This is a genomic window from Vibrio sp. 2132-1 (assembly GCF_033344315.1).
This window is the reverse complement of the sequence record NZ_JAWPON010000005.1, coordinates 185,034-241,316: the sequence shown is the minus strand read 5'-3', so window position 1 is coordinate 241,316 and position 56,283 is coordinate 185,034. Positions and strand designations below refer to the sequence as shown.

63 protein-coding genes (1 of these 63 cut by a window edge) are annotated in these 56,283 nt (G+C 45.0%); 34 read left to right on the top strand and 29 right to left on the bottom strand.

The window, feature by feature from the left end; all coding sequences use genetic code 11:
• The 6 genes from R8N47_RS07490 to R8N47_RS07465 form a co-directional block, all read right to left on the bottom strand.
• Positions 1 to 253 carry the beginning of a PepSY-associated TM helix domain-containing protein gene (locus tag R8N47_RS07490; RefSeq protein ID WP_064354935.1) on the bottom strand. 1,187 nt of this gene lie to the left of the window's left edge, so the window shows 253 of its 1,440 coding nt (coding positions 1–253); its start codon is at positions 251 to 253; its stop codon lies beyond the left edge, outside the window.
• A gap of 154 nt (positions 254 to 407) precedes the next feature.
• Positions 408 to 767 (bottom strand): hypothetical protein, encoded by a 360-nt coding sequence (locus R8N47_RS07485; RefSeq protein WP_080276971.1) that lies wholly within the window; start codon positions 765 to 767, stop codon positions 408 to 410.
• A 218-nt stretch (positions 768 to 985) separates the two neighbouring features.
• Entirely contained in the window at positions 986 to 1,375 is a 390-nt protein-coding gene (locus tag R8N47_RS07480) for a cytochrome b562 (RefSeq protein WP_021035869.1), read from the bottom strand.
• Positions 1,376 to 1,531: 156 nt separating this feature from the next.
• Positions 1,532 to 2,284 carry a phosphatase gene (locus R8N47_RS07475; protein WP_005375066.1) on the bottom strand — a complete coding sequence of 251 codons (753 nt, stop codon included), beginning with the start codon at positions 2,282 to 2,284 and terminating at the stop codon, positions 1,532 to 1,534.
• Between the two features lie 83 nt (positions 2,285 to 2,367).
• Positions 2,368 to 2,814, bottom strand: coding sequence for an SRPBCC family protein (locus R8N47_RS07470; protein WP_025768591.1), 447 nt, complete (start codon positions 2,812 to 2,814; stop codon positions 2,368 to 2,370).
• Positions 2,815 to 2,913: 99 nt separating this feature from the next.
• The gene (locus tag R8N47_RS07465; protein WP_025768592.1) at positions 2,914 to 3,837 is read right to left on the bottom strand and encodes a DMT family transporter; all 924 of its coding nucleotides are present in this window, start codon (positions 3,835 to 3,837) and stop codon (positions 2,914 to 2,916) included.
• A 128-nt stretch (positions 3,838 to 3,965) separates the two neighbouring features.
• Here R8N47_RS07465 and R8N47_RS07460 point away from each other — a divergent pair, with 128 nt between their 5' ends.
• Together R8N47_RS07460 and R8N47_RS07455 are read left to right on the top strand one after the other, a co-directional pair.
• Positions 3,966 to 4,859, top strand: a complete 894-nt coding sequence (locus R8N47_RS07460) for a LysR substrate-binding domain-containing protein (RefSeq protein ID WP_005384012.1) — start codon at positions 3,966 to 3,968, stop codon at positions 4,857 to 4,859.
• Positions 4,860 to 4,932: 73 nt separating this feature from the next.
• Complete coding sequence (locus R8N47_RS07455) at positions 4,933 to 5,991, top strand: S1 family peptidase (protein WP_025768593.1); 1,059 nt, start codon at positions 4,933 to 4,935, stop codon at positions 5,989 to 5,991.
• A gap of 16 nt (positions 5,992 to 6,007) precedes the next feature.
• On the opposite strand, the gene fliJ is transcribed toward R8N47_RS07455, so the two are convergent.
• The 8 genes from fliJ to R8N47_RS07415 are packed head-to-tail and all read right to left on the bottom strand — an operon-like array spanning position 6,008 to position 14,031.
• Positions 6,008 to 6,448, bottom strand: coding sequence for a flagellar export protein FliJ (gene fliJ / locus R8N47_RS07450; RefSeq protein WP_017820533.1), 441 nt, complete (start codon positions 6,446 to 6,448; stop codon positions 6,008 to 6,010).
• Positions 6,449 to 6,472: 24 nt separating this feature from the next.
• Complete coding sequence (gene fliI, locus R8N47_RS07445; protein ID WP_053350026.1) at positions 6,473 to 7,819, bottom strand: flagellar protein export ATPase FliI; 1,347 nt, start codon at positions 7,817 to 7,819, stop codon at positions 6,473 to 6,475.
• Positions 7,812 to 8,567: a flagellar assembly protein FliH gene (fliH, locus tag R8N47_RS07440; RefSeq protein ID WP_064354936.1), complete on the bottom strand. Its 756-nt coding sequence runs from the start codon at positions 8,565 to 8,567 to the stop codon at positions 7,812 to 7,814. Before fliH ends, fliI begins: the two co-directional genes overlap by 8 nt.
• Positions 8,568 to 8,571: 4 nt before the next feature.
• The gene (locus R8N47_RS07435; RefSeq protein WP_005375048.1) at positions 8,572 to 9,585 is read right to left on the bottom strand and encodes a flagellar motor switch protein FliG; all 1,014 of its coding nucleotides are present in this window, start codon (positions 9,583 to 9,585) and stop codon (positions 8,572 to 8,574) included.
• Entirely contained in the window at positions 9,554 to 11,305 is a 1,752-nt protein-coding gene (gene fliF, locus R8N47_RS07430; protein WP_005384024.1) for a flagellar basal-body MS-ring/collar protein FliF, read from the bottom strand. Before fliF ends, R8N47_RS07435 begins: the two co-directional genes overlap by 32 nt.
• Before the next feature lie 3 nt (positions 11,306 to 11,308).
• Positions 11,309 to 11,665: a flagellar hook-basal body complex protein FliE gene (gene fliE / locus R8N47_RS07425; protein WP_005375045.1), complete on the bottom strand. Its 357-nt coding sequence runs from the start codon at positions 11,663 to 11,665 to the stop codon at positions 11,309 to 11,311.
• Between the two features lie 15 nt (positions 11,666 to 11,680).
• On the bottom strand, positions 11,681 to 13,012 hold the full coding sequence (locus R8N47_RS07420; protein ID WP_017820535.1) for a sigma-54 interaction domain-containing protein: 1,332 nt from the start codon (positions 13,010 to 13,012) through the stop codon (positions 11,681 to 11,683).
• Positions 13,012 to 14,031, bottom strand: a complete 1,020-nt coding sequence (locus R8N47_RS07415; RefSeq protein ID WP_213896639.1) for an OmpA family protein — start codon at positions 14,029 to 14,031, stop codon at positions 13,012 to 13,014. Before R8N47_RS07415 ends, R8N47_RS07420 begins: the two co-directional genes overlap by 1 nt.
• A gap of 379 nt (positions 14,032 to 14,410) precedes the next feature.
• Between R8N47_RS07415 and R8N47_RS07410 the strand changes: the two genes are divergently transcribed.
• From R8N47_RS07410 to lafA, 9 genes are all read left to right on the top strand, one after another.
• A complete protein-coding gene (locus R8N47_RS07410; protein WP_005375039.1) occupies positions 14,411 to 15,229 on the top strand; it encodes a FliM/FliN family flagellar motor switch protein in 819 nt (272 codons plus the stop codon).
• A complete protein-coding gene (gene fliN / locus R8N47_RS07405; protein ID WP_005375038.1) occupies positions 15,226 to 15,597 on the top strand; it encodes a flagellar motor switch protein FliN in 372 nt (123 codons plus the stop codon). Before R8N47_RS07410 ends, fliN begins: the two co-directional genes overlap by 4 nt.
• A gap of 18 nt (positions 15,598 to 15,615) precedes the next feature.
• Entirely contained in the window at positions 15,616 to 16,374 is a 759-nt protein-coding gene (gene fliP / locus R8N47_RS07400; RefSeq protein WP_005375037.1) for a flagellar type III secretion system pore protein FliP, read from the top strand.
• 12 nt (positions 16,375 to 16,386) lie between these two features.
• The gene (gene fliQ, locus R8N47_RS07395) at positions 16,387 to 16,656 is read left to right on the top strand and encodes a flagellar biosynthesis protein FliQ (RefSeq protein ID WP_005375036.1); all 270 of its coding nucleotides are present in this window, start codon (positions 16,387 to 16,389) and stop codon (positions 16,654 to 16,656) included.
• Complete coding sequence (gene fliR / locus R8N47_RS07390; protein ID WP_005375027.1) at positions 16,656 to 17,432, top strand: flagellar biosynthetic protein FliR; 777 nt, start codon at positions 16,656 to 16,658, stop codon at positions 17,430 to 17,432. The genes fliQ and fliR overlap by 1 nt, the downstream gene beginning before the upstream one ends.
• Positions 17,429 to 18,556 carry a flagellar biosynthesis protein FlhB gene (gene flhB, locus R8N47_RS07385; protein ID WP_005375025.1) on the top strand — a complete coding sequence of 376 codons (1,128 nt, stop codon included), beginning with the start codon at positions 17,429 to 17,431 and terminating at the stop codon, positions 18,554 to 18,556. The genes fliR and flhB overlap by 4 nt, the downstream gene beginning before the upstream one ends.
• Positions 18,557 to 18,587: 31 nt before the next feature.
• Entirely contained in the window at positions 18,588 to 20,678 is a 2,091-nt protein-coding gene (gene flhA / locus R8N47_RS07380) for a flagellar biosynthesis protein FlhA (RefSeq protein WP_017633492.1), read from the top strand.
• 19 nt (positions 20,679 to 20,697) lie between these two features.
• On the top strand, positions 20,698 to 21,468 hold the full coding sequence (locus R8N47_RS07375) for an EAL domain-containing protein (protein WP_017633491.1): 771 nt from the start codon (positions 20,698 to 20,700) through the stop codon (positions 21,466 to 21,468).
• Between the two features lie 300 nt (positions 21,469 to 21,768).
• Positions 21,769 to 22,620 (top strand): lateral flagellin LafA, encoded by an 852-nt coding sequence (lafA, locus tag R8N47_RS07370; protein ID WP_005375019.1) that lies wholly within the window; start codon positions 21,769 to 21,771, stop codon positions 22,618 to 22,620.
• A 70-nt stretch (positions 22,621 to 22,690) separates the two neighbouring features.
• Here the strand turns inward: lafA and R8N47_RS07365 are convergent, their stop codons facing one another.
• Entirely contained in the window at positions 22,691 to 22,978 is a 288-nt protein-coding gene (locus tag R8N47_RS07365) for a hypothetical protein (RefSeq protein WP_064354937.1), read from the bottom strand.
• 416 nt (positions 22,979 to 23,394) lie between these two features.
• Here R8N47_RS07365 and fliD point away from each other — a divergent pair, with 416 nt between their 5' ends.
• From fliD to R8N47_RS07320, 9 genes are all read left to right on the top strand, one after another.
• The gene (fliD, locus tag R8N47_RS07360; protein WP_042521679.1) at positions 23,395 to 24,741 is read left to right on the top strand and encodes a flagellar filament capping protein FliD; all 1,347 of its coding nucleotides are present in this window, start codon (positions 23,395 to 23,397) and stop codon (positions 24,739 to 24,741) included.
• Between the two features lie 32 nt (positions 24,742 to 24,773).
• Positions 24,774 to 25,160, top strand: coding sequence for a flagellar export chaperone FliS (fliS, locus tag R8N47_RS07355; RefSeq protein ID WP_005375014.1), 387 nt, complete (start codon positions 24,774 to 24,776; stop codon positions 25,158 to 25,160).
• Positions 25,144 to 25,464 (top strand): hypothetical protein, encoded by a 321-nt coding sequence (locus tag R8N47_RS07350; RefSeq protein ID WP_005375013.1) that lies wholly within the window; start codon positions 25,144 to 25,146, stop codon positions 25,462 to 25,464. The genes fliS and R8N47_RS07350 overlap by 17 nt, the downstream gene beginning before the upstream one ends.
• On the top strand, positions 25,461 to 26,534 hold the full coding sequence (locus tag R8N47_RS07345) for a flagellar hook-length control protein FliK (protein WP_005375012.1): 1,074 nt from the start codon (positions 25,461 to 25,463) through the stop codon (positions 26,532 to 26,534). The genes R8N47_RS07350 and R8N47_RS07345 overlap by 4 nt, the downstream gene beginning before the upstream one ends.
• 22 nt (positions 26,535 to 26,556) lie before the next feature.
• On the top strand, positions 26,557 to 27,057 hold the full coding sequence (gene fliL / locus R8N47_RS07340) for a flagellar basal body-associated protein FliL (RefSeq protein ID WP_005375011.1): 501 nt from the start codon (positions 26,557 to 26,559) through the stop codon (positions 27,055 to 27,057).
• A 12-nt stretch (positions 27,058 to 27,069) separates the two neighbouring features.
• Positions 27,070 to 27,798 (top strand): FliA/WhiG family RNA polymerase sigma factor, encoded by a 729-nt coding sequence (locus R8N47_RS07335; protein ID WP_005375008.1) that lies wholly within the window; start codon positions 27,070 to 27,072, stop codon positions 27,796 to 27,798.
• Between the two features lie 10 nt (positions 27,799 to 27,808).
• Positions 27,809 to 28,666, top strand: coding sequence for a flagellar motor stator protein MotA (gene motA / locus R8N47_RS07330; RefSeq protein ID WP_005375006.1), 858 nt, complete (start codon positions 27,809 to 27,811; stop codon positions 28,664 to 28,666).
• Complete coding sequence (locus tag R8N47_RS07325) at positions 28,666 to 29,661, top strand: flagellar motor protein MotB (protein WP_005375003.1); 996 nt, start codon at positions 28,666 to 28,668, stop codon at positions 29,659 to 29,661. Before motA ends, R8N47_RS07325 begins: the two co-directional genes overlap by 1 nt.
• Before the next feature lie 77 nt (positions 29,662 to 29,738).
• Positions 29,739 to 30,026, top strand: a complete 288-nt coding sequence (locus R8N47_RS07320; RefSeq protein WP_005375002.1) for a hypothetical protein — start codon at positions 29,739 to 29,741, stop codon at positions 30,024 to 30,026.
• Here the strand turns inward: R8N47_RS07320 and R8N47_RS07315 are convergent.
• The 4 genes from R8N47_RS07315 to R8N47_RS07300 form a co-directional block, all read right to left on the bottom strand.
• Positions 30,023 to 30,241, bottom strand: a complete 219-nt coding sequence (locus R8N47_RS07315; RefSeq protein WP_017634431.1) for a DUF6500 family protein — start codon at positions 30,239 to 30,241, stop codon at positions 30,023 to 30,025. The genes R8N47_RS07320 and R8N47_RS07315 overlap by 4 nt on opposite strands.
• A gap of 10 nt (positions 30,242 to 30,251) precedes the next feature.
• Positions 30,252 to 30,629, bottom strand: a complete 378-nt coding sequence (locus R8N47_RS07310; RefSeq protein WP_005386881.1) for a PH domain-containing protein — start codon at positions 30,627 to 30,629, stop codon at positions 30,252 to 30,254.
• A gap of 112 nt (positions 30,630 to 30,741) precedes the next feature.
• Positions 30,742 to 30,957 (bottom strand): TIGR02450 family Trp-rich protein, encoded by a 216-nt coding sequence (locus tag R8N47_RS07305; RefSeq protein ID WP_005374999.1) that lies wholly within the window; start codon positions 30,955 to 30,957, stop codon positions 30,742 to 30,744.
• Between the two features lie 138 nt (positions 30,958 to 31,095).
• Positions 31,096 to 31,569: an HPP family protein gene (locus R8N47_RS07300; protein ID WP_064354938.1), complete on the bottom strand. Its 474-nt coding sequence runs from the start codon at positions 31,567 to 31,569 to the stop codon at positions 31,096 to 31,098.
• A 98-nt stretch (positions 31,570 to 31,667) separates the two neighbouring features.
• On the opposite strand from R8N47_RS07300, the gene R8N47_RS07295 reads away from it, so the two are divergent.
• Positions 31,668 to 32,213, top strand: a complete 546-nt coding sequence (locus tag R8N47_RS07295; protein ID WP_025768600.1) for a TetR/AcrR family transcriptional regulator — start codon at positions 31,668 to 31,670, stop codon at positions 32,211 to 32,213.
• 84 nt (positions 32,214 to 32,297) lie between these two features.
• Here R8N47_RS07295 and R8N47_RS07290 read toward each other — a convergent pair whose 3' ends face one another.
• A complete protein-coding gene (locus R8N47_RS07290; RefSeq protein ID WP_064354939.1) occupies positions 32,298 to 34,721 on the bottom strand; it encodes a formate C-acetyltransferase/glycerol dehydratase family glycyl radical enzyme in 2,424 nt (807 codons plus the stop codon).
• A 2-nt stretch (positions 34,722 to 34,723) separates the two neighbouring features.
• Positions 34,724 to 35,665, bottom strand: a complete 942-nt coding sequence (locus R8N47_RS07285; RefSeq protein ID WP_064354940.1) for a glycyl-radical enzyme activating protein — start codon at positions 35,663 to 35,665, stop codon at positions 34,724 to 34,726.
• A gap of 254 nt (positions 35,666 to 35,919) precedes the next feature.
• Between R8N47_RS07285 and R8N47_RS07280 the strand changes: the two genes are divergently transcribed.
• A complete protein-coding gene (locus tag R8N47_RS07280; protein ID WP_064354955.1) occupies positions 35,920 to 36,594 on the top strand; it encodes a fructose-6-phosphate aldolase in 675 nt (224 codons plus the stop codon).
• Positions 36,595 to 36,833: 239 nt separating this feature from the next.
• Here the strand turns inward: R8N47_RS07280 and R8N47_RS07275 are convergent, their stop codons facing one another.
• The 4 genes from R8N47_RS07275 to R8N47_RS07260 form a co-directional block, all read right to left on the bottom strand.
• Positions 36,834 to 37,262, bottom strand: a complete 429-nt coding sequence (locus tag R8N47_RS07275) for a DUF2809 domain-containing protein (protein WP_064354941.1) — start codon at positions 37,260 to 37,262, stop codon at positions 36,834 to 36,836.
• The gene (gene creD, locus R8N47_RS07270) at positions 37,249 to 38,589 is read right to left on the bottom strand and encodes a cell envelope integrity protein CreD (RefSeq protein ID WP_064354942.1); all 1,341 of its coding nucleotides are present in this window, start codon (positions 38,587 to 38,589) and stop codon (positions 37,249 to 37,251) included. Before creD ends, R8N47_RS07275 begins: the two co-directional genes overlap by 14 nt.
• A gap of 75 nt (positions 38,590 to 38,664) precedes the next feature.
• Positions 38,665 to 40,107: a two-component system sensor histidine kinase CreC gene (creC, locus tag R8N47_RS07265; protein WP_064354943.1), complete on the bottom strand. Its 1,443-nt coding sequence runs from the start codon at positions 40,105 to 40,107 to the stop codon at positions 38,665 to 38,667.
• A complete protein-coding gene (locus R8N47_RS07260) occupies positions 40,107 to 40,817 on the bottom strand; it encodes a response regulator (RefSeq protein ID WP_213913626.1) in 711 nt (236 codons plus the stop codon). The genes creC and R8N47_RS07260 overlap by 1 nt, the downstream gene beginning before the upstream one ends.
• 260 nt (positions 40,818 to 41,077) lie before the next feature.
• Between R8N47_RS07260 and R8N47_RS07255 the strand changes: the two genes are divergently transcribed.
• Positions 41,078 to 41,590: a DUF2799 domain-containing protein gene (locus R8N47_RS07255; RefSeq protein WP_064354945.1), complete on the top strand. Its 513-nt coding sequence runs from the start codon at positions 41,078 to 41,080 to the stop codon at positions 41,588 to 41,590.
• 34 nt (positions 41,591 to 41,624) lie between these two features.
• On the opposite strand, the gene R8N47_RS07250 is transcribed toward R8N47_RS07255, so the two are convergent.
• Positions 41,625 to 42,083 (bottom strand): GNAT family N-acetyltransferase, encoded by a 459-nt coding sequence (locus R8N47_RS07250; protein WP_064354946.1) that lies wholly within the window; start codon positions 42,081 to 42,083, stop codon positions 41,625 to 41,627.
• A gap of 80 nt (positions 42,084 to 42,163) precedes the next feature.
• A complete protein-coding gene (locus tag R8N47_RS07245; RefSeq protein ID WP_064354947.1) occupies positions 42,164 to 42,634 on the bottom strand; it encodes a GNAT family N-acetyltransferase in 471 nt (156 codons plus the stop codon).
• A gap of 132 nt (positions 42,635 to 42,766) precedes the next feature.
• Here R8N47_RS07245 and R8N47_RS07240 point away from each other — a divergent pair, with 132 nt between their 5' ends.
• The 10 genes from R8N47_RS07240 (at position 42,767) to R8N47_RS07195 (ending at position 53,969) form a co-directional block, all read left to right on the top strand.
• A complete protein-coding gene (locus R8N47_RS07240; protein ID WP_064354948.1) occupies positions 42,767 to 43,957 on the top strand; it encodes an MFS transporter in 1,191 nt (396 codons plus the stop codon).
• Positions 43,932 to 44,900 (top strand): HTH-type transcriptional regulator YidZ, encoded by a 969-nt coding sequence (gene yidZ / locus R8N47_RS07235; RefSeq protein WP_064354949.1) that lies wholly within the window; start codon positions 43,932 to 43,934, stop codon positions 44,898 to 44,900. The genes R8N47_RS07240 and yidZ overlap by 26 nt, the downstream gene beginning before the upstream one ends.
• A gap of 141 nt (positions 44,901 to 45,041) precedes the next feature.
• A complete protein-coding gene (locus R8N47_RS07230) occupies positions 45,042 to 45,911 on the top strand; it encodes a DMT family transporter (protein WP_017634417.1) in 870 nt (289 codons plus the stop codon).
• A gap of 388 nt (positions 45,912 to 46,299) precedes the next feature.
• Positions 46,300 to 48,474, top strand: a complete 2,175-nt coding sequence (locus R8N47_RS07225; protein WP_064354951.1) for an FUSC family protein — start codon at positions 46,300 to 46,302, stop codon at positions 48,472 to 48,474.
• A gap of 10 nt (positions 48,475 to 48,484) precedes the next feature.
• Positions 48,485 to 50,131 carry a TolC family protein gene (locus R8N47_RS07220; protein WP_064354952.1) on the top strand — a complete coding sequence of 549 codons (1,647 nt, stop codon included), beginning with the start codon at positions 48,485 to 48,487 and terminating at the stop codon, positions 50,129 to 50,131.
• Entirely contained in the window at positions 50,131 to 50,334 is a 204-nt protein-coding gene (locus tag R8N47_RS07215) for a DUF1656 domain-containing protein (RefSeq protein WP_064354953.1), read from the top strand. The genes R8N47_RS07220 and R8N47_RS07215 overlap by 1 nt, the downstream gene beginning before the upstream one ends.
• 12 nt (positions 50,335 to 50,346) lie before the next feature.
• Positions 50,347 to 51,237, top strand: a complete 891-nt coding sequence (locus R8N47_RS07210) for an HlyD family secretion protein (RefSeq protein ID WP_033906681.1) — start codon at positions 50,347 to 50,349, stop codon at positions 51,235 to 51,237.
• A 16-nt stretch (positions 51,238 to 51,253) separates the two neighbouring features.
• Complete coding sequence (locus R8N47_RS07205; RefSeq protein WP_017634413.1) at positions 51,254 to 51,940, top strand: potassium channel family protein; 687 nt, start codon at positions 51,254 to 51,256, stop codon at positions 51,938 to 51,940.
• Positions 51,933 to 53,081, top strand: coding sequence for an AI-2E family transporter (locus R8N47_RS07200; RefSeq protein ID WP_005386936.1), 1,149 nt, complete (start codon positions 51,933 to 51,935; stop codon positions 53,079 to 53,081). Before R8N47_RS07205 ends, R8N47_RS07200 begins: the two co-directional genes overlap by 8 nt.
• A 216-nt stretch (positions 53,082 to 53,297) precedes the next feature.
• Entirely contained in the window at positions 53,298 to 53,969 is a 672-nt protein-coding gene (locus R8N47_RS07195) for a DUF2057 domain-containing protein (protein ID WP_054701997.1), read from the top strand.
• A 59-nt stretch (positions 53,970 to 54,028) separates the two neighbouring features.
• Here R8N47_RS07195 and R8N47_RS07190 read toward each other — a convergent pair whose 3' ends face one another.
• Positions 54,029 to 54,475: an RDD family protein gene (locus R8N47_RS07190; protein ID WP_064354954.1), complete on the bottom strand. Its 447-nt coding sequence runs from the start codon at positions 54,473 to 54,475 to the stop codon at positions 54,029 to 54,031.
• A gap of 180 nt (positions 54,476 to 54,655) precedes the next feature.
• A complete protein-coding gene (locus R8N47_RS07185; protein ID WP_005374935.1) occupies positions 54,656 to 55,420 on the bottom strand; it encodes a ferredoxin--NADP reductase in 765 nt (254 codons plus the stop codon).
• A 210-nt stretch (positions 55,421 to 55,630) separates the two neighbouring features.
• On the opposite strand from R8N47_RS07185, the gene R8N47_RS07180 reads away from it, so the two are divergent.
• Positions 55,631 to 56,083, top strand: coding sequence for an acyl-CoA thioesterase (locus tag R8N47_RS07180; protein WP_005374933.1), 453 nt, complete (start codon positions 55,631 to 55,633; stop codon positions 56,081 to 56,083).
• Positions 56,084 to 56,283: the final 200 nt, after the last annotated feature.

Genomic DNA, 56,283 nt, shown 5'->3' with positions numbered 1-56,283 from the left:
AGGCCTGCTTTACGGTTTCTAATTGTACAGAGACGGGAACCATTTGCTCTTGTGGTGAAACTTGTAATGTCGCTTCGTATCGAGCCAATTCGATTTCGTCATCAAACAACATCACCAACCCCGTGAGGGAAAGCATGAGCATAAATGGAATGACGAACAAACCTGCGTAAAAGTGCCATCGCCACGTCATAAAGTAGATGGATTTTAAGCGTGAGGCTTCCTTGAGTTGAGGCTTTGCCGAGTTTCTCAACATGTGTATTTTCCTTTTTTCATTGTTGAACACCCAAATTCAGTCAAACGCATCCTGCACATACACATTCGTATGCGGCGCTAATTGACTTAGATTTGGGAGTACCACTGCTCGAAGTGGCAGTGTTGTTGGCTTTATTTACTTGTAATTGTTTTCGTTATGAGAAAAGGGAAACTGGCGGCGCTCTAGGAACTGGTGTTTCAAATCGCACACTTAGAGCCAAATAAGCGTAGCTGTCAGAAGTCACCAAGCTCTGTCTTGAAAGTATCGGTGTCGTTGGAAGTGTATCGTGATGAAAAGTCGAGAAGTGGCTAAACGGACAAGGCTTGCCTTTGTGGCTGACCGAATTGTCGCCCTCTTCTATTTGGACCAACTCAAATCCGTTAAGCGTACATAGCGTCGCCCACACACCCATGCTGTTACCATGAGCATTGATAACAGGCATCAGCGTCACTAGCACCCAACTGAGAGCACTAGCAAATAACATCGAGCGGTAAAAAGGAATTAATCTACGCATAACGGTGACTTAACAAATTTCACACAGCGTAACCAATTCTGAGTGGTAGCTCAAAAACAGGATCAATAAGTGGTTGCTACCTCACAAGTTTTCTTGAATGCATAGATTGACAGGCGCAAAAAAGCCCGCCGAAATGGCAGGCTGATAATGTGTTCATTCATTACTTAGAGATAACGCGTAATCCACTGCCACGAGCAAATGCTCCGCTCAGTAGATAATTAGCCGAACAACTTGCTCCAAATACTTGGATTGCGCTTGTCGTGGTACTCTTCACGAAGACTATCGATTTCACGCAGTTGAGCTTTTGCTTCTTGTAGCTTGCCTGCATCAAGATCCGCTTCAATCTTATCTAGCGTTACCGTCAGCTTGTTAAAGCCTTCTAAGTAAGTATCAAACTTCTCTGGTGGGTAATTACCACGCTTAGATTGTTCAACAATCGCTTGCAAGCTATCAATCGCAGATTTCATGGTTTCAACATCAGACGCTTCCGCCGCCTGTTTGAATTCCATCTTCATCTGTTTCATGTTTTGTTTTAAATCAACCGCTTCTGCCATTGCGTATGTTGAGCCAAACGCAATCGCACACCCTAGGACTAAAGGACGTAACATTTTTCACTTCTCCATTTATAGTGCCGAATTCTGTGTCGGCTTTATTCACCCAAACAACCTACGCCATAAGAGGCGAAAAACTAGCTTAGTTGAGTATTTCCGGGTCGCAGTGTAAAGCAATCTGGCGTCGGGTGCATACCTTAAATGTAATCAAGTTTATGCGTTGAGAATGCTGTCATATTCTGCAATTGGTTTACGGCCTCTCAAAGCTAAGAAAGACAAAAACTGCTGAGCGGTGTGAGTAATCACTTTCTTGCTATCAATACCCACTTTGTCCATTAACTCTCCAACCAAATCCAGATTACCAACATCGTGACAGAAATGCGCGTCACTGCCCGTGGTGAAGAAAACACCGAGATCTTTCCCGATTTGTGCAATCTCGTGGCAACGGTCTACGCTGCCTACTCGGCTGTTGCCTTTCAGCGTGGTGTTATTAATTTCAATCGCGACATTGTGCTCTTTCGCGCACGCTAAAACGGTCTGAAAATCAAAGTCGAAATTTGGATTACCAAGATGACCGAGCGCATCAATACGACCACTCTGAATGACATTAACAAGTGCTTCCGTGTGAGTTTGCTTGTTTGCAGGACGAAAAACGGGTTCATGAAAACTCGCGATCACCCAATCTAAGTTGCGGTCCACACTCAGTGGAATATCAATGTCGCCTTCGGTATTCATAATGTTAGATTCAACGCCACGAATAATCGCAACGCCTTCAAGAAAGCGAGGCAGAATTTTCTGGTTAGAGAAGAACCAGTAATGAGGCGCACCCGGCATTGATTCTGCGTGATCGGTCGTGCAGAACATATCCAGCCCGTTCTCTTTTGCCAACTTTGCATTTTCAATCAAGGTACTGTACGCGTGACCACTTGCGTACGTATGTGTATGGGTATCAACTTTAAATTCCATCATCCACTCTCTTAGGTGCGCTATCTTGCGTGCTATTGTATACCTTCAGGCAACGCATCGTCAGCTCAAGATAAGCAAGAACCCTAAACTTGCTCTTCACTAATGGCTTTTATCAAGGGTAAAGCTTTTTCCCATCCGTGATTAAACATGGAAACAAAGTCATTGTGAGTATGAATGGTAACATTGAGTAGTAAACGATCGTTGTTGGTATCGATCTGGTAGATCTCTCGCGATCCGATCCATCTAGATGCTAGGTCAGCATCGAGTTGTTGACGATTATCCGGATTAAAAATGGCAACATGATGAAATTCAAGTTTTTGAAGCGGTAGCACCGTATCTATGATCGCCCTTGTCCCGCCCATATCTGGATCAAAAAAAGTGATGCCACCTCCTTCTTCCCAAGCTCCTTCAAATTGAGACTGCGGTGAAAAGGCTTGTGCCCAACGTTTATACAACTCAACATCGGTTAGCACTTCCCACACTCGTTGCGGTGTCGCCGAAATTTCGACGTAATAATTTAGCGTAAGCATGATTTCTCTCCCTGAACCTTTCTTGACGCTAGCCCATACTCAGGAAAAATCAAACCACACGACCAATTTATCTACCTGCCCCCTTCATTTTCCGACAGACTAAGAAGTTCTCGCTTGTAAACCGCCACTGCGATGCGCCGTAAAACGAACCCAACATGTGTTCAGTATGATTGCGAGCACTATTAAACTCATCCCAACAATTTGACTTTGACTCATTCGGTCTTCAAAAAACAGGCTCTGCCAAACCGCAGTGAACAATAAGTTAGTAAAAATGAGTGGCGCAAGTTGAGAGCCACTGCTTGCCAGTTTATATGCTTTGGAGCGAAAAACTTGGGTGTTAATGATCATCAGAGACATCATACCGATCCACAGCGTATTTGAAGAAATCTCAGGCGCCATAACACTCATATTAAGTAACACGTCGAAGTCGTTAAACAAAGTTAGCGGCAACAGAAATACGGCAGCAAAACCAAACGCCCAAAAGTTGATTTCTAGCGGCGACATATTTGTTTTACTCACTTTATATAACGTAAGCTGAGAACCAGAATTGAAGAGTCCACCAGCCAAGCCGAGCAATAAATCCGCTCGCCATGTGATCTCACTTCCACCGCCCGCCAACATAACCACACCAGTGAACGCCATTGCTAAAGCCGCCAATGTTGAAACACGAATGCGCCCTCTCATGAACAGCTTTTCAACCAAGGGAATAAATAATGGGCCAGTAGCAAACAAAACGACCCCCTCAACGAGCGTTAACGTTTGTAATGACGCGATAAAGCAAAGTTGTGACAAACCGATACAAAGAGCACGCAATAAAATAGGCTTTAGCGTGCCCGCTTTAGGAAAGGTAAGGTTTTTCACACGAAGTAAGATAAGCAAGATAAGCGCAGGCACTAAAAAACGTAAGAAGCTAAATAGTGTGACGGAAAGTTCGCCTGACAACTGCTTTGCTAACAGTCCAGTAACAGATAAGCTTAACGTAGACATCAACATGAAAAGGATAGATTTATTTACAGCATTCATTCAATACTCCTTAATATATGGAGCATTTTAAAAGACATCACTTATCGTAAATAGCGAGTAATATTAACCATTGATGTAAGAAAAACTTACAGTTTAACTTATCTATCACCAGCTACGGTTTTTAAATTATGCGGAAACTAGTCCCCTTAAAGTCCATCTACGCATTTGTTGCAGTAGCTGAGTCTGGCAGCATGACAGAAGCAGCACAGATATTAAGTGTGAGCCACTCAGCCGTAAGTCAGGCAATTAAATCGCTGGAGAGTCAAGTCAACAAGCCTCTATTTGATCGCATAGGCAGACAAGTTCAACTCAACGCGGACGGTAAAAAGTATTACAGGAAGGTGGCACCCGCTTTAGAGCAAATTGTCGATGCAACGGAAGCACTCATCCAAGATCAGAACTTGCAGCGTGTTACGCTCAATATGGTGAATTCATTGGCTCTTCACTGGTGGATTCCTCGAATGTCAGATTTACAAGGGTTTGCTCCTCAATTAGACGTTCGTTTATCAAACCTGTCTGGCAGATTCAATTTAGAACAAGAAGGTATCGACGCGGCCTTGGTGCATGGAAATCCCGAAGAATGGCAGGATTACTACTGCGAAAAGCTCAGTGAAGATGAACTGGTTTTGGTGTGCAGTCCTGAATTGATAGCGAAGACCAAGGACTCAAACATCACTCAACTCTTAAAGCAGTATCCCATCATTGAAGTTACTAACGAACGAAGAAAAAATGACTGGAACGTGTGGCTGGACGCGACGAGTATCCAGCGACCTAAAAATAAAAAACCAATCACTTTTAACATGTCGATACAAGCCGTCCAGGCCACAACTCGTCGTTTGGGGTTATTGGTCACTCATCGCTTGTTTGTGAAGGATGACATCAAATATGGTCAGCTAATCGAGCTGGGTGAACCCGTCATTAATCCTCATCAACAGCTTTACTTTGTATGCCCGCCACACAAGCTAAAGCTTGAATCGTTTCATCTGTTGCGATCTTGGCTACAACAATCATTCAACTATTAGAAACTTTTGTTAAGCACATTCACTGAAAAACTAGTATAAAGTTAGAAGAGCACTTTTCATCCAAGGATGGTTTATGAAGCAGTATCAAATATGGCTAAGCGCACTCTGTTTTGCAGTATCTTTGAGTACGACCGCTGAAGTAGAAAATGATAACCGCCTTTCAGAACAAGGGATCTCCACGGCAATTATTGGGGGTCAGCAGGCTACCCAAAACCAACTTCCTTTTTTTGCACGTCTTATTCTACATAAAACTGGCGCTAATCAGTTTGCCAATATTTGTGGGGGAACCATTGTAAACGACCGCTTCATTTTAACTGCGGCTCACTGCGTAGAACCAAGCGTTTTTACTGACGGCTGGACAATCAACGACCTACGAGTGTTAGTCAAAAACCCTACGATGAATGACGTGTTTGTTGAAGAATTCAAAGATGTTCGCTCTATCACGATTCATCCTGATTATGTGCCTAGCGATTTATGGATTAATGACATCGCTGTCCTTGAATTGACTAGACCTATCACCGATAACGTCCAATCCATCACTTTACCGCAAGACTTTGGAGACTACAGCAGCAAGTCAGTTTATCAGATATTCGGTTTAGGTCAGACCTCAACCAATGATGAAAGCCCCCCTAACTATTTACGCTGGGCAGAAGTAAAACCCCTTACCGACACCCAATGCGCTTCGTTGGTAACAGGGTTTAACGCTCAGGAAAGTTTATGTGCGAATGGATTTCCTGAACGAAGCTACACTGGTATCTGTCGTGGTGACTCAGGCGGTCCTCTCACCTATCAAGACAATAATGGCATGTATCAGCAAATTGGCATTGTGAGCTACGGTTCTTCAGTTTGCGAATCCGCTGCGATTCCAAGTGTGTTTACCGAGATTTTGAACTATGCAACATGGATTGAGACCCAAACCAGCTCAGGTGTAAAAACCAGTTATAACGCCCTCTTAGCAAGTTCGGAAGATTATCATAGCGAAGGGGACTCTGGCTTTGAGCCTGTCGATACCAACACATCTGGCTTTGGTAACAACGGCAGCAGTGGCGGCGGTGCTCTCGGATCAGGGTTGATCATGCTTGGAGGCTGGTTTGGTTGGCTAAGACACCGCAGAAATTATTCGCGCTCCTAGTAGCGTCAACAAGACATCATAATATCTTACGCTTAACGCGAGAGTTAATGATGTCTTCAATCATCTTTTGCTCTTTTTTCGCTTTTTCATAGTTCTGCTTAGTACGCCAACGATCAAGCACTTTTTCTAACCCTTGAACGCGTGCGTGCTTGTGTTCTAGCGTTTTCTGTACAGATGCACATTCCGCTTGCATAACGGCTTGCTCTTGCTCGTGGTGACGAAGCATTCTTTGTAGCATTTGGTCAACACGATTAAAGTTCATCAAAGCCGCGCTCGTCAGCGTCGGGCCGGTTCGGGTTGATTGTCCAGCGTGGCCTTTCAACGCCGACAACTGTTCCAATTGCATTGAAAGATGGGAGTGACGCTGACGCATGGCATCAAGTTGTTGACCCACACGGTCACGCTGTTTTTCTTCCATTTGCTGTAACTTGCCTACGGCTTTTAACTTGGATTTCATTTCAGCCTTGTCACTCCCATTTGATTAAGCACTTTGAAAAAGCTGCGCGAGCTCGGTCAAACTGGTTGGGTAATCTACAGACTCGTTGGCAGCTTGTTGTAGATATGCACGCAAATTTGGATACATAGCAACAGATTGATCTAACTCAGGATCTTGTCCTGGTTGATAACCCCCTAATGGCAGTAACTCTTTAACCTGAAGGTAGTTGGAGTACATTTGACGGAAGTTATTCGCAATCGTGCTGTGTGCGTCCTGCGTACAAGTATTCATACAACGGCTAATAGACGCGTTGATATCTATCGCGGGATAATGCCCTTGCTCAGCCAGTTGACGCGATAAAACGACATGCCCATCTAAGATGGCGCGCGCGGAATCCACGACAGGATCTTGTTGGTCGTCCCCTTCTGCCAATACGGTGTAAATTGCCGTTAAGCTACCATGTTGATTTTCACTGTTACCCGCTCGCTCTAAGAGTTGAGGTAACACGCTGAAGACTGAGGGCGGATAACCACGAGAAGCTGGAGGCTCACCGAGCGAAAGAGCGATTTCGCGCTGTGCCATGGCGTATCGGGTTAGAGAGTCCATCAGAAGTAGAACGTCTTTGCCTTGGTCTCGGAAATACTCTGAAACGCGATGACAAAGTAATGTCGCTCTTAACCTCATTAGCGGGGATTCATCAGCAGGAGCCGCGATAATGATCGCTTTCTTGCGCGCTTCTGGGGTTAAGTTTCTCTCGATAAACTCACGTACTTCTCTGCCTCGCTCACCGATAAGCCCGACCACAATTACATCGGCCTCCGTGTTTTTGGTGATCATCCCCATTAACACACTTTTACCGACGCCACTGCCAGCCATCAAACCAATACGTTGGCCTTTGCCTACCGTCAATAGTCCATTAATCGCACGCACGCCTACGTTGAGTGGTGTATCAACTGGGCGTCGCTTCAGTGGGTTAATCGGTTTTGGTTCAAGTGAAACTCGCTCTCCCCCCTTAAGCGGTGCCCCGTCATCTAACGGCTCACCTAAACCATTCAGTACGCGTCCTAACCACTGAGAGCTTAGCTGCACGGTACTGTCACCATCAAGAGGGATGACTTTTGCACCTGCAAACAGACCGCCTAAACGGCGGATAGGCATGAGGTAAGCAATAGTGTGTTCAAAGCCCACAACTTGCGCTTCGATCATATCGCCTTCCGCGGTTTCTACGAGACAACGCTGCTCAAGCTTAAACCGACACCCTACGGCTTGTAACATTAAGCCGTTTACTTTTATCAATCGCCCTGTTACGCGAGCAACAGGGATTGAATCGAGCGAAGCCAAGGCTTCGCTCAAACGCTCACTTAATAGTTCATGGCTTAGGGTATTACTCATGCTCAGACTCTACCTGTGGAATACTGACTTCATCCAAAAGGTGTTGCTTTACATTGTCCATACAGGCTTCCAAACGAGAGTCGCAGCTCGCATCCGCTTCTGCGTCATCAGTCACTAACTGACAGCCACCAATAGGAAGCTCCGTATTAGGGACCAGTTTCCAAGATTGCGGCAAATCAGCATTGATGTGAGTAATGCGCTCTAAATCTTGCGGATTTAAATGCACAGTTACTGTTTCCGCTTTACCAGGCATGGCAGACAATGTCTCGTCCACCAAAGCTAGGATCTGCTGAGGCATTAAAGTGAGCTCGGCACGAATCACTTGCTGAGCTACCTTTTGTACCAGTTCACAAATCATATGACGTTGTTGCTGCTCTTTTTCATCCTGCCAACGAGAAAGGGCGTGAAAAAGTTCATTGACAGGCTTCGCCGCCTCCAAAAAGCCTTGCTTTCCAGACTGCTCACCGGAAACAAAGCCTTTTTGGAAACCTTCTTTTTGGCCTTCCAACAGACCTTGTTGCTTGCCCTGTTCGATACCTTGGCGTAAGCCTTCCTCATGTCCTTGTTGCAAACCTTGTTGAAAACCTTCTTCAAGTTGCTGTTGGATATCAATTTGAGGTTCTTGCCAGCCTTGGTTATCTAGCCCGAATTCGTCTTCGATAGTCTTAGGTTGCGCTAAAGGAGGAAAACGGTGTAAACGATACCCGCTCGGAGGCAATCGCATAGTACTTGATTTTATCTCTAGCATGACCTTACTCCACCGTTGGCTCTTCATAGAGAAGCAGCTGAACTTCACCAGATTCATCCAGCTCACGTACCATTTGCATGATGTCTTGACGTGCTTTTTGAACTCGACTTAACGCAACAGCGCCGCGTGCGTCCATGTCATCTTCTAGCGCTTTCACCATACGTTGCGGCATTGAACGCTTAATAGCTTGTTGTAAGGTAATATCGGAACCTTTTAGCGCAACTGCCCACAACTCTAGCGGGATTTGCTGCACCAACATGTCCATAGTTTCTTCGCGTTGTCGGCCAAGAACCATAAAGTCGAACATGTTTTCTTCAATTGCATTAACAACATCTTCATCATGCAACTTCAGCATTTCCATCAATGAACCACGGTCACCTTCAAAGCGGTTAATGATATCTGCTGCTTGCTTAACACCTGATAACGGCGTGCTTTGACTTGCGGATACTTTTTCGATGCAACGCTCAACGAGTTCATGCAAATCAACGGCAACTTGATGATCGATATCTTGCAATTGAGCAATACGGAACAAGATTTCGTCATGGTAATCTTGTGGCAAGTGCTTCAATACCGCTGAAGAGCTGTCTGCTGGCAAATACGCTAGAAAAATTGCTTGCATTTGTGGGTGCTCGTTCACAATGAAACGAGCGAGAGTTTCTGCTTCCACCCACTGTAAGCGCTGCATATTGTTGCGAATTTCATCGCCATATAAGGTATTTAATAACCCTTTTGCCAAATCGTTACCCAATGCTTTACGCAATGTATTAGATAGGTATTCCTTAGAGGCTCCTCGAATACCGCTGTGCTCACGGAAATCTTCAAAGAAAGTTTGAATAACACCACGAGCAGAATCGCTCTTAATGCCATTTAACTTCGCCATTGCACGAGTCACACGCTGGGTTTCATCACGGCTAAAGTGTTGCAAAACCTTCGCTGCGGCATCCTCGCCCATGCCTAATAGCACGAGCGCGGTTTGTTCAACATAACTAAGCGTCTGCTTTGATAGAACTGTGTTCATTGATGTTTACCCATTGTTTCAGTATTTCGGCTACGCGCTCTGGCTCTTCATTAGCAATAAGCTGTAGGTGTTTCAATTGAATTTCTAATGGCGAGCCTGCTGGCGGTAGCATGTCGCTGTTTACATCTAAACCTGAAGAGGCTGAGATGCCTTTTTCAGATAGGCGGCGATCAAGTACTTCTTCATGCTCGCGTTCTTCACGCGTTTGCAAGTTTTCGTAGTCAGGTTCTTCCTGAGGCTCAGCAAAATTTAGCTCAGGCACAGGTTTATCAACGCCAGTTAGGTGCATGATTAATGGACGCAGTACGAAGAAGATCATCGCCAAGCCTAACAAGCCACCAATAACGTAGCGTATTGGCTGCTGTACTGTAGGGTCTTGCCACCACGGCAGTGCAGGAGGAGCATCAATTTCAATTGGGGTGAAGTTGAAACTCATTAAACTTAAGCTGTCACCTCGTGTGGCAGAGATACCAACAGCATCCATGATCATGTTTGAGATTTGCTCTTTATCGGCTTCACTCCACGCGACACCATCTGGCGAAGCTTTGGAGTTCAACAGAACCGAGACACTAAGCTTTTCTATTTGGCCTTGTTGGTATTGAGTACGACGAACACTACTACCTACAGCATATTGACGATTCACTTCAGATCGCGCATTCGTGTTTTGGCTATCGTTCGTTTCCACTTCACCAGATCCTGTCACTGGCGGTTGGTTACTTAGAGAACCAGGAACACCCAACGCAATTTGATCAACCGAGTTGTTATGAATGGTGTGCTCATTACGCACAACCGGTGCGTTATCCAAAATTTCTTGTGTTTCTTCAACTTGGCTAAAGTCCAGATCGGCAGCGACTTGTACTCGGAAGTTACTCGGCCCCACAATCGGCGTAAGCATATCTGCTGCGCGTTGGATGATCTGTTTTTCAACACTCTTCTGGTATTCAAGATATTTCGCATTTACTTTACCAGCTTCCGCAGAAGCGACATCCGCACTAAGAAGACGGCCATACTGGTCAATGACAGAAACAAATTCTGGCTTCATTGCCGTGACACTGCCGACCACTAGGTTAATGATCGCTTCAACTTGTTCAGGCTTTAAGTCTTCACCAGGTTTGAGCTCAAGCATGACAGATGCTGATGGATTCTCACTGTTTTGGCGGACGAATAGAGTTTGACGAGGTATTGCTAAATGAACACGCGCGTTCGCTACTGAGTTCAAAGACATGATAGTACGTACTAACTCACCTTCTAAACCATGACGATAACGCGCTGTTTCCATAAATTGGCTCGTACCAAGAGAGCTATCTTCCTTGAGCGAATCCAAACCTGTCGGCAGCTTAGCTTTAACACCTTTTGATGCAAGCAACATGCGCACCTTCGCAACCTCACCTTCTGGTACAAGAACTTGTCCATTTTGCTCTTGCATGCGGTAGCTTACGCCTTCGCTTTCTAATACCGACACAATTTCGCCGATATCAAAACGCTCTTGTTGGCTATAGAGCGGACGAAAGCTCTGCGAGGAACTCCATAGTGCAACCACAATAATCGCTGCAACAATCGCAGCTAACACCGCAGATAGCACTAAGTTTCTCTGACTGCTAGACCAGATTTGCTTCAGCTTCGTTGTCACATCGTCCATGCCGTTGGCAGTAGAAAATGTCTGTGCTGTGCCGGTAGCCATAGCTGTGTTTCCGGCGACTTGGGGGGTTAGTTCTGACATGAATTACACCGGCATCTTCATAATATCTTCAAATGAGGTCACGACTTTGTTGCGCACTTGCATCAAAGCATTAAAGGACAAGCTGGCTTTTTGGCTCGCGACCATTGCACCAACTAGGTCATCACTTTTTCCTGTTTCTACGGCCGTCATTTTTTGACTAGCCACTGATTGATGTTGATTCACTGTATCCAACACATTTGTCATCGCTTGTGAGAACGATAAAGGTGCGTTTAGTGATTGTTGATCTAAAGGATTTGCACTCACGATAAACTCTGGCGGCTGCACTTGTGCCTGCATCGCCTGCATTTTTGACAACATAAGTTGCTCTGCCGAGACCGCATGAGTAGGTTGACTTGCCATCTATTTTTTCTCCTATTAGGCAGCCGAGCCTAGTGCCGACTGTAAATCAATACCATGTTCTCGCATTGCTGCGAGCTTGTAGCGTAGCGCTCGAGTAGAGACTCCAAGCGCGTTTGCGGTTTTCGTTCGGTTTCCACCAAACTGACGTAACTTTTCCAAAATAAACTGATATTCAGCTTGCTTCTTCGCTTCTACATGACCAAAACTTGCAGTTGGCTCTGCTGTAGGAACTGACGCGACAAGCTCAATAGGCAGCATCAGGTCATGGGCTGTAATGTAATCACCATGACGCATGACCAAAGCGCGTTGAATGACATTTTCCAACTCACGAATATTGCCCGGCCAGTGATACTGACTCAGCGCACTAATCGCATCTTGGGATAGGTGACAGCGGCTGCTATCTTGATACTTTTCAATAAAGAATTGGCTAATTGGTAGAATGTCCTCTTTTCTTTCACGCAAAGGCGGCCAGTGCAGAGGCAGCACATCTAATCGATAATAAAGATCTTCACGGAACGTGCCTTTTTGAACTTCCTCACGTAAGTCTTTGTTGGTTGCCGCAATAACACGAATATCGAGCTGAACGGCTTTATGGCTACCAACACGTTCTACTTCACGCTCTTGAAGGACGCGTAACAATTTCGCTTGAACCGCAGGTGACATTTCACCAATCTCGTCAAGCAGAATCGTCCCGCCATTTGCTTCTTCAAACTTACCGCTTTGAGAATTTGTCGCTCCGGTGAACGCGCCTTTTACATGACCGAATAGCACAGCCTCTAACATTGACTCTGGAATGGCGGCGCAGTTAACCGCCACAAATGGACCATTGATACGCGGAGAGTGCTCATGCACATATCGCGCCAGCACTTCTTTACCCGTTCCCGATTCACCTGTAATAAGCACACTCGCGTTAGTACATGCTGCACGATGCGCCAATTGCAGAACTTGTTTGCTTCTCCAAGACTCCGCAACAATGTTGGCCATTGGCTTACCTAACGCTTCAACACGTTTAAGCAGATTAACCAACTGATTAGATTCAAACGGGCGTAATAGATAATCAGTAGCGCCCGCTTTCATCGTCTCAGCAGCCAAGATGCCTTGTTCTTGGTCGACAATCGCAATAACAACACCCGAATTTCGCTGCTTTTGGTGACACGCGACAAACTCACGAACACACATATCCGGCAGCGTAGAGCTCACTAAAGTGATTTCTGCTCGCTCTTCAAGCAAAGCGCCTCGACCAGTACGAGTGTGTTTCGCGGTGTAACCTGCATTTTGCAACACATCCAATACTGGTTGAGCAAGAGCTTCATTTGGCTCAACCAACAAAATTTTCGTTTTCGTCATCATTGAACCTTAACTTTCGTTTGTTGATTTTGTGATTGTAGATCTGGGTGGTGTTTCGTAGCCGTATACTCGTTGTCCCTCACTAAACGCAGGGTGACACGTCGGTTTTTTGCTTGGCCATTAACCGAGTTATTGCTGGCAATTGGGTAACGTGAACCATGAGCTCGTGTTTCGATCATCGACTCGTCGACCCCAAGCTCAATCAAAGCATTGGTGACTTGCTCTGCTCGAGTACGTGACACAGAAAGGTTCGTTAAACTTGAACCAACGTTATCGGTGTGACCGTCGATGAGGATTTTGGTCACTCGATCATCCACAGATACATAGCTATACAGCGCTTCTAGTGTTGCTTTCTGTCCACGACTTAACGTCTTCTGACCAAACTCAAATGAGAGCGCCATATCCCTTGCCTCTGAAAAAGACAATTTAGGCAATCGCGCGCGACACGCATTAAATGATTTCAATGCGTTTTGAATTTGAAGAGTAGGAATCACAATCTCTGAAACAGAGGAAGCATTACTTCCTTTAAGTGACAGCGTCACCCAACTACCCGAAGCAATTGAATCCATGAATTCTTCAGCGCCTTTATTAAAGATGAAACGCTGAGACGGCTTAGTAAATTCAAGGGAACCAAATTCTTTTCTATAAAGCTCATCACCCCAAGGAGCATTTTGAGTTGTTAAAGCAATCGTTTTCCATTTATTGTTTTCATATTCTATATCGGAAATAAAATAGAATTTATTATTAGGTTCCGCTAGGAAATAAAACTTCCCATAGTCTTTATTTGATTGCAACAAGTTGCATTTGAATTTATTTCCCTCATATGTCCATTTAGAGAGGTCCATAGGGATTGTTAAGACTTCTTCTGAATATGACACTTTTGAAAAAATAAAACTGATAACAATAATTGTGTTACAAATTATCAAACGGACATGATTGATGTATATCTTACATTCCCATGACTTAAACCGTTTAATTAAATATGCCACCAAGCCGAGAGAACTGGCATAGCTAATCATTTTAATTACCTATTCTGAATATTAAAATTGGTTACAAAACGCTCAAGAGAGCACGCTTAGCCTCCAACGGAAGCTTTAAGCATAAAAAACAGTATCTTATAATTTATTTATTTGAAGTTGTTGTTACGCCATAAAGGCAATTTAAAAAAGCTATAACAACTAAAACGCTCAACATTGTTATTTTATTTATTAAGCGATTTATAAAGAAAACTAACTCTTTTTAAATTTCATTAAAAGATTATGACTATATGAACAAAGCAACATGTGAACTAAAGTCACAATCTTAGAGTTTGGAGCTAAAAGATCATTAAAATTTCTGTGTAGACTACACGCCATTAAGTTAAAACACTTTCGATTGTTAACGCACGGTAAAATATAAATGGAAAATAGAGTTAGCGAGCCTATTTCTGATAGTCAACTACTTGATGTAGAATTATTAGGCAAACCTATTCATATCATTCGTGAGAAGCTCGATAATTTAATTTCAGAATCTTGCTCAAACCTTACGACTGAATTACAAAATTGGCTCAGCACAGGAAAAGTGGAAGCTAGCTTAACCTCAGTAGACTTGCACCGCTTTACATCGGTTGAGATGGACAAAGAGCAAACGTCGACCTATCAACATCAGGAAGGCGGCATGGTATTCATCCATGGTAACCCTCACACGCTAATAAAGTTGGCTGATAGATTTTATGGTGCAAGTGCAGAGCGTTCAGCCGCTACTCTGACGGCCAGTGACTTACGTTTACAAGAGCGCATCAGTCGAATCATCATCGGTTGGCTTGCTCCTGGTGAAATGTGGGACACGGGTGAGTATGAGACCCCTAGAGGAATTGGCATTAACGTTCAATTAAACATTGCGTTTGACGATCATCAAGGCTCAATTCATCTCAAGCTAGATGGTCATCTTATTCAAACGCTGATCGAGCAGCTTGAACTGCAGCCTGATACCGATTTGTTTCAACCTTTCTGTCGTTCTTTAGAGACGACCCCCGTTCGACTGAACGTTGTTCTAAGTAAAAAGAAGATGCCTTTAAGTGATGTGGTTGGCTTACAACCCAACGATATTTTACCTATTGAGCTTCTTAACACGGTTCCAGTAAGCATTGGCAACCAATCTCTATTTACAGGTCGTATTGCCGAGCAAGACGGCCAACTTGTTTTGATCTTTAACCCTGATAAGGAACCGCAGCGATGAGCGAAGCGCTAGAAACTAATGCATTCGACGCAGAAGAACTGAACTTTGATGATTTTCAATTAGAAGACTTTGAAGCCGAAGATACGCTCCAACAAGAACCAGCCACTGCGGAACGTGACCTTAGCTTTTTCAAAAGCATTCCTGTCACAGTCACGCTGGAAGTTGCGAGTAAGGAGATCCCACTTGGGGACTTAATGAAAGCGGGTGAAGGCACGGTTATCGAGTTGGAAAAGCTCAATGGCGAGCCTTTAGACGTGAAAGTAAACGGTTCTCTTATGGGCCACGCTGAAGTTGTCGTTGTCAATGATAAGTATGGACTTCGTCTGATCGATGTACATGACTCTGCATTGAGTGGCGTTGGTCAATAATCTTAGGTAGGCATCACAATGAAAAATCTGAGCGCTTGGCACCGTTGGTTACCTCTTTTGGTATTGGTGTCACTTTTGTTTGCTTTCCCAACAATGGCGGCTGACAACGGCTTAACTATCTTGTCCGTTTCTGATGGCGACACACAACAAGAATACAGCGTTAAACTGCAAATTCTGTTGTTGATGACGGCGCTCAGTTTTCTTCCAGCATTTATTTTGATGGCGACGAGCTTTACTCGAATTGTCGTTGTCCTTGCGATTTTGCGCCAAGCTCTTGGTCTTCAACAAAGCCCACCTAACAGAGTGTTGGTCGGGATCGCTCTCGCATTGACGTTACTGATTATGCGCCCTGTCTGGAGCGATATTTATGAAAATGCGTTTCAGCCATACGACAACGGCGAAATCACGCTAATACAGGCTTTTTCTGTTGCAGAGAAACCAGTGAGAGAGTTCATGTTGGCACAGACGCACCAAAGCTCTCTTGAACAAATGTTACGTATTGCCAATGAGCCTCTCGACCAAAACGTTGAGGATATTTCATTTGCCGTTGTCTTGCCTGCATTTGTCATTAGTGAACTGAAAACCGCCTTCCAAATTGGTTTTATGCTTTTCATCCCGTTTTTGGTCATCGACTTGGTTGTCGCCAGTGTCCTGATGGCAATGGGTATGATGATGCTATCACCTTTAATTGTCTCACTTCCCTTTAAGTTGGTGGTATTTGTACTCGTGGATGGTTGGGCAATGACAGTTGGCACCTTATCTGCCAGCTTCGGTTAACTAGGAGCAGTTATGACCCCAGAACTAACCGTAACGTTATTTTCCGATGCAGTATGGCTGATCATTTTGATGGTTGCCGTATTGGTTGTTCCAGGCTTAATTGTCGGTTTGTGTATCGCCGTATTTCAGGCTGCCACACAAATCAACGAGCAAACACTCAGCTTTTTGCCACGTTTGCTCGTTACCTTATTAATGGTGATTTTTGCAGGTCACTGGATGCTCCGTAAGATCATGGAACTGTTTGATTTCTTGTTCCACAACATACCAGGGATGATTGGCTAATGGCCATCACATTTGCAGAGCTCTCGGCGATACTCGGTCAACTCTGGTGGCCGTTTTTTCGTGTGGGAGCCGTATTTATTTCAATGCCTTTCTTTGGTGATGCAATTATTCCTGTTTGGGTTCGTACTTTACTGGCCCTCTCGATCGTTGTCATTACTGGACCGTTAATGCCACCCATGCCACAAGTCGAATTATTCTCTATGACTTCCCTGTTCCTTGCTTTTGAGCAAGCTATTTGGGGGGTAATGTTTGGGTTAATTTTGCACATGCTCTTTAACGTTTTCACCATGCTTGGTCAGGTGATTTCTCTGCAAATGGGCTTAGGTATGGCGATGATGAATGATCCTATTAACGGGCTTTCTGTCGCCATTTTGGGACGCATATTTCTGATTTTCTCAACCTTGTTGTTTCTTGCGCTAGAAGGACACTTACTCGTCATAGATATCGTGATTCAAAGCTTTGTTGTTTGGCCAGTCGGATCTGGTATCACATCGCTTTCTCTGCAAGGTGTTGTCAATATTTTCGGTTGGATGTTTGCCTCTTCACTCGCTTTGGCTTTACCCGCTATTGTTTCCATGCTTCTAGCCAACATCAGTTTTGGTGTAATGAACCGAGCCGCACCATCACTTAATGTCTATGCGTTAGGTTTTCCTATGACGATGCTGCTGGGTCTATTCAGCGTATTAATCTCAGTTTCTGGTGTTCCTGGTCGCTACACGGCGCTCGTTCACGACACCATTAGACACTTGAGTAACTTTATGTTGGGGGGAGCATGAGCGATCAATCTTCTCAAGACAAAACTGAAAAAGCCTCACCGCAGAAGGTAAAGAAAGCCCGTCAGGAAGGACAAATTCCTCGCGCGAAAGAGTTTACTACTGCGGTTATATTTCTAGCGGTGGCGCTCTACTTTTACTCTCAGCTTAATAGTATTTGGGAAAGCATGTCGGGTATCTTTCGCTACAACATGATGCTGACGCGAGCCGACCTAGAAAATCCTAAACAACTTGTCGAGCAATTGGGACAAAGTTTAGCAGTCATCATCGACATGCTATTACCATTGTTTACCGTCATTATTATCGTGACCTGTGGTAGTAGCCTTGTGCTAGGCGGCTGGATGTTCCGTCCCGCGAACGTGATGCCAAAGCTCAGCAAAATTAATCCTTTGAGCGGGATAAAGCGCATTTTTTCGACCCGCTCAGTGGTTGAGCTCTTAAAGTCGACGTTCAAAGTAGCCGTGATCTTCGGCATCTTATATGGCTATTTAGACAACCACTTACAGCCATTACTTGGCATGCAAAACCTCCCACTCAGCCAAGGTTTTTCTCTAGTAATGTCAATTCTGTTTGAAGGCTTACTCTTAATGGGCTTCGCCTTGTTGTTATTTGGGGTTATCGACATTCCTTATCAGCGTTGGGAACACCTAAAAGAACTCCGCATGACGAAACAAGAATTGAAAGAGGAATTTAAAAATAATGAAGGTCGTCCGGAAGTAAAGCAACGTATTCGTCAAATACAGCAGCAGTTTGCGCGCCGTAAGATCGATAAAATGGTGCCGACGGCTGACGTGATCATCACAAACCCAACGCACTACGCAGTCGCACTGAAGTACGAGCCTTCGCTTTCTGACGCGCCCTTTGTCGTCGCAAAAGGCGTAGACGAAACTGCTATGCACATTCAACGTATCGCCCGAGAAAACAAAGTGGAAATCATTAACTCCCCGCCACTTACCCGTTCGATTTATCACACGACGGCGATTGAACAAGCAATCCCAAGCCAACTGTACATCGCAGTGGCACATATTCTTACTTACGTTTTGCAATTGAAAGCCTTTCGTAAAGGTGAGGGAAAAGAGCCAATTCCTTTACCTCATTTTTCGATTCCAAAACATTTGCAGCACTGATTAACCCGCGTTTATCCAAGGACACGAAAGTATGCTTAACCGGTTAAAACAACTTCAAACATCAACCAAAGGCTACGTTGGCATTCCAATCGTCTTGCTAATGATATTAGCAATGGTGATTCTTCCTTTGCCTCCTCTGCTACTGGATGCGCTGTTTACCTTTAATATCGTCTTAGCAATTCTAGTATTGCTCGTCAGCACAACCGCAAAGCGACCATTAGATTTCTCTGTTTTTCCAACTATTTTGCTGGTCGCAACATTATTACGTCTCACATTGAACGTGGCTTCTACGCGAATTGTACTCCTAGAAGGACATAATGGTGGTGACGCAGCGGGTAAGGTCATTCAAGCATTCGGTGAAGTCGTCATTGGCGGTAACTACGTCGTTGGTATGGTGGTGTTCGTCATCTTGATGATCATCAACTTCGTCGTAATCACCAAAGGTGGTGAACGTATTTCTGAGGTTTCAGCCCGCTTTACGTTGGATGCTTTACCAGGCAAACAAATGGCAATTGATGCCGACTTAAACGCTGGCCTTATCGATCAGGAAACGGCTCGCTTACGCCGTAAAGAAGTCGCCAACGAAGCCGATTTTCATGGTTCGATGGATGGTGCATCAAAGTTTGTGCGTGGCGATGCCATCGCAGGTTTGTTGATTCTGTTTATCAATATCATTGGTGGTATCAGTATTGGTGTCTTCGAGCATGGACTCGCTGCGTCTGACGCCTTTAAAACTTATGCCCTACTCACAATCGGTGATGGTCTAGTTGCTCAAATTCCTTCACTACTATTGGCAACGGCTGCCGCGATTATCGTTACGCGAATTAATGATAGCGATAATGGCATGTCGGAAACCATGCAAAAGCAATTACTGGCAACTCCTGCAACGCTATTTACTGTCGCAGGTATTATGGCGGTAATCGGTATGGTACCGGGTATGCCACACCTAGCCTTTTTTGCGTTTGCTGGCGCATTAGCGTTCGCAGGGTGGCGTCAAACCAAGAAGCCAGTGCAAGACTCCCAGATTGAAGAGGTCGAAGCACTTTCACAAGCAATGCAAGACGATGATACACCGCTGACATGGGATGATATTCCTCACGTCCAAACATTATCACTTGCGCTTGGTTACCGACTCGTCCATCTAGTCAACAAAGAACAAGGGGCACCTTTATCACAACGAATTCGCGGTGTGCGTCGAAACCTTTCTGAACAAGTTGGCTTTTTATTACCTGAAGTTCGTATTCGTGACAATCTGAGCCTCAAGCCAAACCAATACACAATTTCTCTAAATGGCGAAGTCATTGAGCAAGGTTTTATTGAACCAGAGCGTTTAATGGCGATAGCGGTTGGCGAAACTTACGGTGAGGTAGATGGCATTTTGGGTAGCGATCCTGCTTATCAGTTGCCAGCTGTGTGGATTGAGCATCAAGATAAAGCAAAAGCACTTAATATGGGTTACCAAGTTGTCGATGATGGCACTGTTATTGCCACTCATATTAGTAAAATCATGAAGACAAACCTTGCAGAATTGTTTACGCACGACGATGTGGAAGCAATAACCCAGCGTTTGACACAACAAGCCCCGAAACTAGCAGAAGCATTAGCAGCAGCACTTAATCCAGCGCAGCAGCTGAAAGTATATCGTCAGCTTTTATTAGACCAAGTGCCACTAAAAGATATTCGCACGATTGCCAACACAATGTTGGAATCCGCGGAAAATACAAAGGACCCGATCCTACTTGCATCTGATGTGCGCTGTGCACTAAAGCGTACGCTTGTTAACTTAATTGCAGGACAAAAGAACGAGTTAAATGTCTACGCACTGTCTGATGAGTTAGAACAAATGCTACTAAATTCACTGCAACAAGCACAATCTTCTGGTACGGTAACACTAGATAGCTTCCCAATTGAGCCAAACATTCTTGGTCAGTTCCAACAAAACTTGCCATTGATTAGACAACAGCTTAAACAACAGGGGCTACCTCCGATCCTTCTCGTTATGCCACAGCTGCGCCCTCTTCTAGCGCGTTACGCTCGCACATTTACACAAGGGCTGGCAGTATTGTCTTACAACGAAATCCCAGAAAACAAACAAATCAATGTGGTAGGAAACCTTGGTTAATCTTATTTCAACACATGCGATGTACGAACATTTGGTTGGTCTCGCAGTACAACACATCGTCACGGATGACGATCAATTAGTCTTTGATGCTTTAAAACACAATGATGTCCAACACGCATGCCAAGCAATTAGGGAAGCTCAATCAGGGGAAGTAGAATTCCAACACCTGACGTTGAGATTTGGTATGCGTGGAGAACAAAGTGTCTATCAATTCAAACTCTCTGAACAAATGCAGTACTGCCTGGATTTGTTCAGTCTTTACCTTGCACTAAGACAAACACAATTTCAGTTAGAAGCCTTTCATCACGACTTGATTAGTAATGTTGTCGTGCCGATTCGCGTGGATGCATTACTTTGGGAGCCTGGGGTTTATTTTCTCGAACAGACGATTCAATTCCACTCTTCTGCTTTTCAACATGTGATTCCTTCTCTTCAAGCTGATGAAACGTTATGTGATAGTGATAAAGTCGCCACACTCACCAAAAAGTTAAAAGAGAATGCATATTCACTTTGGTTTGAAGTCGCGACATCGCAAGTGAACTTCGAGCGCGTCGCAGACTTTAGTCCCGATATGATCAAATTGTCAGTCACACTAGAGGATAAAGAAGAAAGACACGCTTTCCTACCTATTGCTAAGTTCTTAAGAAAGCATAAATATACTTGGGTTGCCGGACGTGTAGCGAGTCAAACGGAACTTAACCGCTATCGTTTATTGGGTGCCAGTTATTATTTTGGTTATTTCAGCGATATCCCAACCTCTCTCTCCTTTCAGTCTTTTGATGAGGAATAGTTGAAACTCAACCATTTATATTTAAAACAGCACGATTTATTCGTGCTGTTTTTTTATTTATAACGGATAACCACAAGATCATTGGGCAATAGTTTCTTTAACTTAACTAAAAATTTAGGCTTATATGATGATTTTCCCGGTTTTCATGGAATACAAATCACTAAAAATCATCAATTTTTATCTTTTTTAGAAATTTTTTAATTTTCAAATTAATCATTAAAGCCGACCGACCGCCTCTAGTTAGTGACAAGGGAATATCCCGAGGCCTGAAAGATATAGTGACTAACTAAGGAGACTAAGATGGCTTTATCAATGCACACTAACTACGCTTCGCTTGTAACTCAAAACACAATGAACACAACAAGCGGACTTCTAAACACAGCAATGGAACGTCTAAGCACAGGCTACCGTGTGAACTCAGCTGCTGATGACGCTGCTGGTCTTCAAATTGCTAACCGTCTAGAAGCGCAAACACGCGGCATGTCAGTAGCAATGCGTAACGCACAAGACGGCATCTCTATGATGCAAACTGCTGAAGGTGCGATGGATGAAATGACAAACATCGTTTACCGTATGAACGACCTTGCTACACAATCGTTGAACGGTTCAAACAGTGCAACAGACCGTGCGTCTCTTAACAAAGAGTTCACACAGCTTACTGCAGAACTAAACAACATCGTAGACAACACTAAGTTCGGTGGTCAAAACCTTCTTAAAGGCGGCGGCTTCGGTGCAGGTGACGTAACATTCCAAATCGGTGCATCTTCTGCTGAAACATTGACTGTAAGCGCAAGCGCAGGTATCGGTGAAATCACTACTATTCTTGCTGATGCAGCAATTACAGATGGTATCGATGACGCGACTAAAGCAAAAGCAGCACTAGACAAAATCAGCGGCGCTGACGGTCTAGTAGAAAAAATTGGTAGCTCTCGTGCAGACTTCGGTGCGAACATCAACCGTCTTGAGCACACTATGGCTAACCTTGGTAACATGGTAGAAAACGTTACAGCATCTAAAGGTCGTATCATGGATACAGACTTTGCAGTAGAGTCTTCAAACATGACTAAGAACCAAATGTTGATGCAAGCAGGTACAACTGTTCTGTCTCAAACTAACCAGCTTCCAAGCATGGCAATGTCACTACTACGCTAATTACTTAGTTAATAGTGCGCTTAATTTAAATCGTCTTAATTATAAAGCCTTCCTATGGAAGGCTTTATTTTTATCTACGAATATAAATAGAGCTCGTATTATCTTTGTGAGATTCAGGCACTCTGAATCCGAATTTCAACATAATATTAAATAAAACCTTATTAAACAGTTCTAATTCTATCGTCTCTAATTTGCTTCCTATTTTACTATCTCTAAGTTCAGGAAATTTGAACTTAGCTTCCTTTAAGATACTAGCTATCTCATCAGAATTGATGCTCTGTTTACTTAATAGTTTTTTGTTAATGAACTCTTCATATGCACGAGCACATTTCATCAATCGTAACGCAAATTCATTCATAACTGACATTCTTTGAAACGTAAAAAATTTAATTTTTAGTGAGAAAACTTGCACATCGCAATATCAAAAATAATATCAGAACGCAATTAATGCACTCTGTAAGAATTATCTGAATCAAGCTGAAGTAAAGGCTGAATATAACGTCTAATTAAAACATCTCTCCTAATTAGAACCGTCAATACAATTAAATATTTTCTTTGTTTAGGTCGCCTTTTCTTATAAGGAAATTACTTTTTCCATGGAGGAAGGCGGAACAAACAAGGTGGAAACACCACTTCCTCCCAAGAAAACAAAATAGCTTTAAACCTTTGTTTTAATTGAACTTAATATACGGCACGCATCTTGCCACTGATAATTAAACTAAGGCGTAGCATTCAAAGTATTCAAGCCAATAAGAGATGAGAGGAGCACACCTCATGAGTTCTTTAGACCCAGTAAAAATGGCAACCCAATTCGCACAATTGGACACAAACCCATTCAAAAACCGTTACCAAGCGCAAGCTAATGTGTACCAGTCACAACTGTCAGCTTTTAATAAAGTTGAAAGCGCACTACGTGATTTTCGTACTGCAATGAAAGAGATGAATAACAGCACAAACAGCATCATCAAAAACAGTGCGACACTCTCTCAAGAAGGTAACTTTACTGCAAACGCGGATGCTAAAGCGCTAACGGGTAACTATCAGATTTTTGTAGAAAAAGTGGCAACAGCACATCAAGTATCTACAGGTATGCCTGCAGACCTTGAGGCAACGACAGAAGTACCAACAACTGGATCTTTAGAATTCACCATCAACGGTGAAACAATGACTCTAGACTTGTCCTCCGTTGATGTTAATGGTGACGGCACTGCAACGATCAGTGATTTAGCAAGCGCGATTAACAATCACACGGATAACCCTGGCGTTAACGCCACTCTAGTTCGCTCGAATGGTCAAACACACTTTATGCTATCGAGCACTGAGACTGGTGTCGAAAATAAGATCAACGTATCTGCAACGGGTACTGGCCAAGCGTGGTTTGAAGACGCCTTCACCAACCTCAAGCAAATTAACGCTCCGCAAGATGCGGTTATGTGGCTAGGTGCAAAAGACTCAGGCCTGAAACTAACCAACGCAAGTAATACTTTTGAAGGTGTCATCGACGGTGTTGACATTACCGTATCTAAACCGCAAGCCGCGGGAGATTCGCCAATCGGTTTAAAAATTGGAGCTGATAGCGAAGGCACTAAAGAACAACTAGATAAGTTTGTGGAAACCTACAATGCCCTTGTTTCGACTATCGATCAGTACACCCAAATTGGCGGTGAAGATCAGAAACGCGGCGTGCTCGCTAGCGACTCGACATTGCGTTCTATTGAGAGTCAGTTAACGGGGTTAATCCGAGGTGAACACAATGGTATGCGCCTAAGCGAGATCGGCGTGAGCCTAGACCGCAACGGTAAAATGAAAGTTGATCAAGAAAAGTTCAAAGAAGCTCAACAAACAAATAGCGCAGGCTTAGAGGCGTTGTTTAATGGGGATGACGCTTTGCTAGATTCTCTTGACGCAATGGTAGAGCCTTTCTTGAAGTTCTCATCAGGTACCTTCAGCACGCGTAAAGACGCAATACAGTCAAGCTTAGACCGAATCAAAGATAAACAAACCAATTTAGAGCGTAAGTACGAAATGTCGTACAACCGCTATCTCAAACAATTCACTCAAATGAATTCAATTATGACCCAAATGAACCAAACCATGTCCATGTTTAAAGCTCAAAAATAAGACATTTGGTTCCAAATTTAGGAGAAATATTCATGCTTATGGATTCTGGTTACGATTCGTACCAACAAGTCGATCTCGACGCTCAAGCGGCAGCAGCAAATCCACACCAATTGGTCATCATGTTAATCGATGGCCTACTCGATGAAGTTGAACGTATTCGCGGCCACCTAGCCGCAAATCGTTTGGCCGAGAAAGGGAATGGAATCAACAAATGCATGAACATCTTGATTGGACTAACAAGTGCTCTAGATGATGAAAACGGCGGTGAAATTGCGGAAAACCTACGCCAGCTGTATGACTTCTGCCAAGTCGAACTTTATTACGCTAGCGTGCAAAACGATGCAAATCGCTTGGTTAACGTTGAGCGTGTAATGGGTAACATTCGTGAAGGTTGGATGAATTTTGGACAACAAGCATAAAGTATCGCCAGAGCGATTCCGTCATTTATCTCAGCTCATCCAGTTCGCCGCAAAAACGGCCGATTGGCATGCGCTCAAGCGGTACGACTTGCAGTTGCGAGAGCTTTTGATCAGTCACAAGCCTTTTTTGAAAGATCCTAAGCTTGCACCTGAAATCCAGCGAGCGAAAACAGTGCACGCTAATGCCTTCGCAGTATTAGAGAAGTCGACCAACGAGTTGAAAAAAGAGATGAACATGGTCAATGACCATCAAGAACGCGCTATGGCCTATCAATTAGCAATGACCATGGAGCTAACTCAATGATCATACCTTCTTCAACTCAGCACTCGGGTAATTCGCCAGCTAACAATGAGGGTCACATCAAGCAAGCGAACTCGGTACACGGCTTTTCTCATGGTTTTAAATCAGGGAACAAGCAGAATGGTGAGCAAGACTTTAACTCTGCGTCAGCGGTACCGAGTTTTCACCTTACGGCCTCTACTTTGAACAGCGCAAACAAAGTACAAAGTCATGGTTTTGATACTGATGACCGCTCAGCTTCAGATCCGGATGCCAACTTGACCAGTACACTAGGGTTAACAGAATCGACTGATCTTGCAGCGCAAGCTCAAGCTTTAACCCAGGGTATGATTACCATGGCAGAGAAGCAGGCTGAGAAACTAGGAAAAGCGTCATCTTTAATGACTGCGAGCGAAGTTAAGTCTGTTACTCAAGATTCGTCTAACGCTATGTTAAACACATCATCAAAACAAGATGTGAAGCAAAGTCTGCCGACTTCATCGAGTTCGCGTTTGCCTATCTCCGGTGCTGAGTTTCAAACTCTTTTGAATCAACCTGTTCAAGGGCAACCAACCGCCTCTCTACTTCAAGCACAAGCTCCTACAACACAACCTGCACATTCACCGGTTGCGACGAGTCATGTTCAAGCTCAAGGCTCTGAGTGGGCAGCGGTGCGTGTTGATACCACTGCCGGAAAGTGGGGGGAGCAAATGATGCAAGTATTACATGATCGCGTGACGCTCCAAGCTCAACAAAATGTACAAGAAGCAAAAATCCGCCTAGACCCACCAGACTTAGGGAAATTGGATTTACTTGTACGTGTTGAAGGTGACCGATTGAGTGTCCACATCAACGCCAATGCCGCAGCAACACGAGAAGCTTTAATGCAAGTTTCGGAACGATTGCGTACTGAGTTACAAGAGCAAAACTTCGTTCATGTCGATGTCAATGTTGGCTCTGATCAAAACCAAGGTCGAAATGACCCACATGCAAACGAAGAAGACGCCAATATTTTCGCCGCACGAGAATCTGGTGCATTCCAAACCACGACAACAACTAACTATTCAGAACACTGGCTAAGCACTCAAGCTTAGTGAATCTTCGAGGAAAAAGGTTATGACCAAACAACAAATGATCGCCCTGTTTATCGCCATGATCATCACCAGTGCCCTCGTTTCGGCCGTCACAATTATGGGCGGAATCTGGTACTTAAACAAACACGCTCAAGAGTCACCTGACTCTGGTTCACTGATCGAAGACTCTCCACTGTCTTTTTTGGTCACAGAACAACCGACAAGTAAAGGTCCTAGCTTCCATCCTTTGGACAAAGTCGTTTTGACCGTTAAAGGCAAGAAACAGACTCACTTTGTGATGCTAGAACTGGCAATTGAGACACGCCGTCCAGAGCGTATCAAAGAGATCGATGAATACATGCCTATGGTACAAAACTCTCTATTAAAACTGTTTAGCGACAAAACGTTTGATCAGTTACAGCAAGCGGGTGCCATCGATATTCTGCAAGACGAAGTGAAGCAAACGCTTCTACTCGCTTTTGCTAAAACAGACATCGTCCGAGAAATCGACGATGTTTTGTTGACTAAATATGTTGTGCAATAACGGAGCACAACCATGTTAGACATGAATGTACAAGACACTTACACCACAGAAGAGGAAGTGACAACACCGTCACGACCAATTGATGAAAACGCATTGCTACAACGTCATCAGGTCATGGTAAAACGCGTAGTTAACCAGCTGCGCGTTCATGCCACTTCTCACTGTAGTATTGAAGATATGCAGCAGATAGGCCTTATCGCTCTAGTCGAGGCTGGACGCCGATATGGCGATGTTGACGATCCTCACTTTCCTGCTTTCGCCGTTTGTCGAGTTCGGGGAGCTATTTTAGACGAATTACGCCGACTAGATTGGCGTTCACGTAAGACTCGTCAACAAGCCCACGAGCTCAACGACGTGACTCGAGATCTCACTCGAACGTTAGGTCGAATGCCAACGGATGCCGAAATCATCCAGGCTTTAGGGACGAATGAGCAAGATTATTACAACCGTCAAAATGCCGCTCTCGCAGGCGAGATGCAAAGCCTTGATCAACTGATGGAGAGCAGCGGTGATAGCTACATTGGCGGACAATACGATGGCATGGAACATGAACATATTCGTCGTAGTTTAGACAGTGCTTTGGGTAAGTTACCTAAGCGTGATCAACTGCTCCTGACTCTGTTCTATCAACATGAACTCAACTTACACGAAATAGCTCTGGTATTGGATCTGACACCACCTCGTATATGTCAGCTTCACAAACAAGCGCTGAAACAACTCAACCAATTAATGTCCTCTTAGGAGTCACAAGATGCAAAAGTTTTTTGGAGTGCTCACTATCCTGGTGTGCGTCTTCGGTGGATATATGTGGGCCGGTGGTAGCTTAGGTGCTATCTGGCAGCCAGCCGAATTCCTTATCATTATTGGCGCCGCTGCTGGTTCTCTGATCATCGGTAATCCGCCTCATGTACTGAAAGAAATGCGTCGCCAAGTGCCAGCGACCATTAAAGGTCCAACAGAAGAGCATGAGTACTACATGGAATTAATGGCACTACTCAACAACTTGCTAGAGACAGCGAGAAACCGCGGATACAAGTTTCTGGATTCTCATATTGAGGCTCCGGAGCAAAGCTCTATGTTCCTCGCTTACCCGACGATCGCAGAAGATCATCGCCTAATTTCTTTCATTACTGACAATTTACGTTTAATGGCAATGGGACAGATGTCGCCTCATGAATTAGAGGGACTGCTAGAGCAAGAAATCGAAGCAATACAGAACGAAATGCTTTTACCTTCACGCTCACTACAGCGTACAGCAGAAGCACTACCTGGCTTCGGTATTCTTGCAGCAGTTGGTGGCATCATTATCACCATGCAAGCTATTGATGGCTCAATCGCTATGATTGGTTATCACGTTGCGGCAGCTCTCGTTGGTACATTCATTGGTATTTTCGGTTGTTACTGTGGCTTAGATCCACTAAGTAACGCCATGGCTCAGCGAGTAAAACGTAATATGACTGCTTTTGAGTGCGTTCGTGCAACCTTGGTTGCCTACGTAGCGAAAAAGCCGACATTGCTCGCCATTGACGCTGGTCGTAAACATATTCAGCTAGACATCAAACCAACATTCAACCAAATGGAGAAGTGGTTAGCTGAACAGGAGGGATAATGCAAAAACAAGAGCATGTAGTGTTCAAACGTGCCAAAGTATACAGCCATGATGAGTCGTCTCATGGCGGCGCGTGGAAAGTCGCGTTTGCTGACTTCATGATCGCCCTAATGGCGCTGTTTCTTGTACTTTGGGTTATGCAGGTGGTAGACAAAGAAGAGCGTAAAGCGATTGTTGCCCACTTGCATAGTTCAAGCGTATTCGACAAGAGTTACGGCAACCCATTTGATACGTCACAAAGTATTTCTCCTATCGACTTGGCACAGGACTCTTCTGTGCCAAGTAAACACAACTCCAACCATGTGGTAAGCTCCTACTTCAAAGGTGATGGGGATGGACCAGAAATTGATTCTTTGATTCCTGGTAACTTCGATACTCAAGAGCAACTTGCCGCACTAGCGAAAGTAATTGAGCAAATGACTGCCCAAATTAATGCGCAGGGAAATGTAAACGTCACGGTGACACCACAAGGTTTGCGTATCGTCCTTCAAGATGATTACAAACAGCACATGTTCAGCCGTGGTGGTGCAGAACTTACTCCTTTTTTTGAAGATTTACTGCTCGCACTAGCACCTGTATTTCATCGTGTTAACAACCCTCTGATCATCAGCGGACACACAGATGCAATTCCATTTAAAAAGCGTTTTGGTCGTCAATCTAACTGGGCGTTATCAGCCTCTCGAGCAGACGTAGCAAGAAATACGTTAGTTGAAGGCGGTATGCCGGATGATAGAGTAATGCAGGTAACGGGTATGTCAGATAGAGCGCTGCTTAATCCTGATGAGCCAGATTCTAGCGAAAACCGTCGTATTGAGCTGTTTGTTTTAACGACTCCTGCCGCTAAAGTGCTTGAGACCCTTTTTGGCAACCACCAAGAAAGCGAACTGCAAAAAGCGAAAGATAAGGCTGAATTCAACCAACCAGTCATTCGTCAAGAAGTCATCAATTACTCCGGCGATACCGCCACCAGCGAAGTAAAAATTCAAGAATTATAATCTTAAAAGGTCACCACTCTTTTGGTGACCTCTCTAACCAAAGCCTCTGTTACTGTGACTTTTTAGTTGAGTTCTATATGCACATAACATCATCCGAAAAAAGAAAAAGCGACTTACTAAAGAAAGCCTTTTTATGGCTCATTGTCTTCGATTACCTTTTATTGGCGTTTTTCTTAACTCAGCTATCAAGTATGACACTAAACAGCGGAACCATGATCAGCTTGTTACTTGTAGTTTATAACGTCTTACTTGTTTCGCTATGTTTTCAACGAACCAACAAGCAGGACTCTTACATTATCTACCCTGTTTTATCCGCAACGTTATTAGCATTTGTCTGCTTTCTTTACTTCTTTTTTTTAATTTAGCTCCCCGACTCGACCATTGATTTTATTTTTACTGCTTTTTCGAAGTGGTCGAGCTGATGAGTCTGAATCCACCACGTAGCCGCTTCCATCAACAGCTCTGGGTCGTCATTTTTATTAGCGAAAAACGCATAAAATGAGAGACCAACCAATTCACCTTTACTCGCGATCTTTTTGTCACAGACCTCTATAATTTTGTCTCTCAGCGAAGCTCTCATTTCTAATCCCTTAACCTAGTACATACTCACTAACCATACGGTTGAAAGAAATCAAATCAAACGAGCCTTTAATTTCAAAACGCACTCTTCCCACCTCACTCATGAAGAACTCGATTTCACAATCCAAATCAAAAGTACCAGAGGTCTCGATAGAAAATGCATTGATCTTACTGTAAGGCAAAGAAGTGTAATCCACTTTTGAGCCGGTAATCCCTTGCACATTTGCCGCTATCACTCGCTTGTTCGTAAACACCACTTGGTCACGAACTGTTTTAAAAGCAGCGAAAATAGTCTCACCATCAATCAAGAACTTAAGGAAGTCTTCTCTGGCATTAGAAACGTCAATCGGCTTAAGCTTAAATACAGAGGAATTGTCGAAATCAATCATAATTAATCCTTTGAGTGGGCGTTAGAACGAATTATCAACGTATCAGATAGCACCACTTTTGCCTACTCGCAACGCACGTTTCTGCTTGATTCGCCCAACAACAAAGCGTCACTCACTTCCACCCTTGCATCCATTGCTCAGAGTCTTTTAGGTCTTGCCAGTTCATCTCTCGGTCGCGTTTACTCATGACTGCCTCGATGACACATCTCACAACGTTACCATCTTCATCTAGTTCCATTTCTGTCACGACAAAATGCTTCTCTTTGTTTTTAGGTGAAATTGCCGTCCATTTACTGTGCAATAGTTTCTTAGGGTGGATTCTGTTCATCGCATTGTACCAATTTAACTACCATGTTGATGTATACGACTGAATACCAAGAGAGAATCAGATTTTGTTTTTGCAAACCGACAAAAGATAAAACCGCAAAAGAGATCACTCCCTTTCGCGGCTCTAACTACAATCCGACTAGGTCTTCTGACCATTCAGTCGAGGGTTTAGGTACTGATTTTGTAGCAACTGTAACCCTTTACCGACCAGAACAATCACTACCGCGCCAATCAGGACAGGCGTGAAGAGAAAACTCCATCCCTGCCCAGACGCCATGATCAAAATTGGATTTGCCCCCGCAGGTGGATGAGTGGTCTTCGTAATCAGCATCGCAGACACACCTAGCCCCGTCGCAATCGCGAGCGTGACCGGCGTGACGTCAACATACTGGCTAAACGCAATACCGATAGATGCCGTAATGAAGTGACCAATGATCACGTTTTTTGGTTGAGCGAGAGGGCTGCTAGGCACCCCAAACACCAGTACTGCGGTAGCACCAAATGGTGCCATCAGGAGTACAACCTCCGTCAGTGATACCTCAGCGTAGGACAATACGCCAATAGCCAACGTAGCGCCAAGCCCGGCAACCAACGATAAAATTAAATTATTCATAAACACCTCAAAGTAGACCGAATTGTCTACAAAATAAAATAGACAAATCTGTCTACCTTTGTCAATATGTGTTTATGGAACTTTTTGAGGACGTAGTTATGAACAAAAAGAAACAGTTATTGATCGACACAGCTTTGTCACTGTTTTATAAACAAGGCATCAACTCTATTGGCATCAATGAAGTCCTCAATGTTTCCGGCGTGGCTAAACGCACGCTATATAACCATTTTGAGAGCAAAGAAGCGCTTATCATCGCCGCATTAGAACAACGCCACCAAGTATTTATGGAATGGTTGGAGGAAAAGCTTTCTTCAGCACAAACGTGCGCGGAGGTGATCGATCAGTTATTTACAGCACTCAACGGCTGGTTTCATGGCTCTGAAGAAAAGTTGGGCGAGTTTCGCGGTTGCTTTTTCATCAATACGTCCGCGGAATTCAGTGACGACAGTGGCGAGATCGCAACGTATTGCCGCTACCATAAGCAGCAAGTCAGAGAGCTAATTCATCACTATCTCAAATCAGACAACGCTGCATTACTCGATGCCATTTGCATCATGAAAGAGGGCGCGATCACTACCGCTTACATGACGAAAGAGTACGACAACATCACGAAGAAATGCGTGACCATTTTGCACAAGCTTTAATGCGTTCAGGTATAGTCATTTGCGGATTAAGTATGCAAACCAAAGGCACCAATCGGTGCCTTTTGTTTCAGTTAGTCAGTGTACTTATAGCTCGTGCTCGGTACGTGCGATGATGTCGTCTTGAGCATCTGGTGATAGCGCGGTGAAGAAGGCTGAGTAGCCTGCAACTCGCACAACAAGATCACGATATTGTTCAGGGTTCTTCTTCGCAGCTAGCAAGGTCTCGCGAGAGACGATGTTGTACTGCACGTGCCAGCCTTTGTGGTGGTTGAAGAAGGTGCGAATCAACATAGAAAGCTTGAGCTTGTCCCCTTCAGACTCAACCGCTGCCGGGCTCAACTTCTGGTTAAGCAGCACGCCACCAAGGATCTTATTCGCTTGAATCTTACCAACCGAGTTGTATACCGCTGTTGGACCTAAACGGTCTGAGCCAGATGACGGGCTTGCACCTTCTGCCAGTGGTGTTTTCGCTTTACGACCGTCTGGCGTCGCCATGGTTGAAGCACCAAATGGGACGTTTGCCGAGATACTTGATGTACCTGCGTAGTAACCGCCGCCAATTGGGCCACGCCCATGACGCGTATTAACGAACTGCTCTAGCTCATCAATGTACACTTGGTACGCGTCTGCGAGCAGTTGGTCTACCGCGTCATCATCGTTACCGTATTTTGGTGCAAAGTTGATAAGACGTTGGCGAAGCTGTTCGTTCTCCATGCCGTCGAAATCTTCTGCCAATGCTTTTGCCAGCTCTGGCTGAGTGATTTGCGCGTCATCGAAAACAAGATGTTTGATTGCTGCTAGGCTGTTACCCAAGTTTGCGATACCGACTTGCAAGCCAGATACCCAATCGTGTTTCGCGCCGCCTTCTTTCACGGTTTTACCGCGAGCTAAACAGTCATCCACCAGCGTTGAACAGAAGATGTCTTGTGCTTGCTGTTCAAGTACGCTGTCGACGACTGTATCAATCTCAATCGATTTACGGGTGTAGTAGCGGATTTGCTCTGCCCAAGAAGCTGTCACTTGCTCAAAGTTCTCAAAGTTGCCTTTTGCTAATGACTTATCGTGCGGCAAGAAAGCTTTACCCGTTGTTGCATCCACACCTTCGTTCAATGAAGCGAGCAGGATACGAGCGAAGTTAATGAAGCTCATGCCCGTACAACGGTACCCCCATTTGCCCGGAACCGCCGTCTCGATACAGCCGATAGATGCGTAGTTGTAAGCGTCTTCTTTCTCTACGCCGAGCTTGATGAATTCAGGAATAACAATCTCATCGTTGTTGAACGCTGGCATGCCGAAGCCGCATTTAATCACTTCAATACAGCCCATTAAGAACTCTTGGTTCAAACCTTCGTGGTAACGCACACTCAAGTTAGGTTGCGTCGAACGCAACTGACCACAAGACTCCAGAATCGCCCAAGAAAGTGAATTCACTGCGTCTTCAGGCTCACCCTTTTCATTCAACTTCTGACCGCCGATACACACGTTTTGATACAGCGGAGAACCTGCGGAGGCTTTTGAGTGCGCGCCAGAGCGAATCTTGTTTACTTCAAGCAGCTTCAACCAGCAGCTTTGCAGCAACTCTAATGCGAAGTCTTTTTCAATCGCGCCGTTTTCGATATCGCGAACATAAAATTCGTTTAGGAATTGGTCCATACGACCGAAAGAAACCGAGTGACCATTCGATTCGATTTGTAGCATCAACTGAACGAAGTAGCTCAATTGCAGTGCTTGCCAGAAGTTTTCTGGTGCGTGGCTCGCGACATGACGACAGTTTGCCGCAATGCTTTCTAACTCAGCTTTGCGCAGCGGGCGTGTCTCTTCTAACGCCATTTTTGCCGCCAATTCAGCGTAGCTCACTATGTGATCTTGAATCGCAAGCAGTACGATTTCGACTGATTTATAGAACTGCTCTTTCTTCAAGCCTTCAAAGGTCGAAACATCATTGTTAGCACGGTGCTGACGAACATCCTCTAGCAAGCCGTTCATGCCTAGCTTCAAGATTTTTTCGTTATCCACCGCAAGGTGCGCGTCACCCGAAGTCATGTTGCCTTCAGCTTTAATGATGGTGCTGGCTAAGATTTCTTGCTGCTCATCAGTAAACAAGCCATAACAACGGTCTTGAACGGTTTTACCGCGCCAGTACGGTGTGATGCTGTGGATGCTTTGCTTATCTTCTTCAGTAACCGCAAAGCCTGCACCAGGACGGTCGGCTAGCTCATCAATTTCCGCTTCAATCCAACGTACAGTGTATTCTGGGAAAATAGGCGCAGCGCGCACTTTGCTCGCTTGGTTACCGACGATCAACTCATCGTGTTTAATCCAAATAGTACGAGTACGTAAATGCTCTTGCAGTGCTAGCGCACGTTGGACAATCACAGGTTTGTCTTCGTTTGCTTGATAAGCACGAGTGTATGCCTCTGCACGCTCGGTACAGACAGGTGGCGTTACGATATTTACCAGTGCCGATTTGTGCGCTTTGATACGCTCAGGAAGGTAATTCAGGTCCATAGTTAACCTCTTACAATCACGTTAAGTTGGGTGTTTTCGCTTGCGTATTGCATGGCGCTTTCTAGCAGTTCTGGTTTGTTTAATGGCTTGTCAGAACACTCGTAAGGCATATCGAGCAAACGGTATTTATTGATGCCGAGCGTGTGGTACGGCAGCAAGTGAAGTTCTTGGCAGCTTTCTAGTGAAGCCGCAAAATCGATGATGTCTTTCAACTCTTCGATGGTGTCATTGAACCCCGGCACCACTGGAACGCGAATCACAATGCGTTTCGCGATAGGTGCCAGTTTTCGGAAATTGTCTTTGATGCGTTTTAGTGAACCTTTCGCCCAGCTAAGAAACTTCTCTTCATCGGTATGTTTTAAATCCGCCAACCAGCAATCAATATGCGGCGCGACTTTTTCGACGTTCTTCCACGGCACATGCATGCACGATTCAATAGCGGTAGAGACTTGGTTGTCATGCAGACGCTGTGCGAGTTCTGCTACCAAATCCGCTTGCATGAGTGGCTCACCACCGGAGAAGGTCACACCACCTTGGCTTTGATCGTAGAAAGGTTTGTCTTTCATTAAGGTGTCGAACAGCATGTCTGATTTTGCCTCTTCACCGCAGACGGTCAGTGCTTGCGTAGGACAGACGTCTCGCAGCGCGATCAGTTGGTCTTCTTTGATGGCTTTGCGATTAATGATGATCTGGTTGTCGATACGTTGAATACCATCGCTCACCGTTTCACTACCCGCCGTGGTTTGAGTTGTAGCTTGATAAGCAGAAACGCACAGTTGGCAACCTTCCATACAGCTTCGCTGATCAAACAACAGTGAATGTTTTTCGCTGCGACTTTCTGGGTTTTGACACCAAGGGCAAGACAAGCTGCATCCTTTAAGAAAAAGAATGGAACGAATGCCATCGCCATCATGGGTAGAGAATCGTTGGATATTGAAATACATCTCTGCTTGCCTCTTGGTCTGTGCTACCGCTGTGTACTTAATCCGTTTCTTGCTGGTTAAGTCTTATCAGCGGCTTTTCTTTGTTCGAACTGAAAGCTTCATTTGAGCGTTTACAAGTTTCACTTAACTTTCATTTAATGAAATTATTATAGCTTCAAATGAAATTTCAATTGATCAAAATCAAGATCTCGTTCGATTGTCAGATCTATAGTGATCCCATCATCAAAACGAAGATTTTGTTTAAGGTAAAAACCATGATTGAACTTTATTTAGATACTGCTGATGTGGCAGAAGTAAAACGCTTTAACCAGTGCCTACCGCTAAAAGGCGTGACGACAAACCCAAGCATTTTGGCGAAGTCAAAACAGGGACTGAATGAAACCCTAGCAGGCATGCAAGAAGCACTTGGCGGTACACCTCGCTTTCACGCTCAAGTCGTGAGTTCAACCGTCGAAGGCATGGTGGCAGAAGCGCGCCAACTGAATGAATTGCCTTACGATATGGTGGTAAAAGTGCCAGCAACAGAAACCGGCTTAGCAGCAATTAAGCTAATGAAAAAAGAGGGAATTCAGGTTCTTGCCACGGCTATCTATTCAGCTCAACAAGGTTTCTTAGCAGCACTGTGCGGTGCAGACTACCTAGCACCTTACGTAAACCGCATTGATGCGATGAACGGCAACGGTGTTGAAGTGGTCGCGGATCTTCAATTGTTGCTCGATCAAAACCGACTACCAGCGAAGATTTTGGCAGCCAGCTTCAAGAACACTCAACAAGCGATGGAGGTGATGAAACTGGGCATCGAAGCCATTACATTTCCAACCGATGTGGCAGCGCAAATGTTCGCTCACCCAGCAGTAAAACCTGCGGTTGAACAGTTCGATAAAGACTGGAAAGAGACGTTCGGCGAGAAACTTTCATTTGAAAGCTAATTAAAAGTAAGAACTCAATATCTTAGTCAATAATAAGGGAATCTTAACTCACCCTGTGCGCCGGTGAGTTAAGATTCCCTTTTTGTATTTCATATAAAGAGGCGAGGTTTACAGCAGTTCTCTATTGGTCAGTGACCAAAGGTACACGCGCTTGAGTAAACTGATTTTGACCCTCTTACGAATACCTCGTTTGGAATGGCGGAGTCGGTTTGGTAGCACAATGGCTTTCATCTCGGTTTTCATTTCTTTTCCATCCACCAACACAGTAGACCTCCGATGCAGTAAGCCAGCAGATCTTTCCAATCAAATGTGGCGCCCAAAATTACAGCCAGAGGCGATGAAGATTCGATACCAAGCCAAGCTGCGACCTGAAGCAATTGCCCCAACTCGACGGCAAACGCAATCAACACCACCAGTGAAACCATCCAGTTAACGGGCATGGAGAACAAGCTTGCAAGAAAGTAGTAGAGCCAAACCACAACCAGAACATCACCAAATGTCGGACGAATAAAGCTGTCTCGAACATAGAGCGCAATAACGACCAATGTGATAAAACACACCAAGCTTTTCAGTCCATTTTTTGCAGAAAATTGCAGGCGGATAGCGCACGTTTCTTCCAACATATTGCTTGGCTGCCCTGTGAGAATTGCTCGTTTAAACATCTTCATGATTCGCCTTTGCGCTTTCTTCCGCTTTCTTATTTCGTGCGTACCAGTCGATGTTGCGTGTAATGACCATAGTGAAGCTCAAAATCGCGAAACACAGTAATGTCCCCATTACCAATGCGTAACTCTCTGCTTGTAGCAAGCCAAACAGTAATCCGTAGAGAGTAAGCAAACACGCTCCGAATATCGCGCCGTGTTTGGTGTTGCTCAACATACCGCTCACGTACACACTTAAAAGCCCCGTCGATGCGACTGCTGACACCACATACGCCCAGTTGAAGCCGAGGTGTTCACTCATCGAAATCAGCAATAGATAGAAAAGCGCTAAAGCCAGACCAATAAAACCGTATTGCACTGGGTGAACCGGACGCGCTTGGAACAGCTCCAGCAAGAAGAAACTCGCAAATACTAATGTAATAACCAACAGTGAATAGTTAACGGCTCGGTGAGATTTCAAATAGTGGTCTACGGGATCAATCAAATCTACGCCCATTTGTCGCTGTTCAAGCTCGTGACAAGCGTGATTCGATGACAAACAACTTTGGAACAGCTGCGCGATATTGGTTGAGAAGTTGTTGCTCGCCCATTGTGCTTTAAATCCATCTTCAGATACCTCTGACGACACTGGTAAGTAATCACCGATAAAGCTTGGATGTGCCCAAGTTGAAGAGAATTCAACCGTTGTTTGACTGCCGATTGGTGTGACTTGAAGCTGACCCATACCTTGCAGCAAGAAGTTAAGATCGAAAGCCAAAGGTTGCTTTGCGTTTAGGTCTGCGAGTGTCAGAGCACTGTGGAAGCCTTGTGGTAGCTGATTTAACCCTGTTCCCGGTGCGACTTCGATATCAGAGCTCGCCATGGTCATGTCATCCAAACGAATCAATCCGCGGCTGTCTTCAATGCCAACCACTAGGCTCATGTTGTCAATATCAAGCCCCTGCAACGCCGCGAGCTCGTCTGCATCGAAAGTGCCTTTCAGTGCCACTTGTGCTTTGTATAAACGCGCGCGGTAAATGCCTCGGTACTTTTCAAAACTGTCCAGATTCGCGCTCATATCAAAAGTGCTAGGTAGGAGGAATTTACGACGCTCTTTAATCTGTACTTTGTCATCTCGGTAACTGGTTTCGGTGTAGTTAACCATGATGAATGGACCAATGATGCGTTGTTCGCCGCTGCTGCTGCGTGCGATGTCGTTTCTGACTTCATCTTGGCGATATGAGCGTTCTGAGATCAGCCCTGTGACCATTGAAAGCGGGATTTGCAGTAAGACAAACAAAAACAGCACGAAGGCGAACTTCGTGCCGAGTTGGTTATTGAGGATCTTTTTCATGTTTCATTCTCCATTTGCTGATGGGAGTAATCTAAATCAGCAATTTGGAGAACGAATGGAGCGAATGTGGAGTTTCTATGGAGTTGGTAAAATCAGGGTCACTTTCACGCCAGCATCGACGTTTTCGACTTGCAACTGACCTTTGTGCAGCTTGGTCACCTGCTCAACAAAATTCAGCCCGAGCCCAGTGCTCTTAACACCATTTTCCCGAGCGAGGGAGTAGAAGCGCTCGGTCAAACGAGTCATTGCATAGTCGGGAATGCGAGGGCCTGAATTGAAAATCGACAAGCACACTTTCTCTTTCGCGACCTCAGCTTTCCATTCAATGCATCCCTCCGAATCAACAAAATCCAGCGCATTGTCCATCAAGTTAAAAACGGCTTGTTTCAGCAAGAAGGCATCACCAAACACGGAGAGATGGTCATCAATTTGGATTTTGGCAGTGACCGACTTAGCACTCAAACGCGCATCCGCCGATTCAACCACTTCATTGACCATTTGTTTTAGCGAGATAGCTTCGACTTGTTCTAGTTCAGGGCGCTTTTCAAGACGAGCAAGTTCTAGCAGCTTATCAATCAATGACTGCATGCGATCGCTTTCTCGCTCAATGTTGCCAGCAAAGCGTGTGACCTTTTCTTCAGGCAACGGCATTTGCAATATTTCACTCGCGCCTTTAATCGCTGATAACGGACTTTTCAGCTCATGAGTCAGCGTCTGTACGTACTCTTCCACATACTGTTTGCCATCGAGCTGGTTGCGCATTTTCTCTAATGCGTCGCTTAGCGTGCCGTACTCATAAAAGATACGAAATGTCGGCTTAGAGACCTTTTCGCCCTCACCCATTTTGGTCGCGTAGTCTTCTAGCTTGTTCAGTGCCGAGTGAATTCGCCAAGCAAACAATGCCCCTGCCAATAGCACTAAACCACTCATCCACACCATCCAAAACAGCACATTGCGTTTAGAAAGATCGATGAAGGGTTGTACTGAGCGATTGGATTTTGCCACCGTCACGCTGCCAATGATTTCGCCTTTGTGATAAATGGGTGCAGCAACGTGCATAACGGTTGAGAGCGGATCTTTCGGGTCTTCGATGGTACTGCGCGCACCGTATTGACCACGCAACGTGAGATACACATCGTTCCATTGCGAATAGTCTTTGCCAACATCTTGCTGCCAAGAATCCGCAATCACAATGCCTTGTTTGTCGGTGATGTAAATTCGATGGTTAATCGCTTTTTTGCCAATTTCCCAAATGCGCGCTTGAGGTTCTCGCTGCCCATAAGCCGCTAGCAGTTTGGAGAAGCGACTCTCAGACAACTTTCCGTTTGCAACGTCCTCTTCTGCCAATACCGCGAGCAAGTTCGCCATATCCACCAGCGTCTCTTCAGTGGTTTGACGCACGGTTGGCTTAAGTTCTTGGACGACAGTTTTGCTCACCATGTAAGCCGTCATCCCGACTAAGATGAAGTAGAGAAAAAACAGTCTGAGTCCAAGAGGGATCTTCGGCCAGCGATTCATCATTCACCTTTAATGCAGTAGAAGTAACCAAAGCCACGCTTGGTACAGATGCGTTCAGACATCCCAAACGGCTTCAACTTATGGCGAATAGCTTTGATATGAGTATCGATATTGCGCTCGTATGCGGCCTCTGGCGCCATGTCTGCCGCGACCATGAGCTGCTCTCGGCTCAATACATTGGAAGAGACAGAAATCAGTTTATCGAGGATCTTGAACTCCACCGCAGTTAACCCAAGCATTTGCCCGCCAACACCATAATCGAAGTTTTGCGCGACTAAATCATGGTTCAAATGAGGTTGTTCTGGAACAGCTACAGGCTCTGGTTTGTGCTCCATCATTGGCGCTTTAGCTTTGATTCGAAGTTTAATGCGAGCCAACATTTCACGCGGGCTGAATGGCTTAGTCACGTAATCATCCGCGCCAATCTCCAAGCCGACTACGCGGTCAATTTCATCGCTTCTTGCGGTGAGAAAGATAATGGGAATATCAGAAAACTCACGGATGGTTTTACATAATTCAAAACCATTGCCATCCGGTAAGCCTACGTCTAACACAAGTAACGCTGCAGAGTTATGCTGCAAAAAGGCCAAGCCCTCTCCTGCCGTTACAAACAACTCTGCGTGGTAGCCATCCATCTCTAATACATGAATCAGGTTCTCTGCGATGGCAGATTCATCCTCAATAATGACGACGGTTGATTGGTCGCTCAATGTTCTAACCTCACTGACGATACTTGTTTAGATGCACATCTTGTTCACTTACTTTGGCGCAAAGGCTATCGGATTGATACCACAAAGGCAAAATCCGTGAATAATATTAATCAAACACCCTCTCATTCAGCGTGGTGGACTTATCACTCACACTGATGAGTCACTACAATTGTGAATACAATGATTTCAACCATTGATATGAACAGTGTTCATTTTACACTCGAGTTATCAATTCGATTTTGTTTAAAGGACAGTAACTGATGAAAAGAGCGCTAATCCCCCTAGCTTTACTCACTTTGCTCTCTGGTTGCGCCAGCATGTCTCCGGATGAGTGCAAGACGGCGAACTGGTACAAGGTAGGTTATCAAGATGGCCGAGACGGCAACGATCCAAACGTTATCAATAGCTATACCGAAGACTGTGGTGAAGCGGGTGTGACACCAGACCGAGCGAAATGGAAAGAAGGCTTTGATAAAGGCACTATCCTATATTGCTCACCAGACAATGGTTACACTGTCGGTATCGAAGGCAAAGAATATTACGGCGTGTGCAGCAGCAAAGAGTTCATTGAAAACTACCAGTTAGGTCATCAAGAATATCAACGCCAGCAACGCATCCAAGAAATCGATACTGAAATCTCCGTCATCGATAATCAACTTGATGGCAACCCAGACAAAGACAATGCCAAACGTCTGAAAGAGAAGAGAAAGCGATTGGCTGACGAGCGTTCAGACCTGTTGTCGCCAACCATCAACTTGAATCTGAATTTCTAAATCGATTGGATTTAGCTTCTAAAAATTCATGGCCCTAGCTCAGTTCTAGGGTCATGAATTGACTGTTCGGATCGAGTTCGTAATCCCCAAACGGCTCGCAGTACACAAAGCCATGCTTTTCATACAACAGGCGCGCAGGTTTAAAAAATTCCATCGAGCCCGTTTCTAAACTCAAGCGCTGCAAGCCTTTTTGCTTCGCTTGCTCAATCACATGAATCAATAATTGAGATGCCACTCCTTGGTTTCTTGCCGCTGGCGTGGTGCGCATGGATTTCAGCTCCGCGTGTTGGCCATCCAACTCTTTAATCGCAGCACACCCCAACAGCTGCTCATCTTTCCATCCAGTCCAGAACGTTACGGCTGGTAGTTTTAGTTTATCCAGGTCTAACGCATGTACGCTCTCTGGCGGTGACGTGGCATACATATCTTGTAAGTGTTCTTCTAACAGCGCGATGACTTCTGGTCTTTCTAAATTATCGACTTCAATCTTCACATATCTTCCTTGATTTATTCATTTAATTGCATCGAATTTATTGCAAAAGCTGAGTGGATACAATCTTTACTAAGCCCTTTTTACAGCGCCTGACGCATGATGTGTTGGGGTCCAACTGGACCACCATGATAGAGCTCATGAGTATCTTCAAAACCAGCTTTGAGGTAACACTGATAAGCTGGCACATTTCGGCAGTTAACCGTTAGGTAGAGAAACTCAAACGTTGGATAGTGCAATTTAACAAAGTCCCCAAACAAGCGAATTGCTTGCTTGGCGATGCCTTTACCTTGATGGCGATGATCCACCAGCAAAGCACGCACGCCTAAACTGTTTTTCGGGCAAAAATCGTATTTCTCGCTGTAAGCTGCATCAAATAGAAAAAAGCCAACCACGTCATCGTCTGCCAAAATCAGATGCGGAAGTTCTGTAGGTTCAAGACATGTAAGCATTTCACCCACATCCGCGACCGTAAACTGCGATTGCTCTTCTAGCACGCTAAGTTCGCAAGTTTGTTTATGTCGCTCAGGCGAATACTTTTCAATAGTAATCATAATCTTCCTTGTTGTTTTTATGCTCAATTCATACAGGGTATGTCGTAAATAGAAATACCTAGTGTCGTATTTCCCACTCGCAGGCAAACGTTTAGCACTCTATTATCCTCACCATTCGATAGAGAGGTTTCCATGTCCCGTTTTTTACTTTGTAGTTTTGCACTCGTTTTACTCTACCCTACTGCCATTGATTTGTATCTTGTTGGTTTGCCTCAAATTGCGTCAGATCTCAATGCCAGTGAATCTCAGTTGCATATTGCGTTTTCGATCTATTTAGCTGGCATGGCTACCACCATGTTATTCGCGGGGAAAATTGCAGACTCTGTGGGACGAAAGCCTGTTGCCGTCGTCGGCGCGATGATCTTCGTGCTCGCGTCTTTTCTCGGCGGGATGGCTGAGCAACCAAACACTTTCTTGATTGCTCGCTTTTGCCAAGGCATCGGGGCTGGATCTTGCTATGTCGTCGCATTCGCGATTTTACGCGACACGTTAGACGATGAACGCCGCGCGAAAGTATTGTCGATGCTCAATGGCATCACCTGTATCATTCCAGTGATCGCACCCGTGATTGGTCACTTGATTATGCTGAAATTTCCTTGGCCGAGTTTGTTTACCACAATGGCAGGAATGGGCATTCTCGTCAGTGTATTGGCCATTTTTGTTCTCAAGGAATCACTACCCAGCCAACAAGGTGAAGAACAGACAGCGCCAGAGAGCCATCAAGAGACTTTCTTCGAGCGATTTTTTATCAGTAGGCTGATCATTACTGCACTTGGAGTGACCACCATTCTGACCTTTGTTAACGCTTCACCAATTGTCGTGATGAGCATGCTTGGTTTTGATCGCGGTGGCTATTCTTCCATCATGGCTGGTACTGCGACGATCAGTATGTTGATTTCGTTCTCGGCACCATTGGCATTGGGAATTTTTAAGCAGCGAACCTTATTGATGACCTCTCAAGTATTGCTCGCTTGTGCAGGCATCGTGCTCAGTGCTGCCTATTTCCATGATGGACAATCTCATTACTATGTGTTCGGACTTGGGCTGATTTGCGCTGGCTTCGCTTGTGGCTTTGGCGTGGCCATGAGCCAAGCGCTCAGCCCATTCTCTCAACAAGCTGGCGTGGCGAGCTCACTACTGGGCATTGCTCAAGTTTGTAGTTCCGCGTTCTATATTTGGTTTATGGGTTTCATCGGCGTTAGTGCACTGAATATGTTGGTGTTTATCTTAGTGTTAGGTAGCGTAATCAGCCTTGCTCTAATACTATTGATTCCAAAGCCTGTTCACGATACCCATTATGAAGAAATCCCTAGCGCGACTTGATTTAAACTTACTGTTCACTCTGCAATTATTGCTGCAAGAGCAAAGCGTCTCGAAAGCCTCGAAAAAGCTGAACGTTACGCCCTCTACCGTAAGTAAGTCGCTCAACAAACTTCGTCATTGGTTCGATGATCCTTTGTTTGTCAAAACACCTAAAGGTCTTGCGCCAACGCCTTTGGCACAAAGCATGGAGCAAGATCTCGCAGAATGGCTGCAAATTGGCAGCCAAATTGCAGAAAAACGCAGCGATATTACGCCTAAAGGAGTGCGTTTTGATATCACGATTGAGTCGCCATTAGTGCTCACAGTGCTGGACAGACTCATCGTCGCTATCCACCAGCGATACCCTGAAGCGAAAGTAAAAACCAGTAACTGGGATTACGATTCACTCGACGCCATCATTCGAGGCGAGGCGGATATCGGTTTTACCGGCCGAGAGAGTCACCCGAGATCGAAAGAGTCGTTGGATCTTCTGCCGTATTTCTTGGATTTTGAGATTCTATTTTATGACCTGCCGATAGTGTATTTACATAAAGATCATCCGGCATTACAGCAAGAGTGGAATCTCGAGACCTTTCTGAGCTACCAACACATCAATATTGTTTGGGAAAAAAGTGAAACTTGGGCGTTGGATGAAGTATTAACGGAACTAGGGCTACAGCGCTCTATCGGGCTGACGATGTCCAACTTTGAGCAATCTCTTTTTATGGCAGCGCAGCCGACGCATGACATGATCACCACCGCGCCGCACTATTGCAAAAGTTACACAGAAAAGCTGCATCTCGATTTGGTGTGCTTGCCAATTCCGTTAGACAAAACTCAACAAGACAAGTTACTGATTCCATTTACCATGATTTGGCATAAACGCAATGCGTACAACCCCAAATTGCTATGGTTGAAAAACACCATTAAGTCATTGTACAAACAACCTTCCCAACCACAGTAAGACTCAGGCTAAGGTCAGGTTTTCTCTGGTTATTTTTAATGACTTTCTTGCTCTGATAGCTATAACTAATCACTTTATCAACTAATAAAAATGTTCTTTTGGATCTACACTAGCTGTTCATTTACACGCTAAGGATCAAGGATGTCGACCTTCTTACTCACTGCTATTGCAATGCTGGCGTTCGCTGCCAATTCATTATTGTGCCGACTTGCCTTGGCAGAAGGGTTAATTGATGCAGGAAGCTTCACGCTCGTTCGATTGATATCTGGCGCGATTACCTTAATCGCAATGCTTGTCGTGAGAGGTCAGTGGAAAACCGATCGGCCAACTTCTCGCTTTCGCTTTTTTGCTGGCGTGGCGTTATTTGGTTACGCAGCCCTTTTCTCTTTCGCGTACTTACAACTGGCGACAGGAACTGGTGCTTTGCTTTTGTTTGGTGCCGTGCAACTTACATTACTGGCGATCTATTGGTTGCAAGGTGAGCGCTTTCAGTTTCTCGAAATCATCGGTATCGGCCTTTCAATTGTTGGATTTGTTTGGTTGATGTTGCCATCTGCCACTCGCCCCGATATTAGCTCTGCACTTCTCATGTTGATTTCTGGCGTTTGTTGGGCTGCGTTTACTGCGCTCGGTAAACAAGCGCCTTCTCCAAGTAGTGGCATCACGTGGGGATTCATCGCAGCATCAATAATTGGCGTGCTCCTTTCGCCATTAATCTTGTCCTCAATCCACCTTTCTTTGAGCGGAGTGTTGCTCGCTATCGCATCTGGTGCCATTGCCTCTGGCCTTGGTTATACACTTTGGTACCAAGTCGTACGTAAGCTCTCTTTGCTTCAAGCCGCCGTCAGCCAACTTTCTGTGCCAGCCATTGCTTTGCTACTCGGCAGCATCGTACTCCACGAGCCTCTTTCACTGCATACTCTTTCAACCAGCGGCATCATTCTTGGTGGGATCGCTTTGGTTTTTTTATCTCGATCCAAAAAAACAAACGAACAATCAGCAAGCCGATAAAAAGTAATAACTTTCCCTCTCAAATACCCATTCATCATCTATGCTTTTTAAAGCAGTAAAGCTCATTGCAGATGGTACAAGTGGTCTGCTTTGGTACCAGGCGAAGAATATAAGGTGAGAATTGGCCCACACAATGCAGCGATTTTGTTTCAAAAGTGAGAATCATCACAGATCGCGAATTTGCTCGTTTTAGGCGTTTCACCAATAACACCAAGGACTAGCACGAGATCAAGCCAAATACGCACTTTTTGTTTTGACAAAGGGTTTACAAAGCACACTTTTTCACCCGCTATATTCCGCCCCCCGAATTTATTCAGAACAAGATTCTGACTATTCATATAAGAAATTCATCAACTTATAACGATAAGCCTGAGCAAACTTTGACACTATGAACGACAAAATAAAATTCGCTATTAAAGTATCGCTTAGCCTGACTCTGGCTTATCTGATCCCGTTTGCCATGGGTTGGCCGCAAGCATCGACGGCCGCAACTACTGTAATGCTGATTGCATCGACAGGCAGTCGTCGTGAATCCCTCGCCAAAGGTACCTTACGCGTGTTAGGTACATTGGTTGGTGCCGTGGTTGGCTTGTTACTGGTGGGGTTGTTTGCTCAAGACCGCTTGCTGTACATGCTGAGCGTGTCGGTTGTGGTCTCATTCATTTTTTACTTCCGTAATGCCTATCAAAAAGATCCTACGCTACTCATGCTGACCGGTGTGATGACGTTGATGATGTCCAATGGCGGTGACGCAGAGGGTGCGTTTCTTTATGGCGTTGACCGCGCCTATATGACAGTGTTTGGGGTGGTGGTTTACACACTCGTGGGGACTTTCTTATTCCCGACCAAAACAGAACAAAACCTAAGGCAGCTCATCGAACAACTCAACCAAGCACAACGCGCGTTGTTCACCGCTATCTTGCAAAATTTCGAGCAAAAATCGGCAGGGCAAATCTCTCCTCAAGAAGGCGGAGAAGAAAATCCAGAAGCTGAAGAGCCACAACCTAGCGTGGACACTCTCATCGAACAGATGTTTGCCGCTCAAAATGTGCTCGAACAGCGTTTTGCCACGGTCAGTGTGGAATGCAGCGACGTGTCGGCCTACATGAAAGAGTGGCGCTTAGCGGTTCATTTGAACAAACAGGTAACGCAACAATTGACCGTCGCGGCGCACAGCCACTTTAGCCACCAGCAAGACCGTGAAAGCATCAGCAACTTTGATCAAGCCGTGGCGGAAATTGACGCGCTATTTGATACCTGCCAACAAGTCTGGGACGAAAAAGAACCCGCTTATCGTGCCCAGGAATTCAAAGTCAAATACAACCAAGCGTTGCTTGAAGACGCAGCTCACCTAGAGAAAGGCTCTGCGCTTACGCTTGGTCACCTATTGGAACTGATGCATCAAAACTTGTCGCGTTTAGCGGAGAGCATTAGCTGTATTGACTCTGTGACGAACAATGTCTCCTTTGACGTGCCACTGCCGAAACCGAAAGGCAAGTTTCTATGGTGGGACGCAGAAAACTTTAAAACCGCGGTCAAAACCTTTGTCACTTATTGGGTTGCTGGACTGATTTGGATTTATTTCAATCCATCAGGCGGCTATTCATTCGTGGTCTTCTCGACCATGTTTATGTCTTTGCTGTCGTTCGTGCCTGTGCACCCAATTTTGTTGCTTGTGCTGTTCACTTTCGGCTTCTTGTTCGCGGTGCCTTCTTACGTCTTCATTCTTCCGCAATTGGATCTCGGGTTAGAACTTGGCCTGTTCATCTTTATCTACACCTTTATCGGCTTTTATCTGTTTAACGGGCCAGTGACGATTTTCTATATGATTGGCTTGTTTGTTCTTGGTTTAGACAACAACATGTTTTATCACTTCGGGATCCTCATGACGATCATGCTGTTGTTCTACATGGTGGTGTTCATGATTATTTTCGCGCACTACTTCCCGTTTAGCTCACGACCAGAACACCTCTTTTTGACCATAAAAGAACGCTACTTCCGACATACCCGAGAGCTGTTCACTACCTATCAACAGCAGTCCAGCTCGGTTATTACGCCGCTCAAACGGGCCTTGCACTTGGTGACGCTCAATGTCTCATCGAAAAAGCTCAAAGTCTGGGGTTCGAAAATCAACCACAAACACTTTGATAAAACCACGCCAGAAGCGATTGGCGCGTTTAGCAAAGCGTGTGATGTACTCAGTAATCACATCAACATCTTAATGGCCGCCGAGAAAAAGTTGATGACCAATCCACTAATTACTCAGCTTCGCCAACAGCACCGCGATTCCATCATTCCTTTGATGGCGGGCGCTTTAGCCAGCCATCAAGCAACACAAGAACTCGACTCCGTATTCGACCAATACAGTCAGGATTACCAAACATTCGAAGATAAACTGGAAGATTTTTTTAGTGAGTTGGATTTATCTGACTACGCTTATTCAGAGATAGCCGGTTTTTATATCTTGCTGAATTTAAAACGGAACGTGTTCGAAGCAATCAAGCATTGCAAGCAAACCTACGAGGATATCGATTGGGTGAACTTACAACAGAAGCGTTTTTAAAGGTGGGGATATGATGCTTCCAAAACTAACCAAACCAAGCCTCGCCATACTTTCTTTGCTCGGACTCAGTGCGTGTACCACGGTAGGACCAGATTATGTTCATCCAAAGCAGGCGCCACTGCCAAGTGACTGGTCGGTGCAAAAAGCAGCAGCCAAAGATACGCAGCAATCAGAGCAACAGCTACAACAATGGTGGCAGCAATTTAATGACTCGACTCTTAATCAGCTGGTTGAGTTGGCGAGCAAACAAAACCTCGATTTAGAAGCCGCAGGGCTACGAATTGTACAAGCACGTTCATTGCTTGGTATTTCGACGGGCTTGCAATACCCACAAGTTCAAACCGTGTCAGGAAACCTAGCGCGTGCCTACGTAAATGATCAGGGCGTGAATAACGCCACTTTGTCGTTTGATGCTGCTTGGGAAATGGATGTTTGGGGCAAGTATGCTCGCGGAATTGAGTCGGCAGAAGCGGGTTACTACGCATCCATCGCATCGTATCACGACATCATGGTCACTATAACCGCCGAAGTGGCGCGCAATTACATCAACTATCGCACATTCCAAGAACGTATTTTGCTGTCTCGCCGCAATATCGAGATTCAAGAGCGTGTCGTACGTATTACTCAGGTGCAGTTCGACTCTGGCAACGTTACAGAATTGGACGTTCAACAAGCTAAAAACCAACTCTACACCACCAAAGCAGCGTTACCGAGCCTCGAAGTGGCAATGAAGCAATCACGTACTGTGTTGGCTTTGCTACTGGGTCTGTTACCAGAAGAAGTAGATCGACTGCTACAGTCGGATGGGATGCACAAGCAAATCGCTGAGTACGAAGCCCAGTTCAAATCGACGGGCAGAAAATCGGCGCTATCGGGCACCGACGAGCGTTCCATTGTGCCACGTCCACCGCTTTTGGATACGCAAGTGGATGCTAACTTAGTGATGCGACGTCCGGATTTGCAAGTCTCTGAGATGCAAGCTCGCGCGCAAAGTGCGCAGATTGGCGTGGCAGAAACCGCTCTGTACCCAAGCTTTTCGTTGTTCGGTTCCATCGGTATCGACAGTACGGTTCCCGATGGCAGCAGTTTCAGTTTTAGCGATTCGCTCACCATGGTGGTTGGCCCAACGTTCAGTTGGAACATTTTCCAATACGGACGCGTGAAAAATAACATTCGTTTCGAAGATGCTCGCTTCCAAGAAACGCTGACGAACTACAACAAAAAGGTACTGCAAGCCGTTAATGAAGTCACCAATGCAATCGAAGCGTATGACCTGTATTTGCAGCAAAAAGATTTACGCTTGCAATCGGTCAACTCTTCCATTCGTGCGTTCAACATATCCATGACACAGTACGAAAACGGACAAATTTCATTCGAACGTCTGCTTAACTCGGTAGAAAAAATGACCCGCGCAGAAGACAGCTACGCAACGATCAAAGGTAATGTTGCGAACCAAGTTGTCGCGCTCTACAAAGCCCTCGGTGGAGGCTGGCAAACCCAAACAGGCAAGCCTTTCATCAGTGAATCGATTGCCACGCAGATGACAGAGCGCACTGACTGGGGAAGTTATTTAAATGAAGAAAACCGCGTATTGCCGCCTTTGCGACTCGAAACTCCGGCTGAGACCAGTGATGAAAACAAAACGGAGGATCGGTAATGCCTCATGAACTCTCTTGGGGAGACGTTTACTTTTCTCCTACGCTACTCGTGCTCTTTCTCGCCGTCACGGCCACGTGGATAACGGTGATGATATTGAACAAGACACGTTTGTCTCGCTTCATCGCTTTTCCGTCTCTGACGTTTATTGCCATCATGGTCGCTTATGTGGTGGCCATCGACAGCTTTTATATTCAATTTTAGGTGCCAAACAAGATGAAAAAACTATTCGTAATCGCACTCAATCTTGTCATTCTTGGTGGCGCAGCTTGGCTCGGCTATCAAAAGTTTGAGGAATACTTTAATAACCCATGGACACGAGATGGGCAAGTGCGTGCTAACGTCATCAAAGTGGCTCCTCGCGTATCAGGCCCAATTGTAAATGTCGCGGTGCAAGACAACCAAGAAGTAAAAACGGGGGATTTACTGTTTGAAATCGACCCTGCGACTTACCAGGTTGCGTTATCTCAAGCCGAAGTAGCACTGGAGCGCTCCATTGTTAGCTCTCGCGGTAAAAAAATCGAATATGACCGCTTAAAAGACATTCGTGCCAAAGACCGTGGCGCAGTTTCTCATAAGGATCTGATTCGTCGTGAAATCGCTTACGAAGAATCGCTACTGCAAATCAAATCGGCAGAAGAACAACTAAAATCAGCACGCCTTAACCTCAGCTTTACCAAAGTTTATGCGACCGTCGATGGTTTTGTATCTAACCTCGATATTAGAAACGGTACGCAAGCGGTCGCAAACCAACCACTGCTCGCACTGATCGACAAAAACAGCTTTTGGGTATTTGGTTTCTTCCGTGAAAACCAACTTGCGCAAATCGAACCTGGCAGCCAAGCGCGTGTCACTTTGATGTCTCACCCAGACACGCCAATTGACGCGACGGTTGACTCGATTGGTTGGGGTATTGCGCCCAAAGACGGCACGGTCGGCTACAACCTTCTTCCAAACGTAAACCCTGTTTTTCAGTGGATTCGCCTAGCACAACGTATTCCGGTGCGAATCTCCCTACAAGAACTTCCTGAAGATGTTGATCTTCGATTCGGGCTTTCTGCGTCCATCATGGTGATGAAAGAGTCATCCGCAGAAAGTGAACAATAACTAAGTGAGAAGAGCCATGGTCATTGGTAAAAACCTCAAAAATATTAATGAAGAAAACAACTTCTTCTATCTAACCTTAGCACTAGTGATTTTGTTGCTAGGGAGTGCGATGGCACAAGTCGTAGGTGAAGGGACGATTGAACACATACTTCAGGCTTTCACGGTTCTGACGTTTATCGTCTGTTTTGCGAGCCTTCGCTTTGACAAAACCTGGTCTCGTTTCCTCTACAGCCTGTTTGGTGTTTGGGTTCTTGTGATTGTGATCAAGACCGTTTTCGACATCAGAGAGATGAATGTGGTGATGCTTGCCCTCACCTTTGCGTTCTTTTTCGGCACTTTTAAATCCATCGCAAGACAGATTCTTTTCACCGGCCATGTCAACAGCAACAAAGTCATTGGCTCGGTAGCGCTTTTCTTGCTGCTTGGTCTGATGTGGGCGATTGCCTACCTCATCCTGCTTGAGTTTTCGCCTGAAGCCTTTACCGGTATGGAAGCGATTTCTTGGGGGCAGAACTTCTCCAATGCAGCGTATTTCAGTTTCGTTACCTTAACCACGCTCGGTTATGGCGACATTAGTCCTCTAACACCACTGGCTCAAGTCGTGGTGTATTTAGAGGCCATCACAGGTGTTTTTTATATGGCGATTGTTGTTTCAAGTCTCGTCAGTTCTAACATTGATCATCAGGTAAACAAAAATGGATAAACAATCGGTAAAAATCGACAGTAAGCTTTTCATCAGTAATATGGTGGAATCAGCAATACGCATTGGCTTGATCTTTGTCTTGCTGATGTTTACGTACGACATCATCAAACCCTTCATACTTCCGGTTATTTGGGGCGCTATTATAGCCGTCGCTTTAATGCCGCTTACCCAAAAATTGCAGCGTGTATATGGTGGTCGCAGAGGTCTGGCAGCCACAACCATTGCTTTACTTGGTATTGCCCTCCTTGTCACGCCACTTGTTATGGTATCAGGCTCCATTGTGGATGGTGCAACGCACGCGCTTGAAGTACTACAAAATGGTCAAGTGAAAATACCAGGGCCAAAACCTTCCGTAGCGGATTGGCCTATCGTGGGTGATAAGCTCTACGAAGTGTGGACCCTATTCGCTACTAATCTTGAGCAAGCGATTCAAACCTTTATGCCACAAATAAAGGCAGGACTCACATCTTTACTGGGTACACTGGGGGGCGTATTGGGAAGTTTACTGCTTTCAATCTTGTCACTTGCGATTGCAGCAGGTTTCATGACGTACTCTGAATCTGCGGCATCAGGCCTAAGAACCATCGCGATTCGTACCGCTGGTGAAAACGCAAAAAGCTGGACCACGCTTATCGCAGCGACAATTAAAAGCGTACTGCTTGGCGTAGTCGGTGTAGCGGCGATTCAAGCACTGTTGATCGGTGCTGGTTTCTTCGTATTTGGCGTTCCGGCAGCAGGTTTACTCACACTGCTTCTAATGATCTTATGTATCGCTCAGCTCCCGGCGTTGCTCGCAGTGCTACCTGTGATTGGCTTCATGTACATGACCCAAGACACCTCAACAGCAACCATGTTTACTGTTTGGGTCGTAGTTGCGGCTCTTTCTGAAAACCTGTTCAAACCAATGTTAATGGGACGTGGCGTCGACGTGCCAATGCCTGTGATTCTGCTCGGTGCCATCGGTGGTATGCTTTTCTACGGCATCGTTGGTCTGTTCTTAGGTGCCGTTATCCTAGCAATTTGGTATGAGTTATTTGTTTGGTGGTTGAGCATTGAGAAAGCACAACAGCAAGAAGAAATGGCAGAACAACAAGACGCTTCTGATGACCAATCAGAACCTGGACACGGTGCTGGTATTTAATAAATCAATAAGTTAGAAAGAAATTTAATCTATAACTTATGATATCAAACCGCTGCATTTCAGCGGTTTGATTCTATTTGGATCACAGTTTCGTCGTAATAAATGCGATAAAAATGACGTTCTTGTTAAATTTTCATACTTATTACACTTGGGAGTTGCAATCGGGCAATGAACGATGCACTCTCGATGACCACTAATTTGCTTAGGATAAAAACAATGAAATTGATCAAGCCTTTAACTTGTGCGCTTGCTCTCGCAATGAGTGGCATGGCATTCGCAGATGTAACCGTGAGTGTTCCTGACAACGTTTCAGTATTGGCGGCTAACGGTGAAAAAGCAGATCTTTCGGGTGGTTTTTTCGCCTCTGAAAGAACACTGACGTTACCTGATGGCCTTAACCAAGTCGTATTTCGTTTCGCCCCTTACTTCAACCAAGGTAATGACCGTTTAAGTGTTGAAAGCGATGTTATCGTTACACGATTTGACGCGACCAATACCGAACTCACTCTACAAATGCCAGAATACCGCAACCTACGTGATGCGGAAGAGAAGATCAAAGACTTAGATTGGAAACTGGTTGATGATTCTGGCAACGCAATCGCGGTTGCCCAGGACAAGTTGCTCAAACCGGGTATGCAAATCGGTCGTGATTACGTACGTGAAATCGAAGATTACAACCAGGCTGGCGGTGCAGCAGCCGTGGCTTTTGCTGGCGCAGCGACCATGCAGCCAGTCACGCTTCCTGCAAAGGTTCCTGCGGATATGAAGCAAGTGAGAGCAACTGCGGTTAAAGCGGATTCGACAGCTGAAGAGATGCTGCACTTCTGGTACCAAAAAGCAGACGCAGAAACCAAAGCTCGCTTTAAGAAATATGTTAATCAACAGTAAATCTGGTTAACTTTATCGATATTAAAAAAGCCACTTCACGTGGCTTTTTTGATCAAAAATTAGGAAACTTGGACAACTTTAGTATTGGCGATCAAGTCATGCAACAAACGTCGCTCCGGATGAAAGAACAACAATGCCAAATTTACCAACGGGATCCCCGGAATGAGCATCTCCAGCAAGTAGCTAATAACAAGCCTTAACCCTGCTGTAACTTTCGTTGCCTTACTATCATTTTTCATTACAACTTTAATACCAATCATGCGCATACCAATGGTTTGCCCATGACTCAATGTATTCCAGTTGATCATTAAAACCGTTGGTAAAGAAAGCAAGTAAAACGCCTGAGTTTCACGAACAAGCGTGAGGTTATCTGCTAAAGAGAGCTGAAAGTCGTTAAGAAAAGAGTTAATACTCAATGCGATGATTAACACGACCACCATCGTAAAGAGCAGGTCGATAAAACCAGCAATGATTCTCTGTTGCTTGCTCGCGATAAAAGCATACATGGACTTCAGTCACCTCAATGTAATTGGTTAAGCGAGAATGACTGAGTGTACAGACGCGCAATGGTGAGCGCAGTTTAGGTATTGCCAACATAATATTCAACTAAGAACATACTAAATCGCGGTCGTATCTCAAAAGTAATCATTACATCTTGAGCATAACCGTATCAATTTAACAAAACGCTACCAGTAACGTTCGTAAATGATATTTCCCCCGGTTTGATGGCGATACTTTTCCAAGCCTAGCTCTTGTAAGACGGGCACGGTATCTTTGATCATTTGTGGATTCCCACACATCATGACAAAGCTACGCTGAGCTGAGAATGGCGCATCAGCGGCGTTGGACAGTAAACCCGATTCGATGAGTTCAGGAATTCGGCCTTGTAATTTACCATCAACCACTTCCCTGCTGACTATCGGTATATACTTTAATCTGCCTTCATATCGTTGCTGAAGCTGTTCAATTAGGTATTTATAAACCAGATCTTTTTCGAAACGAACGGCATGAACCAGCACAATGCGCTCATTGTGAGGCGGTAAGTTTATATCATCCAGCAGCGATAAAAACGGTCCAATCCCCGTACCTGTAGATAGCAGCCACAGGTCATGAGCCTGTTTAGGAATAGAATCATGGATTAAATCGCCATGTGCGGTGGCACCGACATAAATGCTATCACCAGATTTAAGCTTTTGGAGCCGTGGAGAAAGTTGTCCTTGAGGGTCGGCTACTATTAGAAATTCCAACCAATCGAATTGCTCGCTTGGCGCATTAACCACAGAGTAAGCACGGCTGATCGGCTTACCTTCATCATCAAGCAAAGCAAGCTTGGTGAATTGGCCAGCTTTAAATGAAAGAGGCGCGCCAGATATTCTCAAACTGAACAGCTCACCTGTCCAATCAATGCGTTTCTCAACTCTTGCGAGGTTGAAACCTTTGAGTTCAATCATGAGACACCTCCTATCTGGTTACTCTTAGTTAAACTTACGCCTTCAACTCGATTATGTAAAGTTTCTAGTTTACATAATCAAACCACTATTTCATTTCACATTTTAAAAACAATTTTATTACATATTAAATGATTACATCTAGAATAAATGCTCAAAGTGATAAGTCGCGTCGCAATTTGTGGCAAAGCAGATGAAAAAGGAGCAATAAAAATGGACACACTGTTAAAGGACTTTCCCGTTATCACAGAGATAAAAGTCGCATGGGGTGAAATGGATGCTCTGCAACACGTTAATAACGTGGTCTATTTTCGCTACTTCGAGACCGCACGTTTAGATTACTTCAACAAAATTAACCTGCTGGTCGACCTGCAGACCTCGCAAATTGGACCAGTACTGAGCGAGACTCAATGCCGCTACAAATTGCCTGTTACTTACCCAGACACGCTATTAGTCGGTTCTCGCGTAATCGACATGCAAGAAGATCGCATCACGATGGAGTACCAAGTGCTGAGTAAGAAGTGGGGTAAAATTGCGACCATCGCGACCGCCACTGGTGTGATGTTTGATTTTAAGAACAACGTTAAAGCTGCGATTCCAGATCACGTTCGCCAGTCGATTTTAGACTTGGAAGGAACCGTGGGTAGTACGCATCATTTGGAGTAGCAATAAACGAGAGATTAAAGGCGAGGTTCCCGACAGCGCTTCTTCATCGCTATCGGGAATGATGCTGAGGTACCATTCCAACTTACGCAATAAGAAAACTAGCGTCATTCTAATGAGCCTAAGTGAATCATTCGAAACCTCGCTAAACGTAACAGCAGCGCGACTCTTCCAGCCTACGCGATAAGAAAAGCTGCGTCATT

Excerpts from the sequence above, each read along its gene's own strand:
- R8N47_RS07225 (WP_064354951.1), top strand. The coding sequence starts at position 46,300 with ATGAACGACAAAATAAAATTCGCTATTAAAGTATCGCTTAGCCTGACT.
- R8N47_RS07285 (WP_064354940.1), bottom strand. The coding sequence starts at position 35,665 with ATGTATTTCAATATCCAACGATTCTCTACCCATGATGGCGATGGCATT.
- R8N47_RS07410 (WP_005375039.1), top strand. The coding sequence starts at position 14,411 with ATGGAAAATAGAGTTAGCGAGCCTATTTCTGATAGTCAACTACTTGAT.
- R8N47_RS07315 (WP_017634431.1), bottom strand. The coding sequence starts at position 30,241 with ATGAGAGCTTCGCTGAGAGACAAAATTATAGAGGTCTGTGACAAAAAG.
- fliR (WP_005375027.1), top strand. The coding sequence starts at position 16,656 with ATGGCCATCACATTTGCAGAGCTCTCGGCGATACTCGGTCAACTCTGG.
- R8N47_RS07230 (WP_017634417.1), top strand. The coding sequence starts at position 45,042 with ATGTCGACCTTCTTACTCACTGCTATTGCAATGCTGGCGTTCGCTGCC.
- R8N47_RS07300 (WP_064354938.1), bottom strand. The coding sequence starts at position 31,569 with ATGAATAATTTAATTTTATCGTTGGTTGCCGGGCTTGGCGCTACGTTG.
- R8N47_RS07280 (WP_064354955.1), top strand. The coding sequence starts at position 35,920 with ATGATTGAACTTTATTTAGATACTGCTGATGTGGCAGAAGTAAAACGC.
- R8N47_RS07415 (WP_213896639.1), bottom strand. The coding sequence starts at position 14,031 with ATGATTAGCTATGCCAGTTCTCTCGGCTTGGTGGCATATTTAATTAAA.
- R8N47_RS07455 (WP_025768593.1), top strand. The coding sequence starts at position 4,933 with ATGAAGCAGTATCAAATATGGCTAAGCGCACTCTGTTTTGCAGTATCT.
- R8N47_RS07460 (WP_005384012.1), top strand. The coding sequence starts at position 3,966 with ATGCGGAAACTAGTCCCCTTAAAGTCCATCTACGCATTTGTTGCAGTA.
- R8N47_RS07200 (WP_005386936.1), top strand. The coding sequence starts at position 51,933 with ATGGATAAACAATCGGTAAAAATCGACAGTAAGCTTTTCATCAGTAAT.
- R8N47_RS07320 (WP_005375002.1), top strand. The coding sequence starts at position 29,739 with ATGCACATAACATCATCCGAAAAAAGAAAAAGCGACTTACTAAAGAAA.
- R8N47_RS07325 (WP_005375003.1), top strand. The coding sequence starts at position 28,666 with ATGCAAAAACAAGAGCATGTAGTGTTCAAACGTGCCAAAGTATACAGC.
- R8N47_RS07215 (WP_064354953.1), top strand. The coding sequence starts at position 50,131 with ATGCCTCATGAACTCTCTTGGGGAGACGTTTACTTTTCTCCTACGCTA.
- R8N47_RS07180 (WP_005374933.1), top strand. The coding sequence starts at position 55,631 with ATGGACACACTGTTAAAGGACTTTCCCGTTATCACAGAGATAAAAGTC.
- R8N47_RS07335 (WP_005375008.1), top strand. The coding sequence starts at position 27,070 with ATGTTAGACATGAATGTACAAGACACTTACACCACAGAAGAGGAAGTG.
- creC (WP_064354943.1), bottom strand. The coding sequence starts at position 40,107 with ATGAATCGCTGGCCGAAGATCCCTCTTGGACTCAGACTGTTTTTTCTC.
- R8N47_RS07275 (WP_064354941.1), bottom strand. The coding sequence starts at position 37,262 with ATGAAGATGTTTAAACGAGCAATTCTCACAGGGCAGCCAAGCAATATG.
- R8N47_RS07365 (WP_064354937.1), bottom strand. The coding sequence starts at position 22,978 with ATGAATGAATTTGCGTTACGATTGATGAAATGTGCTCGTGCATATGAA.
- yidZ (WP_064354949.1), top strand. The coding sequence starts at position 43,932 with ATGAAGAAATCCCTAGCGCGACTTGATTTAAACTTACTGTTCACTCTG.
- flhA (WP_017633492.1), top strand. The coding sequence starts at position 18,588 with ATGCTTAACCGGTTAAAACAACTTCAAACATCAACCAAAGGCTACGTT.
- fliN (WP_005375038.1), top strand. The coding sequence starts at position 15,226 with ATGAGCGAAGCGCTAGAAACTAATGCATTCGACGCAGAAGAACTGAAC.
- R8N47_RS07185 (WP_005374935.1), bottom strand. The coding sequence starts at position 55,420 with ATGATTGAACTCAAAGGTTTCAACCTCGCAAGAGTTGAGAAACGCATT.
- R8N47_RS07205 (WP_017634413.1), top strand. The coding sequence starts at position 51,254 with ATGGTCATTGGTAAAAACCTCAAAAATATTAATGAAGAAAACAACTTC.
- R8N47_RS07245 (WP_064354947.1), bottom strand. The coding sequence starts at position 42,634 with ATGATTACTATTGAAAAGTATTCGCCTGAGCGACATAAACAAACTTGC.
- R8N47_RS07345 (WP_005375012.1), top strand. The coding sequence starts at position 25,461 with ATGATCATACCTTCTTCAACTCAGCACTCGGGTAATTCGCCAGCTAAC.
- R8N47_RS07295 (WP_025768600.1), top strand. The coding sequence starts at position 31,668 with ATGAACAAAAAGAAACAGTTATTGATCGACACAGCTTTGTCACTGTTT.
- R8N47_RS07255 (WP_064354945.1), top strand. The coding sequence starts at position 41,078 with ATGAAAAGAGCGCTAATCCCCCTAGCTTTACTCACTTTGCTCTCTGGT.
- R8N47_RS07195 (WP_054701997.1), top strand. The coding sequence starts at position 53,298 with ATGAAATTGATCAAGCCTTTAACTTGTGCGCTTGCTCTCGCAATGAGT.
- R8N47_RS07310 (WP_005386881.1), bottom strand. The coding sequence starts at position 30,629 with ATGATTGATTTCGACAATTCCTCTGTATTTAAGCTTAAGCCGATTGAC.
- fliS (WP_005375014.1), top strand. The coding sequence starts at position 24,774 with ATGCTTATGGATTCTGGTTACGATTCGTACCAACAAGTCGATCTCGAC.
- R8N47_RS07375 (WP_017633491.1), top strand. The coding sequence starts at position 20,698 with ATGTACGAACATTTGGTTGGTCTCGCAGTACAACACATCGTCACGGAT.
- fliE (WP_005375045.1), bottom strand. The coding sequence starts at position 11,665 with ATGGCAAGTCAACCTACTCATGCGGTCTCGGCAGAGCAACTTATGTTG.
- R8N47_RS07435 (WP_005375048.1), bottom strand. The coding sequence starts at position 9,585 with ATGAACACAGTTCTATCAAAGCAGACGCTTAGTTATGTTGAACAAACC.
- fliH (WP_064354936.1), bottom strand. The coding sequence starts at position 8,567 with ATGCTAGAGATAAAATCAAGTACTATGCGATTGCCTCCGAGCGGGTAT.
- R8N47_RS07485 (WP_080276971.1), bottom strand. The coding sequence starts at position 767 with ATGCGTAGATTAATTCCTTTTTACCGCTCGATGTTATTTGCTAGTGCT.
- R8N47_RS07240 (WP_064354948.1), top strand. The coding sequence starts at position 42,767 with ATGTCCCGTTTTTTACTTTGTAGTTTTGCACTCGTTTTACTCTACCCT.
- R8N47_RS07475 (WP_005375066.1), bottom strand. The coding sequence starts at position 2,284 with ATGGAATTTAAAGTTGATACCCATACACATACGTACGCAAGTGGTCAC.
- R8N47_RS07470 (WP_025768591.1), bottom strand. The coding sequence starts at position 2,814 with ATGCTTACGCTAAATTATTACGTCGAAATTTCGGCGACACCGCAACGA.
- R8N47_RS07220 (WP_064354952.1), top strand. The coding sequence starts at position 48,485 with ATGATGCTTCCAAAACTAACCAAACCAAGCCTCGCCATACTTTCTTTG.
- creD (WP_064354942.1), bottom strand. The coding sequence starts at position 38,589 with ATGAAAAAGATCCTCAATAACCAACTCGGCACGAAGTTCGCCTTCGTG.
- fliP (WP_005375037.1), top strand. The coding sequence starts at position 15,616 with ATGAAAAATCTGAGCGCTTGGCACCGTTGGTTACCTCTTTTGGTATTG.
- motA (WP_005375006.1), top strand. The coding sequence starts at position 27,809 with ATGCAAAAGTTTTTTGGAGTGCTCACTATCCTGGTGTGCGTCTTCGGT.
- fliQ (WP_005375036.1), top strand. The coding sequence starts at position 16,387 with ATGACCCCAGAACTAACCGTAACGTTATTTTCCGATGCAGTATGGCTG.
- R8N47_RS07465 (WP_025768592.1), bottom strand. The coding sequence starts at position 3,837 with ATGAATGCTGTAAATAAATCTATCCTTTTCATGTTGATGTCTACGTTA.
- fliJ (WP_017820533.1), bottom strand. The coding sequence starts at position 6,448 with ATGAAATCCAAGTTAAAAGCCGTAGGCAAGTTACAGCAAATGGAAGAA.
- R8N47_RS07480 (WP_021035869.1), bottom strand. The coding sequence starts at position 1,375 with ATGTTACGTCCTTTAGTCCTAGGGTGTGCGATTGCGTTTGGCTCAACA.
- flhB (WP_005375025.1), top strand. The coding sequence starts at position 17,429 with ATGAGCGATCAATCTTCTCAAGACAAAACTGAAAAAGCCTCACCGCAG.
- lafA (WP_005375019.1), top strand. The coding sequence starts at position 21,769 with ATGGCTTTATCAATGCACACTAACTACGCTTCGCTTGTAACTCAAAAC.
- fliL (WP_005375011.1), top strand. The coding sequence starts at position 26,557 with ATGACCAAACAACAAATGATCGCCCTGTTTATCGCCATGATCATCACC.
- fliI (WP_053350026.1), bottom strand. The coding sequence starts at position 7,819 with ATGAGTAATACCCTAAGCCATGAACTATTAAGTGAGCGTTTGAGCGAA.
- R8N47_RS07305 (WP_005374999.1), bottom strand. The coding sequence starts at position 30,957 with ATGAACAGAATCCACCCTAAGAAACTATTGCACAGTAAATGGACGGCA.
- R8N47_RS07190 (WP_064354954.1), bottom strand. The coding sequence starts at position 54,475 with ATGTATGCTTTTATCGCGAGCAAGCAACAGAGAATCATTGCTGGTTTT.
- fliF (WP_005384024.1), bottom strand. The coding sequence starts at position 11,305 with ATGTCAGAACTAACCCCCCAAGTCGCCGGAAACACAGCTATGGCTACC.
- fliD (WP_042521679.1), top strand. The coding sequence starts at position 23,395 with ATGAGTTCTTTAGACCCAGTAAAAATGGCAACCCAATTCGCACAATTG.
- R8N47_RS07210 (WP_033906681.1), top strand. The coding sequence starts at position 50,347 with ATGAAAAAACTATTCGTAATCGCACTCAATCTTGTCATTCTTGGTGGC.
- R8N47_RS07420 (WP_017820535.1), bottom strand. The coding sequence starts at position 13,012 with ATGACGAAAACGAAAATTTTGTTGGTTGAGCCAAATGAAGCTCTTGCT.
- R8N47_RS07290 (WP_064354939.1), bottom strand. The coding sequence starts at position 34,721 with ATGGACCTGAATTACCTTCCTGAGCGTATCAAAGCGCACAAATCGGCA.